The organism is Bifidobacterium sp. M0404 (assembly GCF_016101415.1).
GTDB classification, from domain to species: domain Bacteria; phylum Actinomycetota; class Actinomycetes; order Actinomycetales; family Bifidobacteriaceae; genus Bombiscardovia; species Bombiscardovia polysaccharolytica.
The window spans coordinates 230,687-288,357 of sequence record NZ_JACFQP010000003.1; the positions used below are offsets into that span (position 1 = coordinate 230,687).

39 protein-coding genes (2 of these 39 running past the window's edge) are annotated in these 57,671 nt (G+C 61.1%); 9 read left to right on the forward strand and 30 right to left on the reverse strand.

Annotated features, from left to right (window positions below; all coding sequences use genetic code 11):
- Both H3T93_RS07810 and H3T93_RS07815 read right to left on the reverse strand, forming a co-directional pair.
- Positions 1–79, reverse strand: the 5' end (the start) of a protein-coding gene (locus H3T93_RS07810; RefSeq protein WP_233439353.1) for an ABC transporter permease. 851 nt of this gene lie to the left of the window's left edge; 79 of the gene's 930 nt are visible here — the first part of the coding sequence; it begins with the start codon at positions 77–79; its stop codon lies beyond the left edge, outside the window.
- Between the two features lie 125 nt (positions 80–204).
- Positions 205–1,848 carry an extracellular solute-binding protein gene (locus tag H3T93_RS07815; protein ID WP_232348760.1) on the reverse strand — a complete coding sequence of 548 codons (1,644 nt, stop codon included), beginning with the start codon at positions 1,846–1,848 and terminating at the stop codon, positions 205–207.
- 291 nt (positions 1,849–2,139) lie between these two features.
- Between H3T93_RS07815 and H3T93_RS07820 the strand changes: the two genes are divergently transcribed.
- Positions 2,140–3,234, forward strand: a complete 1,095-nt coding sequence (locus tag H3T93_RS07820; RefSeq protein ID WP_144178215.1) for a LacI family DNA-binding transcriptional regulator — start codon at positions 2,140–2,142, stop codon at positions 3,232–3,234.
- Here H3T93_RS07820 and H3T93_RS07825 read toward each other — a convergent pair.
- From H3T93_RS07825 to H3T93_RS07860, 8 genes are all read right to left on the reverse strand, one after another.
- On the reverse strand, positions 3,216–3,947 hold the full coding sequence (locus tag H3T93_RS07825) for a hypothetical protein (protein ID WP_144178216.1): 732 nt from the start codon (positions 3,945–3,947) through the stop codon (positions 3,216–3,218). The genes H3T93_RS07820 and H3T93_RS07825 overlap by 19 nt on opposite strands.
- Before the next feature lie 163 nt (positions 3,948–4,110).
- Entirely contained in the window at positions 4,111–4,992 is an 882-nt protein-coding gene (locus H3T93_RS07830) for a carbohydrate ABC transporter permease (RefSeq protein ID WP_144178217.1), read from the reverse strand.
- Positions 4,989–5,939, reverse strand: coding sequence for a carbohydrate ABC transporter permease (locus H3T93_RS07835; RefSeq protein ID WP_046322309.1), 951 nt, complete (start codon positions 5,937–5,939; stop codon positions 4,989–4,991). The genes H3T93_RS07830 and H3T93_RS07835 overlap by 4 nt, the downstream gene beginning before the upstream one ends.
- 112 nt (positions 5,940–6,051) lie before the next feature.
- A complete protein-coding gene (locus tag H3T93_RS07840; protein WP_046322308.1) occupies positions 6,052–7,371 on the reverse strand; it encodes an ABC transporter substrate-binding protein in 1,320 nt (439 codons plus the stop codon).
- Between the two features lie 229 nt (positions 7,372–7,600).
- Positions 7,601–8,593: a glycoside hydrolase family 43 protein gene (locus tag H3T93_RS07845; protein ID WP_144178287.1), complete on the reverse strand. Its 993-nt coding sequence runs from the start codon at positions 8,591–8,593 to the stop codon at positions 7,601–7,603.
- A gap of 137 nt (positions 8,594–8,730) precedes the next feature.
- The gene (locus tag H3T93_RS07850; protein WP_186363972.1) at positions 8,731–11,565 is read right to left on the reverse strand and encodes a family 43 glycosylhydrolase; all 2,835 of its coding nucleotides are present in this window, start codon (positions 11,563–11,565) and stop codon (positions 8,731–8,733) included.
- Positions 11,566–11,725: 160 nt separating this feature from the next.
- Positions 11,726–12,808 (reverse strand): LacI family DNA-binding transcriptional regulator, encoded by a 1,083-nt coding sequence (locus tag H3T93_RS07855; RefSeq protein WP_046322303.1) that lies wholly within the window; start codon positions 12,806–12,808, stop codon positions 11,726–11,728.
- Entirely contained in the window at positions 12,805–14,976 is a 2,172-nt protein-coding gene (locus H3T93_RS07860; RefSeq protein WP_144178219.1) for a family 43 glycosylhydrolase, read from the reverse strand. Before H3T93_RS07860 ends, H3T93_RS07855 begins: the two co-directional genes overlap by 4 nt.
- A 211-nt stretch (positions 14,977–15,187) precedes the next feature.
- Here H3T93_RS07860 and H3T93_RS07865 point away from each other — a divergent pair, with 211 nt between their 5' ends.
- Positions 15,188–16,771, forward strand: a complete 1,584-nt coding sequence (locus tag H3T93_RS07865; protein ID WP_144178220.1) for a glycoside hydrolase family 43 protein — start codon at positions 15,188–15,190, stop codon at positions 16,769–16,771.
- Between the two features lie 6 nt (positions 16,772–16,777).
- Here H3T93_RS07865 and H3T93_RS07870 read toward each other — a convergent pair whose 3' ends face one another.
- The 4 genes from H3T93_RS07870 to H3T93_RS07885 form a co-directional block, all read right to left on the reverse strand.
- A complete protein-coding gene (locus H3T93_RS07870; protein WP_186363978.1) occupies positions 16,778–18,136 on the reverse strand; it encodes a glycoside hydrolase family 27 protein in 1,359 nt (452 codons plus the stop codon).
- A gap of 52 nt (positions 18,137–18,188) precedes the next feature.
- Positions 18,189–19,256 carry a glycoside hydrolase family 43 protein gene (locus H3T93_RS07875; RefSeq protein WP_232348761.1) on the reverse strand — a complete coding sequence of 356 codons (1,068 nt, stop codon included), beginning with the start codon at positions 19,254–19,256 and terminating at the stop codon, positions 18,189–18,191.
- A 115-nt stretch (positions 19,257–19,371) separates the two neighbouring features.
- Positions 19,372–21,279, reverse strand: coding sequence for an ABC transporter ATP-binding protein (locus H3T93_RS07880; RefSeq protein WP_144178223.1), 1,908 nt, complete (start codon positions 21,277–21,279; stop codon positions 19,372–19,374).
- A 29-nt stretch (positions 21,280–21,308) separates the two neighbouring features.
- Positions 21,309–23,147 (reverse strand): ABC transporter ATP-binding protein, encoded by a 1,839-nt coding sequence (locus H3T93_RS07885; RefSeq protein WP_144178224.1) that lies wholly within the window; start codon positions 23,145–23,147, stop codon positions 21,309–21,311.
- Between the two features lie 306 nt (positions 23,148–23,453).
- Here H3T93_RS07885 and H3T93_RS07890 point away from each other — a divergent pair, with 306 nt between their 5' ends.
- Positions 23,454–24,476: a LacI family DNA-binding transcriptional regulator gene (locus H3T93_RS07890; protein WP_144178225.1), complete on the forward strand. Its 1,023-nt coding sequence runs from the start codon at positions 23,454–23,456 to the stop codon at positions 24,474–24,476.
- A gap of 41 nt (positions 24,477–24,517) precedes the next feature.
- Here H3T93_RS07890 and H3T93_RS07895 read toward each other — a convergent pair whose 3' ends face one another.
- From H3T93_RS07895 to metG, 5 genes are all read right to left on the reverse strand, one after another.
- Positions 24,518–27,580, reverse strand: coding sequence for an HAD-IA family hydrolase (locus H3T93_RS07895; protein ID WP_144178226.1), 3,063 nt, complete (start codon positions 27,578–27,580; stop codon positions 24,518–24,520).
- Positions 27,581–27,646: 66 nt separating this feature from the next.
- Entirely contained in the window at positions 27,647–28,540 is an 894-nt protein-coding gene (locus tag H3T93_RS07900) for a carbohydrate ABC transporter permease (RefSeq protein WP_046322293.1), read from the reverse strand.
- Entirely contained in the window at positions 28,537–29,523 is a 987-nt protein-coding gene (locus H3T93_RS07905) for a carbohydrate ABC transporter permease (RefSeq protein WP_110424766.1), read from the reverse strand. The genes H3T93_RS07900 and H3T93_RS07905 overlap by 4 nt, the downstream gene beginning before the upstream one ends.
- 148 nt (positions 29,524–29,671) lie before the next feature.
- Positions 29,672–31,036, reverse strand: a complete 1,365-nt coding sequence (locus tag H3T93_RS07910) for an ABC transporter substrate-binding protein (RefSeq protein ID WP_198214751.1) — start codon at positions 31,034–31,036, stop codon at positions 29,672–29,674.
- A gap of 562 nt (positions 31,037–31,598) precedes the next feature.
- A complete protein-coding gene (gene metG / locus H3T93_RS07915) occupies positions 31,599–33,485 on the reverse strand; it encodes a methionine--tRNA ligase (protein ID WP_144178228.1) in 1,887 nt (628 codons plus the stop codon).
- Between the two features lie 414 nt (positions 33,486–33,899).
- Here metG and H3T93_RS07920 point away from each other — a divergent pair, with 414 nt between their 5' ends.
- Together H3T93_RS07920 and H3T93_RS09175 are read left to right on the forward strand one after the other, a co-directional pair.
- Positions 33,900–34,391, forward strand: a complete 492-nt coding sequence (locus H3T93_RS07920) for a hypothetical protein (protein WP_144178229.1) — start codon at positions 33,900–33,902, stop codon at positions 34,389–34,391.
- Entirely contained in the window at positions 34,388–34,849 is a 462-nt protein-coding gene (locus H3T93_RS09175; protein ID WP_232348762.1) for a variant leucine-rich repeat-containing protein, read from the forward strand. The genes H3T93_RS07920 and H3T93_RS09175 overlap by 4 nt, the downstream gene beginning before the upstream one ends.
- Here the strand turns inward: H3T93_RS09175 and rsmI are convergent.
- Entirely contained in the window at positions 34,813–35,742 is a 930-nt protein-coding gene (rsmI, locus tag H3T93_RS07930) for a 16S rRNA (cytidine(1402)-2'-O)-methyltransferase (RefSeq protein ID WP_232348775.1), read from the reverse strand. The two genes, H3T93_RS09175 and rsmI, sit on opposite strands and share 37 nt — an antisense overlap.
- 250 nt (positions 35,743–35,992) lie before the next feature.
- Here rsmI and H3T93_RS07935 point away from each other — a divergent pair, with 250 nt between their 5' ends.
- Entirely contained in the window at positions 35,993–37,549 is a 1,557-nt protein-coding gene (locus H3T93_RS07935) for a dolichyl-phosphate-mannose--protein mannosyltransferase (protein ID WP_144178292.1), read from the forward strand.
- A 74-nt stretch (positions 37,550–37,623) separates the two neighbouring features.
- On the opposite strand, the gene H3T93_RS07940 is transcribed toward H3T93_RS07935, so the two are convergent.
- Positions 37,624–39,090, reverse strand: coding sequence for a glycoside hydrolase family 1 protein (locus tag H3T93_RS07940; protein WP_232348763.1), 1,467 nt, complete (start codon positions 39,088–39,090; stop codon positions 37,624–37,626).
- A gap of 107 nt (positions 39,091–39,197) precedes the next feature.
- On the reverse strand, positions 39,198–40,019 hold the full coding sequence (locus H3T93_RS07945) for a TetR/AcrR family transcriptional regulator (protein ID WP_110424761.1): 822 nt from the start codon (positions 40,017–40,019) through the stop codon (positions 39,198–39,200).
- 408 nt (positions 40,020–40,427) lie between these two features.
- Here H3T93_RS07945 and H3T93_RS07950 point away from each other — a divergent pair, with 408 nt between their 5' ends.
- Complete coding sequence (locus tag H3T93_RS07950; RefSeq protein WP_144178234.1) at positions 40,428–42,929, forward strand: GH36-type glycosyl hydrolase domain-containing protein; 2,502 nt, start codon at positions 40,428–40,430, stop codon at positions 42,927–42,929.
- A gap of 76 nt (positions 42,930–43,005) precedes the next feature.
- Positions 43,006–43,845, forward strand: coding sequence for an alpha/beta hydrolase (locus H3T93_RS07955; RefSeq protein ID WP_144178236.1), 840 nt, complete (start codon positions 43,006–43,008; stop codon positions 43,843–43,845).
- 70 nt (positions 43,846–43,915) lie between these two features.
- Here H3T93_RS07955 and H3T93_RS07960 read toward each other — a convergent pair whose 3' ends face one another.
- From H3T93_RS07960 to H3T93_RS07985, 6 genes are all read right to left on the reverse strand, one after another.
- On the reverse strand, positions 43,916–45,955 hold the full coding sequence (locus H3T93_RS07960; RefSeq protein WP_144178238.1) for a beta-galactosidase: 2,040 nt from the start codon (positions 45,953–45,955) through the stop codon (positions 43,916–43,918).
- A 91-nt stretch (positions 45,956–46,046) separates the two neighbouring features.
- The gene (locus H3T93_RS07965) at positions 46,047–47,549 is read right to left on the reverse strand and encodes a glycoside hydrolase family 43 protein (RefSeq protein WP_144178240.1); all 1,503 of its coding nucleotides are present in this window, start codon (positions 47,547–47,549) and stop codon (positions 46,047–46,049) included.
- 14 nt (positions 47,550–47,563) lie between these two features.
- Positions 47,564–48,643: a glycoside hydrolase family 5 protein gene (locus tag H3T93_RS07970; RefSeq protein ID WP_144178242.1), complete on the reverse strand. Its 1,080-nt coding sequence runs from the start codon at positions 48,641–48,643 to the stop codon at positions 47,564–47,566.
- Between the two features lie 237 nt (positions 48,644–48,880).
- Positions 48,881–50,908: an alpha-xylosidase gene (gene yicI, locus H3T93_RS07975; protein WP_144178244.1), complete on the reverse strand. Its 2,028-nt coding sequence runs from the start codon at positions 50,906–50,908 to the stop codon at positions 48,881–48,883.
- A gap of 75 nt (positions 50,909–50,983) precedes the next feature.
- Positions 50,984–52,507 carry an alpha-L-fucosidase gene (locus tag H3T93_RS07980; protein WP_144178246.1) on the reverse strand — a complete coding sequence of 508 codons (1,524 nt, stop codon included), beginning with the start codon at positions 52,505–52,507 and terminating at the stop codon, positions 50,984–50,986.
- The gene (locus H3T93_RS07985; protein ID WP_144178247.1) at positions 52,494–53,171 is read right to left on the reverse strand and encodes an SGNH/GDSL hydrolase family protein; all 678 of its coding nucleotides are present in this window, start codon (positions 53,169–53,171) and stop codon (positions 52,494–52,496) included. Before H3T93_RS07985 ends, H3T93_RS07980 begins: the two co-directional genes overlap by 14 nt.
- Positions 53,172–53,276: 105 nt before the next feature.
- On the opposite strand from H3T93_RS07985, the gene H3T93_RS07990 reads away from it, so the two are divergent.
- A complete protein-coding gene (locus H3T93_RS07990; RefSeq protein WP_186363973.1) occupies positions 53,277–53,927 on the forward strand; it encodes a YesL family protein in 651 nt (216 codons plus the stop codon).
- A 249-nt stretch (positions 53,928–54,176) separates the two neighbouring features.
- Here the strand turns inward: H3T93_RS07990 and H3T93_RS07995 are convergent, their stop codons facing one another.
- Both H3T93_RS07995 and H3T93_RS08000 read right to left on the reverse strand, forming a co-directional pair.
- Positions 54,177–55,928, reverse strand: coding sequence for an ABC transporter substrate-binding protein (locus H3T93_RS07995; RefSeq protein WP_121913016.1), 1,752 nt, complete (start codon positions 55,926–55,928; stop codon positions 54,177–54,179).
- Between the two features lie 185 nt (positions 55,929–56,113).
- Positions 56,114–57,671: the 3' portion of an ABC transporter substrate-binding protein gene (locus tag H3T93_RS08000; protein WP_232348764.1), read on the reverse strand. 212 nt of this gene lie beyond the right edge of the window; 1,558 of the gene's 1,770 nt are visible here — the last part of the coding sequence; its start codon lies off the right edge, out of view; it ends in the stop codon at positions 56,114–56,116.

The following is a 57,671-nucleotide window of genomic DNA, read 5'->3' on the forward strand; positions in this document are numbered from 1 at the left end:
GCTGCCAGTATCGTCGGAAATGCCAGGCCAGCCGCCTACGCAGAGGCCAGGTTTTCCGGACCTTGTCGTTATCCACCACCTGCGCGTCGCTACCGCGCTCAATCGTTTCCTTGTCCGTACGCACCTTCAACCTCCTTGCCAGAGGAGCCGGCGACCGGCCATCCTGCAGAACCGACCGCCGGACCCCTATCCGCGCCAATCGGCTTATTTGATCTTGATGGCCTTGTCGTAGGCCTTCTGCCAAATCGCGGTGTTCTTTTCGATCTGATACTTCTTCAGATTGCTCTGGAAGTCCTTCCAGGCGGCATCATCCTGGACGCCCCCCTTGGCCAGCCAGTTGGAGACCACGGGCACGGCGTAGTTGAACAGGGCGGTGTTGTTGTTGGCCACGGTGTTCTGATCCGCCTCGCTGATACGCACATAAATAGGCATCATGTCCCGCTCATGGTCGTAGTGCTTATACTGCTCCTCATAGGCCTTGTCTACGGCAGCCACATGGTCCATACCCCGGTCGCCCTCAACGGTGACCGCATCAGGAATCCAGCCGGCCAGCCGGTCTTCCAGGGCCGGAATCTTGGCCGCATCCTGGGCCTGGTGGAACTTGTCGGTGACCCGGTAGGCGTGCGGGCCGGTCTTCTCAAGGTACTTATCGGTCAAGGAGCCGTAGAGCTGCTGGACGGAGTACTTTTCGGAATAAAGCAGGTTGATGACCTTCAACGCGGCATCCTTGTTGGTCGCATTGGCGGACATGGCCATGTGGTAGTCCTCGAAGCGGTTGGCCTCGCGTGAGCCGTCCCAGACCACCTTGTCAGCGGAGACCCCGTCGGCCGCAGGCACCGGGATGCTCTCATACTGCTGGGCCATGGCCGACCCGTAGGATCCGAAGGCAGAGTCGTCCCAGCCGAAGACCATGCCTACCTTGGCGGTCTGCCCGTCAGATTGGTTGCGGGCGTTGTACTTGTCGTCCTTGGCTGTGACCCAGTCAGAGGGGGCCCATCCCTTCTCGACCATCTCACGGTAGAAGGCGATGACCTGACGGAACTGGTCGGTCTGCATCCAGTTGCCGACCTTGCCGTCGCGAAGATAGATCCCCTGCTGCGAGGGTCCGGAGTTGAAATGGGTGACGATGCCGGTCGAATTCATCATCAGGAAGGGGCTCCACCAGTCCCCGATCTTGCCGGTGACCAGTTCCCGCGGGTTGAAGGCGATCTCGTCGGCCTTGCCGTTGCCGTTGGGATCGCGGGTTTTGAAGGCCTCCATGACCGTACGCATCTCGTCCCAGGTGGTGGGGGCCTTGAGCCCCAGCTTCTCAAGCCAGACGCGGTTGATCATCAGATGCTGCCCCGAGGCCAGGAACCCCTTGGTGCGGCTGGATGGCAGGACACGGACCTTGCCGTCTACAGTGACGAACTTGCGGGCTGTGGGCTGCTCCTTGAAGAAGCGCTTGACATTGGGGAGCTTGTCCAGGTCATCTCCCAAGGTCTCGAAGGCTGAAGGATTGCGGACGGCATCGTCCGGATTGAAAGCCCTGATGTTCAGATCGTCGATCTCGCCAGCAGCCAGCGAGGCATTCTTCTGCTGCCCCCAGGCGTCATCGCTGACTTCGTGCCACTGGATGGAGCAGTCGCAGTCGGCGGCCAGCTCCTTGGCCCAGGTCATGTCGGCCATCTTGGTTTCGTTGGAGTTTTTCACCACCAGAATCTTGACTATGGGCCGTCCCTTGTCATCGGTGGAGGAGCCCCCCCCCCGCCACAGGCGGCGAGAGTGCCCGCCATGGCCAGTGCCGACAGCGCGGCCAGGCCCTTCATCATGGTTGCCTTGGTTGTCATCATCAGTCTCCTTCTCCATTCCCGGCCCTTGAAAGGCCTGGCAAGCGGATCGGGTCTACAGGACCCCGGCTGCTTTGCCTACGCATACGTCTTTGCATACTTGCAGAGGGTGAAACCTGTCGTCATCCCATAGGAATCGTAACGATTTGATTATGCATTTCTCGCTGCCTCCTTGTCAAATCATCGCTGTTGTGGGCGCGTTCGGCAGGTGATGGACATAGAATTATTGCAACGATTCGATAGGCAGGTCGACCTGTGGGACCAGACTTGACCCGTCGGTTCCTGGTCAAGTTCGCAAGGAGGCGAAGCGGTGGTAACACTCAAGGATGTGGCGGATGCCGCAGGCGTATCCCCATCGACAGCCTCGGCGGCCCTGCGCGGCATGGACATCGTCAAACCGCTTACACGCCGCAAGGTCATCAGACAGGCCCAGCGGCTCCACTACTCCACCAACGTATCCGCCCGTGCCCTGCGCTCGGGCAGGTCAGGCATCTTTACCTTGATTGTGCCGGACTTGGAAAACGGCTACTACGCCAGGCTGGCCAATTCCCTGTCCAACCGGCTCTTCGCCAGGAACCTGAAGCTAATCATTCAGGTCAGCCAGTATGACAAGGCCAAGGAACTCCGCCAGATTCAGGAGCTACGCTCCTCCATGTGCGATGGGCTCTTCGTCTGCTCCACTCACAACAGCGCCCGGGAAATCCAGCAGGTGGCCAACGGGCTCCCGGTCCTGCTCTTCGACGATATGAGCGTGCAGAACCAGGCCTGCTACGACTCCATCGAGACTCCCAGCAGGGACGGGATGACCGCCGCCATACGCCATCTGCATGCCTGCGGGCGCCGGAGAATCGGCGTGGTGGGCGGCCATCAGGGAGCCCTGAGCGCCAGCCATGCCCTGAGCGTGACCTTGCGGCGGAACCGCTACCGGCAGGCTCTGGACACCATGCAGGACCTGGGCATGGATACCTCCCAGGCTCTGGTCAGCTGTGACTGGTCCACCCCGGCCGGACGACGGACGGCACATGCCCTGGCTCGCCAAGGCATGCCCTATGATGCCCTCTGTTGCATGAATGACGCCTTAGCCCTTGGCGTCATCCGCGGCTTGGCTGAATGCGGACTGCGGGTACCTGAGGATGTCGCGGTCACCGGCTTCGATGGGATTGAACCGGGCGCCTACTCTGTTCCCACCCTGACCACCGTTGCAGTGGATTTCACTGAGATGGCGCGGATGGCCATCTCCATGATGCTGGATCATGTCGGTCAGCAGGAAGGTCAGGAAGATTCAGCCCGAACCCCTCGCAGAGTGATTGTGGGCTACCATCTGCTGGAGCGAGAATCCACCCTGGGAATCCATGCCACAAACACGGTTCAAAGGGACCCGGAGACTCAGTCGAAATCCATATAGTCAACGAAGGCCCGGACGTAGGATACGGTGTCGGCTATGTTGCTCAGCCCCAGGATGGCATGCTTGGGCAAACCGGGCACCTGTTTCCAGCGCCATGATCGGGAGAGATCCAGACCCATGGCATGGGACGGGTTCGATACCTGCCGGCCCTTGGAATCCACCAGCACGCCTTGGCTGGCCAACCGCCGAAGGTCGCCGCCCTTCAACCCCTGCGAGGGCTTAGCCACCAGCCCGCGTTTGCACAGAGTCGGAAAGAGGCCCGCGGGGGCGATCACCATGTTGATCTGGCCTGCAGTGACCCGGGTCAGGGCCTTGGCCGAATCGTCGTAGCCCTGACCATTGAGCGTCAAGGTCGCCTCCATATCGACCAGCCGACCATCCTTGATTCCCTGGTCGCGCATAAATCCCTGTTTGAGGCGATCGAATCCCTCCTCATGGGCGCTCATGTTGAAGCCCTGAACTGAAATAAGCGGGTCCGGCGGCCTGGTCAGTCTGGTGACGACCAAGCCGATCAGCAGGGCCAGTACCAGACCAGCGGCCAGAACACCAGGAAGGAAGTGCTGGGCGAAGTAGGGCCAGCGCTTGGCCGGCGGCAATTGCCTGAAGATGGTCCATTTGGACTGTCCGGCGTGGGGATCCGCCGATGCCAGAACCCCCAGGGCATCCTCTTGATCGGAGCTAAGCCCATACCGATCGCCCTGATGCTCATCCATGCCTGACCTCCCCATCCGCGACGCTCACCAGCCCAGTCTAAATCCAGAATGAACAAGGGGCCGACGGAGGTGGTCATCCTCCGTCGGCCCCTTGGGCACCAGGCACAGCGGCCCACCCCTCAACGGGCCCTGTACCTGGTGCCGATGATGTCGGCCTTGTCGGTCACTTAATGCCTGTCATAGCGATGCCCTGCACGAAGCTCTTCTGAATGAAGAAGAAGATGATCAGCAGGGGCAGCGCCGAGATCAGGGCGCCCGCCATGACCACGCCATAGGGCGTGACCGAGGAGCCGTGCCCGGTCAGCATAGCCAGACCGGCGGTGATGGTCCTGGTCTCCGGGCGGCTGGTCATAATCAAGGGCCAGAGCAGATCGTTCCAGTTGCCCATGAAGTTGAACATGGTCACCACCAGCACCGAGGACTTGGCGTTGGGCAGGATGATCTGCCAGAAGATGCGGAACTCGCCGGCACCGTCAATGCGAGCTGCGTTGTCCAGATCCTTGGGCAAGGAGATGAAGAACTGCCGCATCAGGAAGATGCCGCCCACATCAGCCAGCCTGGGGATGATGATGCCCCAGTAGGAGTTGACCAGGCCCATGCTTGCCAGCAGCTTGTAGACCGGGATCAGCAGGGCCATGCCGGGGATCATCATGGTGGCGATCAGGATTCCCAGCAGGAAGCCACGCCCCTTGAAGTCGATCCTGGAAAGCCCGTAGGCGGCCAGGGAGTCGAAGAAGACCGAGAAGACCGTCACTGCTCCGGCGAAAATTACTGTGTTCATCAGCTGCTTGCCGATGGGCATCCGCTGGAAGAGCGAGGTGTAGTTGTCCAGCGTGAATGAGGAGGGAATCACCTTGGGCGGCCAGGTCTGGGTCAGCTTGTTGGGCGTGAAGGAGGTAATCAGCACAATCAGCAGCGGGAAGATGATGATTACCGTCATCAGGATCAGCAGGAAGTAGGTCAGTACCCTGGCCACCATGTGTCGCGCATGGGCCCTCCTGAGCAGCTTATCGTGCTCGATCGCGGTAGGAGTCGACTGGCTCATCCGATTTCCTCCTTCTCATGCTTGTTGTTCCAGACCAGCTGGATAACGCCGATGATCAGCGTCATGATCAGCAGGACATAGGACAGGGCCGATGCATAGCCCATCTTGCCGTTGCCGAAGGCTTCGGTATAGATACGGTAGACGATGGTCTCCGTGGCACGGTCGGGGCCTCCGGAAGTCAGAATGAAGACCTGATCGAAGACCTGGAAGGATCCGATCAGTCCGAAGATGACCACGTAGTTGAAGGTGGGCATCAGCCCGGGCAGGGTGATGTGCAGGAAACGCTGCCAGGCGTTGGCCCCATCCAGGGAGGCCGCCTCGTACAGGTCCGGGTTGATCCCCTGCAGGCCGGCCAGGAAGATGACCATGAAATAGCCGAAGTTCTTCCAAACGGTGATGAAGATGATGGTGGCCAAGGCCGTGGACTTGGTCCCCAGCAGATCCATGTGCTGGATGCCGAAGAGCACCTTGCCCCAGTAGGGTATAAGACCCAGGGAGGGCGAGAGGATGAAGCTCCAGGCGATGGAGGCCACAGTCAGCGAAATGATGTAGGGCATGAACAGGCAGGTGCGGAAGAAGCCGACCCCCTTGATGTCCTTGCGGTTGAGCAACAGGGCGAAGGCCAGGGCGACGATGACCACCAGTGGTGCGTAGGCGACCGCATAGATGACCGTGTTGCGGAAGTCGGTCCAGAAGTCCGCATTGGTGAAAAGCTCGGCGTAGTTGTGCAGACCGACAAAGATGCCTTTACGGTTGATGCGGTCTGTAGTCAGCGAGGTGAAGAAGGTCTTGATGGTCGGGTAAAAAACGAAGACCGACAGGACAATCAGGGCCGGTGCTATAAAGCTCAACCCGATTCGAATATTGCGCCTGGAAAGGGTTTTCTTGTTGTCCTTGATGACCGCGTCGGCGCCCTGCGCGGGTGGGATCCCAGTGGTAGTGGACATAGGTACTCCAAAGTGTCGCCCGGACGCCGGGCCCAGGCGACGGTCAGCCATGAGGGGACCGGCCGGCGGCGCTACTGGCCGCCAGACCGATTCCTCAGGGGCGGATGGTCAATCAGTCCTCAGCCTTGTACTCGTCCAGATACTTCTGGATCTTGTTGGAGGCTTTGGACAGCGAGGCGGAAATGTCATCGTCGGTGCGGGCGGTGTTCTGGGTCACCGAATCCAGGGTGGCCGAGATATCACCGAAGCCGCCCTTGAGGCCGGCAATGCCGATGTAGGAGTTGTCCGTATTCTCGGAGACCTTGGCGATCAGGGGGCGCTTGGAGAGCTCTTCGGTGGTCACGGTCTTGTTGTTCGGCGGATAGGCGGACCCCAGAGACCACATGACCTGATTGTCATGGTTGTTGTAGTACTTGAAGAAGGCATAGATACCCTTCTTCTTGGCCTCGTCCTTGACCTGCGAAGTGACCCACCAATACAGACCGGTTGAACCGGTGTTGGAGCCCTTCCTGCCATCGGGATAGACATAGGTGCCGTCTCCGTTGGGTACGGGGAACAGATCGTGCTTGATGCCCTTGTCGGTGGCTGCCTGATCCTCCCAGGGGCCGACGATGACCATGGCCGACTGGCCGGACTCGAAGGACTCGCGTGCAGCGGTGTCATCCATGCCGGTCTTGGAGTAACCACCCTTGTAGAACTCGCGCATCTTCTGCAGGAAGGCCTTGTTCTGCTCGGAGTTGATAGTGACCTTGCCCTTGGTGTCGTATAGACCAGTGCCGTTGCCCTTCATGAAGGCCGCCCATCCGGAGTCGGACAGGGCCATACCGTACTGGGAACCGTCACCCTTGGTCAGCTTCTTGGCCACATCCAGGAGCTGGTCCCATGTCTTGGGATAGTCCTGATCGGTCAGGCCGGCGGCCTTCCACATATCGGTGTTGTACCAGACTGTGGTGGGCGCGTAGCCCATGGGGACCGCGCACTGCTGCTTCTTGCCGTCAATGGTGAACTCGGTCTGCTTGGTCACGTTGGGCAGATAGTTCTTGGTCTCGTTGGAGGGATCGTCATAGAAGTCCTGCACGCACTGGAAGGTGCCGTCAATGGACCAGCCCTGGCCATTGTCGGCGCCGGTGGTGACGAAGTCGGGGCCATCGCCCGAGGTGACCTTGGTGACCATGGTCTCGCCGATGGTGCTCCAGGGCTGCAGCTGGGCGTCGATATGGTACTTCTTCTGGGACTTGTTGAAGTTCTCGACGATCTTCTTCAGAGTCTTGCCATCGGCCTCGGAGAATCCGTGCCACATGACGATGTTGGTAACGCCGTCCTTGCCCTTGGCATCCTTGCCTCCACTGCCAGAACCGCAGGCCGAGAGCCCCACGGTGCTGAGCGTGGCGAGCGCGATCGCGGCTACCGCAGCCTTTCTGATTGCCTTCATTGTCTCTGTCCTTTCGACATCAAGCAACGGTTACAAAGGAACCGATGACGGCCGGAACAACCATGTCCTGCCCATCTGGTCCAATGGCTTGCATCGCTTGGTCACGCTCCCAGATACGTGAACGTAGCCCACGCCTTTGTAAACCGACATCTTTCTAACGTTGCAAATTATATAATACTCGCTTCTCCAACGATGTACAAGCGTGTCGGGCATGGCCCGGCAATGCCGCTCAATGACTGCCGTCGGGAGGCAGAATCTGACGGCTTGTCGGAGTCCACCGGTCGTCAGGCAGGGGCCGTCCGAAGTCCGGGCCGTGGTTGGTCCAAGTGATCAGTCCGACCCTGGCATGCCGGTTGGGATCGAAGAGGGGGTCCCCTTCGATTTGAGTGTAGTTGCGGGCATGATAGACAATCAGATCCTGGCTGCCGTCCTCGCTGACTGTGAAGCAGTTGTGGCCGGGGCCATACTGATGGTTCTCCTCTGCCGTTTTGAAGACGGGATGATCGCTCTTGGTCCAGGAGGCCGGGTCCAGCAGATCGGCATCCTCACGGGCGGTCAACATGCCCACTGCGTAAGGGACCCCGGTTCCCGAGGCCGAGTAGGTCAGGTAGATCATGCCCTGGTGAAGCAGGACGGCTGGCCCCTCGTTGACCTTGAAATCAATGCATTCCCAGTCGTATTCGGGCTTGGAGAGCATGACAGGATCAGTGGCCAGCGTCCAAGGGTTGGCCATGCGAGCGATGTAGAGATTGGAATTGCCCGCGATGGCCGGATCCTTCTGGGCCCAGATCAGGTACTGACTGCCCCCGATCACCGTTGTGGTGGCATCCAGGGAGAAGGAATCGATCGGGGTGTGGATCTGCCCCTTCTCGGTCCACTCGCCATCCATGGGGTCTTCGCCGGTATTCTCCAGCACATACATGCGGTGGGTGGGCAGATCAGCAGAACCGAAGTCCTCCTCGGCGGCCGCGAAGTAGATGTACCAGGTCCCGTTGATCTGGTGGAGTTCTGGCGCCCAAATGTACCTGCTCATGGGACCGGACTCGTGCTTGCGCCAGATGGTGCGCTCAGGTGCGGCCTGCAGGTCATTCAGCCTGGCGGCGGCACGCAGGATGATCCTGTCATAGGCCGGGTAGGATGCAGTGAAATAGTAGAGGTCCCTGTGCCTGATGACCCAAGGATCGGCCCGCTGGAGTACCAGAGGATTGTGGTATGCGCTCATCATGTGTTCCTATCACGAAGACGAAGGTACTGGTCTGTATGACCAATATACAACGTTGAATATTATTGGACTGCTCACCCTTCGCCAGGCAATCAAGTCGAAGGCGAAGGGCGGCTTCGGTAGCGGCTCGTTCGGGTTCAGCCTCGGGCTCGGCGAATGGTAGTGAACACCAGTGCGCCCAGACCCAAGACAAGAGCCGCAGATGCAACTGCGACGGGAGCCGACAGGGCCGATCCAGTCGAGGGCAGACGACCGGTCTTGCCTCCCTTGCCGGACCGACCTGCAGGTGCAGGAGTGGAGTCCGCGGCAGGAACAGTCACATGACCGTTACCACCATCGGCATCCTCATGAACCTTGGCATCGGTCAGGGGACGCGTACCCCAGACGGCTGCGGCACCTGCTGCCTTGGAGACATCGGCACCTGCATCGGTGAAGACATCGCCGCCCAGCCCTGAGAAGAAGACGACCGGATGGCCTTGCTCATCAAGCTGTCGGCCCAGCCTGGCCCGATAGACGCCGTGCAACAAAGTGCCCGGATCCGCCGAGTCCACCTTTATGGTCAGGTCGCCGCCGGTCGCCGTCCAGGAACCCTGCACCTGGCCGCCCAGCCGACCGCCGGCCAGCAGGCTCACTGACACCGACCGATAGATGGTCGGGCTGGACAAGCCAGAACCCGCATAGTAATGGACCGGGTCATGGACCACCACCTGGTAGTCGCCGACCACTTGGCTGGAGGCGACCCTACCTACCGAATCCCGGTATTCGAAGGGTGTCATGACCAACCAGCCGTCAGGGGTCTGCACCATCTGCTTGACCCGGACCTGGTGCTCTTCCAGGTTGCCGTCAGCGCGCACGAAGCGAGTGTGGTAGACGTTGAAGACGCGATCTTCGTCAATCAACAGTGCGTTGCCTCCCTGGGAGGTCAGCACCTGGTCCTGTCCGGGCTGGGCGAAGGAGGAGTCGATCCGCAGACCCCGATTGACATCCAGATCATTCATTGCACGCCCATAGACTGCCGGCTTGCTATTCTGATCCAGGTAGGGGCCGGTGATGGAACGGGAACGGAATTCACGCATCTGGTAGCCTCCGGTCTGCCCGAGTCCGCCGTAAGAAAGCATCAGATACCACCAGTCGCCCTGATGGACCAGGGCGGTGCCTTCGCCTGAGTTGCCGAAGCCTCCGGCGAGTTTGTGCCCGTAGTAGGCGTCGGACTGGTTGGCCTGGGTGGGATAGGTGGCGGAATAGTCGCGCAGGCCGGTCTTGGGGTCCAGGCGGATCATCCAGATGCCCCCGAACCAGGAGCCGAAGCTCATCCACAGGCCCCCCTGCCCGTCATCCTTGACACAGGCGTCAATCGCATTGATACCCGTATCCGTGAGGCTGGCGTAGCGTGACAAATCGGCATTGGGGCCTAGCACCTTGGGCACGTCGGTGGCCGCCACGTTGGACTTCTGGAAACCGGAGTAGACCACCGGGCCCACCAGGCTCCAGTCCCCCTCGATGTCGTCGGCGGTCAGCAGGACGATGACCGACTTCTGGAAGGGGAACCCTCCCCCGTTCAGGCTCAGGTACATGCACCACTTCTTCATGGTGGCGTTGTAGTAGACCTCGGGCGCCCACATGTTGCCGGTCACATCAGGATTGGAGGCCTGCTTGGGCCATGCCTTCCAGATGGGATCCAGGATACGCTGGTAATCCCGGCTCAGATTATTGGTGAAGGGCTCCCAATGCTTGAGGTCGGCGCTGCGGGCCCAGGCCCGGTGGGAGCCAAAGATGTAGTAGCGCCCTCCGGCCTTGACCACGGAAGGGTCATGCACGGAGACGCGCGAGTAGGCGTCCTGACCGTCTTTGGAGGTACCCCTGACAATAAGACGGTAGTCATGCTGGATGGCTTTAGCGTCCAGGGAGGACTTCGAGGCCTTGGTTGCTTGCAACCGGGCCGTCAGCGTAATGGGGACATCTCGCTTGCCAGGGACCACATGGGCCCTGCCGGTGGCTGCATTGACACTGACTGTTTCGGGAGCCGAAGAGGTCCAGCTCACTGAGGCGACAGTGGTAGAGACCGGCAGGTTGAAATCACCGTCCACAGCGGCTGGGACCGCCAGTGATGTGGCCTGTTGGTCGATCAGATCGACCAGGTCTTCCGAGGGCAGGGTGGCAGCGATCTGATCGGCATTCAGGGCCTGCGGATAGACGGCGAATGACTGCACTGCGCCATGGAAGAGTGCGTCACCTATGCCGGGATATCGGGACTGGCCGATTACGTTGTGACGGTGGTCGCCAAAGGCGGCGGGGTTGACCGTGGCTTTGCCCTCAGCCACCTGCAGACCGTTGATATAGAGGCGAACCATGTTGTCCTTGCCGTCGATGGTGGCCGTCAGCGTGGAGAAGCGGTCGTCGGGCAGGTTCTTGGATGCCGGCAGATAGGTCTCGCCCTCGCCATTGGCCTTGGAAGTGATGGAGGTATACAGGGATGTGTGGGTGGAGGCTGTCCAGGAGCCGACGGCCTGCTGACCGGTCCCCCCTAGCGACCAGAGGTAGGTCCAGGGACCTGAGGCGTTGAACCGATCGTTGCGCACGCGGATGGACACCGTGGCGCTGGCGTGTCCGCTCAGTATGTCATCGGGAAGCCTGACATAGGCGGATCCATCGAACAAGAGCGCATCGTCGGTCTTGACCGCCCCGGCCGGCCGGCCATCGGCGTCCATGATGCGGGCCGGGCCAAAGGATGAGCCTGAGACTGTATTTTTTGCCTCCTTGGCTCCTGGAGCAAGGGCTGAAAAATCATAGCCGAGCAGGGGCTGCGGCTGACTGGCTGACATCCCGGTTGAGGCACTGCCGCCCGCTTGGGTCTGATCCGCCCAGGCTGGAGAAGCGACTGTGCCGCCCGCCAGTATCATGCCCACGAGGGCCGCCGCTGCAACCCCTCCCCGGCTCCGTCGTCCTGCGTCTGATGACGATTGATGACGCATGTTCACACCTTTCCATATCGGCATCGGAGCGACCGCGCTCCGACCGGCCGGCCTCCATGGTCCGCCAATGCCGCCTCAAATCATTCGAGAACGTCTTCAGTATATTACAACGTTAGAAATCAAGGAACCCGGGACACCCGAAAAAAAAGAAGATCAACAATCAGACAGCGATTTCGTTTCCGGGCAGGGCACGGGTTGAATTGCGGACTACCAGCGAGGAGGACACCTTGCGGAAGACGTGCTGGCTTTCTTTGGTGTTCAGCGGCTGCACCCCGTTGATCCTGTCCTTGAGAACACGGACCGAGAGCCTGGCCACGGCCTTGAGCCCGGGCGAGATGCTGGTCAACGAAGGCGACAGATACTGGGAATCGTCTGAATTGTCGAAGCCGATGACCGAGATGTCGTCCGGCACCGACATGCCGTGCATTTGTATGGAATGCAGAACCCCTGCCGCCAGCATGTCGTTCAAGGCCACCACCCCGTCGGGGACGATGCCCTGGTCCAACAGAGAGTTCATAGCGTTGACCCCGTCGATACGGTGCCACATGCGCGATGGGGCCACCAGCCGGGGGTCATAGTCCAGGCCGGCCTCCTCCAGACCTTGTCTGTACCCCTCCAAGCGAAGGGCAGCCGAACCCAGCTTCTCGCCGGGGTGGGTGCCGATGACCGCCACCCGACGGCAGCCGGTGTTGATCAGATAAGCGGTGGCGTGCTTGGCACCCTCCACGTTCTCCGTGGCCACATGATCGAATTGGTCGCTGAAGATACGCTCGCCCACAACCACCAGGGGATAGTCCACCCGCAACTGGTCCAGGTCGTCCATGCCCAGCTCCAGCGGGCTGTAGATGAGGCCGTCGATCATGGATCGCTGGGAGCCGTGCAGGGCCTCAATCTCACCCTCGCGCGAGTAGAGGGTGGGCTCTACCAGCACCCTCATACCAAGTTTCTTGGCCTCTTCGATAACCAGGGAGGAGAGCTGTGCGAAGTAGGGCATGGTCAAATCAGGTATGGCCAGGGAGATCATCCCCGTGTAGCCCAGCCGCAGATTTCTGGCCGGTACGTTGACCCGGTAGCCCAGCTCCTCTATGGCCTTGTTGACCTTGCCTCTGGTGGCCTCGGAGACAAATTCGTAGTCATTGACTACATTGGAAACCGTCTTGACCGACACTCCTGCAGCCTGGGCCACGTCCTTCATAGTCGGGGTGGAACCACGTCCTGTGCCGGGGGAAGCGGCTAAACTCATAAGACCCTGACCTCCAAGGTTACCGTGGCGCGGGTGGGGTCGAGCTCCTCATCCGTTTGCATATCCAATACGGGCATCCCCTTAGCAGACCAATGTACCCGCCGTACCTGACTGTCGCGGCCAAGGTAGCGGTCCTGGTCATGCTCGGCATTATGGAAGACGTAGATCATGGTGCCGTCCTCGTCCTGGGACCACATGCCGTGGCCGGTGCCCAGCTGCCAATGGCCATTGTACTTCCCGGACTTCTGCAATGGGTAGTCCAGCTTCTTCCACACGCCGGGATCGCATAGATCGGCGCCGACTCCGGCCGGTGCAGTCACCAGTCCGGTGGTGTAGTCGATGCCCACCAGGGAACCGGAATAGATCAGGAAGATCCGACCGTCATGGACCACGGCGTTGGGCCCCTCGGCAATCATGTTGTCCCAGGCGAACTCGGGGACGATGATCTGGCGCGGCGTGCTGGTCAGACGGTCGGGGCGGGCCGGGTCGAAGGCGGCGATCCAGACCGAACCCAGCTGCTGCCAGGCGTAATACCAGCGGCCGGTATCGTGCAGGACCGTCATGTCAAGGCTGATGCGCTGGATAGGGTTGAGAGGGGTGCCTTCAGCCCGCAGGATGGGTCGGGGGCTGTCCCAGTTCTCAGGCTGGCGAGGGTCCAGATCCCGGCCCTGGTCGTCGCGGCGCAGCTGCATGATGTGGCAGCAGCCCGTCCACATGTCCGGCTTTCCGGCTCGATCGTTGGCGGTCCCATCCGGATTGGTCTGCGGACCATCGAAGCAGGGCATGAAGAGGATGGAGAGCCTGCCGCCGATCAGGTGAATCTCCGGGGCCCAGAAACAGCCGGTCATGACTCGGCCTTCGCTGTTGCGATCACCCCTGCGCAGCAGATCCACCTCATTTTCATGACCGCCGGCCTGATCGCTCAGGCCCTCGATGGTGTCGGCCACCCGCAGGGGCATGTGTGTGTGCCCGTTCAAGGGGTCGATGCAGTTGCCATCCGCATCCTCGGTGGCGATGAACATGAACAGGCGCTGACCCCTCCAGGACCAGCGGAAAATGGATGGATCGGCCCGCTGCCGGGCGAAGGGGACCGGATAAGCCGTCTGCCGCACCCGTCCGCCGATCAGCCTGGTCTCTCCAGAATTAAGACGACCCTGGGCCAGATCATTGGCCAGGCGATCTAATTGACTCTGGTCCCAATCCACCCCGCGCAGGGCGGTGGACCCGTCGCTGTAGAGGAGCCGTGCCTGGGCTTGTCGGACGGACTCCAGGCCGTCGCCCCGGGACACCTGAATCGGATCCACCTTCACGCCGGTGTTGTAGATGCGGCCGAAGCGTTCCAGCAGGCCACGCTCGCAATCGGGGCTGACCAGCACCACATTGCCGACCAGAATGCCCTTCATGCCGCAGTCCTCCTCCAAGGCGCGCCGCCGATCCAGGGGCAGGGGGTCACCCTGGGCCAGGGGATCGCCATCCTCCAGGATCTTCATATCGGCCACCATGCCCATCCGCATGGGGTCGTCCACCCTGGCCGTGCACAGCCGCCCGAGGTCGTCGTCCCAGTAGAGCCGGCAGCCCTGGCCATCGTTCAGAAGCCGCGCCCTGGGCCGGTGGACACCATGAGCGCCCAGGATATGGACCTGCGGCAGCCGTCGATAGGTCAGCAGATCAGGTGAAAGAGCCATTAGGAAGGAGTCAGCCTGGGAGCCGTCCGACTGGCCGCCCCTGGCCACTCTAGTGGCCAGAATTACGAAGGTGCCGTCCTTCAGCGGCAGCAGGAAGGGGTCGATCAGGCTCTTAAGGATCAGATCCTGCCCTGGGACCACCGCAAGTTCCTGGGCCGCCTGAGATGCCTGGTGAGCGTCCAGTCCAGGGTTGTGCTCATCCTCTTGCGGCGCCTCCTCGCCTGGTAGGGCAGCCCCGGCCGTGCAGGCCCCGCGGGCACTATCCGGCACTGCCTTGGTGGGCACAGCCGCAGCGAAGAAGATGCCGTAGTCGCCGTTCAGTGGCTCCCAATGGCCAGTCGCCCGCGAACGCAGGGCCAGGTGCATGCTCAGGGCGACATCCTCGTTGTTGGCCTCCTGCCGATCAGTGGGATGCCGGGTGTAGCACATGAGTGCAACCCCATCCCCAGATTCTCGTCTACCGTCCAGAGCATCCTCACCCATGACGATTCCTTCCGTTCGGCTTGCCGGCTTCAACGCCGACGACTATCGTTTCTAACGATAGAAATTATACATGGAGATCAGTCCGCGACGCCCGATGCCCGCATGGATGAGGCCGGGCTGTTCGCTCATCCGAACCGAGCCACAAGGCCGGTCATGCGCCGCGGGTCGTCATCGATGTCGATCGGGCTGTCTTCACGGAAAGCGAGGAACCATGAGAAGACCCAAACGCACCGGACGGGCCATGAAGGCCCTGACTGCCCTGACGGCGGGTCTGGCGGTGCTGCTGACAGGGGCACTGGGCGCCTGCTCGAACCAGCAGCCGTCAGCCAACGGCACAAAAACCGCCACCACCCAGGAACCCAAGCGTGTCTCGGTCCACGACCCCTCCGTGGTTCGCTCCGGCAAGAGCTACTACGTCTTCGGCTCGCACCGGGCCTATGCCCGCAGCACGGATCTGGTCAATTGGACCCCCTTCACCAACAACCTGAGCAGCGATTACAAGAAGATCTTTGCCAAGATTTGGAAGGACTGGCCCAAGCAGTCCTCCAATCCGGACGTGACCGGCAACATGTGGGCGCCTGACGTCTACTACAACGCCACCATGAAGAAGTGGTGCATGTACCTGAGCCTGAACGGGGCCGAACATCGTTCGGTCATCGTCCTGCTGACTGCCGACCGGGTGGACGGCGACTGGACTTATGTGGGACCGGTGGTCTACTCCGGCTTCACCCGGGCCAATTACATGAGCACCGATGTTCCCAAGGTGCTGGGCTCGGACCCGAAGCTGGACCGCTATCAGTCCTACACGGATACGGGTATCAATGCGATTGACGCCTGTGTCAAGGATGACGGGCAGGGGGGCCTGTGGATGAGCTTCGGCTCCTGGTTCGGCGGCATCTGGATGATCCGCCTGGACCCCAAGACCGGGCTGCGCGACTACTCCACCACCTATCCCACCCAGGCCAACCAGTCCGACGCCTACTACGGGCACAAACTCGCCGGAGGATTCGGCAACTCAGGCGAAGGATCGGCACTGCTGCACACCAACGGCCACTGGTACCTCTTCCTCTCCTACGGCAAGCTGGTGCAGACCGGAGGCTACCAAATGCGGATGTTCCGCTCGGACTCCATCACCGGCCCCTACCTGGACCAGCAGGGCAACCCGGCCATTGCCACCAGCGGTGAGGCCGACAACTGGACCAGCAAGACAGGCATCCGCCTGATGGGCTCCTACCAGTGGAGCGGGGACAAGAAGGGCGACATCGAGGTCTCGCAGGGCGGGAACACGGCTCTGCACGACAAGGACGGACGGGACTACGTGGTCTACCACACCAGATTCTCCGACCGCAAGGAGGAGCATCAAATCCGTGTCAGGCAGTTGATGCCCACAACAGACGGGTGGCTGGTAGCCGCCCCCTATGAGTATCTGGGCACCAAAGCCGGCGGCCTATACAGCGCCAAGGACGAGGTCGGCACCTATGAGCTGGTGGAGCATGATCCGACCATCTTCTTCAAGGGACCGCGCAAGGTGACCGACACTCACAGCACCCGATACCGGGGCGTGGTCAAGGCCGTGGACATTCGCCTGGAGCCCGGCGGCCAGGTGACCGGAGCGCGCCAGGGCCACTGGCAGGTCGACGACCAGGGACGGTTGTCCATGGACCTCAAGGAGGAAGACGGGACCGTAACCTACCAGGGAGTCTTCGCTCGGCTGCCCAGGGACAAGGATCACCGCATGGTCATGACCTTCAGCGCCCTGGGCAACAACCTCTGCATCTGGGGCTCCAAGCGCTGATCAGCCTCAGTGGGGATCCAGAGCCACCCAGACCACACCGTGTGCAGGCACAAGAGTCACCAACTCACGGTCGGCACCCTGTCCTTCCAGGCTGATCTGGGCGGGCTCCGAGGTCCGGCCCCGCCACAGGTCGACCGGGGTCCAGGCCCCGTCCGCCCTATCCAGGCCTACCAGTGAGGACAGGGCCGTCCTGACCTGCCGCGGGCGATCCCCGGTCCAGAAGACGGCCGCATAGACCCCGCTGGCATGGGCCGAGGGGGTTCCGTCGGCCCAGTCGCTGGCCAGGGCCCTCCAGACGATTTCCTCGCCTGAGATCTCCTTGCTTTGGTCATCCCCGCCCTCGACCGGCTCCCGGATGATCTCGCCATTGTCGGCCGATCCGGCGGTGACCTCCTCCAGGGCCGGGTTATCCAGAAGCGACAGGGTGGCCTCATCGCTGCTGGGAAGGTCGCCGCCCACCATCAGCGGCGAGCGCCCCATGGCCCAAAGAGTCAACATGGTGCGCTGCTCGTCGGTTGTCAGGAGGCTGGACCGGTCCCCGCCCCGCTCGGCCCGCAGCCCGATATGCCCCAGAGGCAGCATGTCCGCATCGGCCCAGTGGCCCGTGCTCTGCAAAGGTGCCCAGCGGGCAAGACGGGCGAACTGGGCGTAAAGGTCCTGCCAACGATCCCAGAGATCGTCCGAAATCCGCCAGAGCTGGGCGTGATTCCGCAGGAAGCCAAGATACGTGGTCGGCACCCGGGTTCCCGGGGATAGGGAGAGGGTCATGGGATGGCGATGGGCCTGCTCAGCCTTGCGGATGGCCCGGGCGTAGGCGTCAATCTCACGATCCATGAAGGGGACCTGCATGTCGTCCACCTTCAGGTAATCCACCCCCCAACGGGCGAACTGGTCAACCTGGGCGTCATACCAGGCCTGGGCTCCCGGATGGGACTGGTCCAGTCCGTAATTGTCGGGATTCCACGCACAGACATGGGCGGTATCAGCCACCTGGGCGGCGGTGTAGGAGGTGCCGAGGACGGGCAGGTTCCGCTCAACCGCCAACCGAGGGATGCCCCGCATGACGTGGATGCCGAAGCGCAACCCCAGATCGTGGATTCGAGCGGCCAGCGGAGCGAACCCCTGGCCGTCGGCCGCCGACGGAAACCGGACCGGGTCGGGCAGCTGCCGACCATAGTCATCCAGGACCAGTGGCGCCTTGGCGTTGTAGCCATGGGCCCTGGCGGTCGGGTCGTACCAAGCGATGTCTATGACGACCGTGTCCCAGCCCACCGGGAGCAGCCTGTCGCGCATAATCTGCGCGTTGTCCAGAACCTCCTGCTCGGTGACGGTGGTCCCGTAGCTGTCCCAGCTGTTCCACCCCATAGGCGGTCTCCAGGCCTTGTCCATGTCTTGCTCCTTTCTCGGTCCTTTTGTTTCAGTTCTGCTGCGTCAAAGGGCGCAGACGTTCATACTCCTGCCGGGTCAGGGACAGGACCCCGCCGTGTTTGGTATGGGGGCGCAGGTGGAAATCCTGCTCCCGGGCGTAGTCGAACCCAGCGTCCGGATCATCGCTGACCATGGGCCTGTAGCCTACTGAAGGAATCACGTCTACCAGCAGGTACCACCGGTTACGGGCATGGTCGGCATAGAGGGCCGGACCCTCTACACCCGAGGGGTTGCCATCAGCGCACCAGGCGGCGCCAATGCGCTCCTGAATGGTGGTCCACCGGGCCTGTGGCAGCCACCAGCGGGGATCGTCGGTGCTGTCCAGCCAGATGCCCCGACCAAATCCGTTGTCCTTGGTGGCCCGGTAGGTGCGCAGGCCGCCGCCAGGCAGGGGACGCTGGACCATGGTGGTGTCGATGGCATTGCGACCAGTATCGATAAGGACTCCCCCATAACGGAAGTGCTCCTGGGTGAAGTCGGTGGTTGACCCCCAGAGCACCCGGTCATATACCGACGGGTCGGCATGGTCGGGATCATCCTGGTCAAAGAGCTTGGATGACCAGTAGAGGACGAAGGCCCCCTGCTCCGGCCCCTCATAGTCGGGCACCCATAGGCACTCCGGGGCCCAGGCCATGCCCAACTGGACCCTGCTGCCGTCCTGCTGCAAGGACACATCCAGCGGCCGGGGGCCAGACCAATGAATCAGGTCGTCAGTGAACCAGATCATCAGCTTGGTGCTGCCGTGATGGGACCAGTGCTCCCAGCCGCTACCCTGCGACTGATCACCGCCGAACACCCGCAGGTCGGTGGCCATGACATAGACCCGGCCGTTGCGTGGGTCACGCACCATGTAGGGATCCCGCAGGCCGGTGGTGCCCAGGTGCGAGGTCAGCAGCGGCCTGCCCCCGTACAGCGGATCCCAGCTCAGAGGGTCGTCGCCCCGGGACAGGTCGAAGTAGAGGCGCTCGGCATACCCCTGGGGGTCTTCAATGAAGTGCACCATCAGATACCCGTAGGGGTCGGCTCCTTCGGCGTCCTTGTGAACCGTATTGCTCAACGTCTGCTCCTTTGCCCTGGCTGCCGAACCTGTCGGCTTTTGACTTGTCGTCGCTTATTTTACAACGATGTAATCCTGCTAGTCGAGAACCAATTGCGATGCATAGGCCAGCCTGCTATTGCGCAGAGACGGCCGAATCCTGCCGAACCTGGCTGCCCTGTCCTGCATCATCGCCAGGTTGTGTCGGTTGCGCCTGGTCGCCGTTGGCCGTGCGGATCATGGCGTACTGGGACTCGTGCAGCCGGTAGTAGGCACCTCTCTTGGCCAGAAGCTCCTGGTGGGTGCCATGCTCCACGATCTGCCCGTGATCGATGTAGAAGATCTGGTCCGCATTTTCGATGGTGGACAGCCGGTGGGCGATAACGAAGGAGGTCCGCCCCTTGAGCAGGTGGGCCAGTCCGGCCTGGAGGGCCTCCTCAGTGCGGGTGTCGATGCTGCTGGTCGCCTCGTCCAGGATCAGGATGCGGGGGTCGGCCAGCAGAACCCTGGCAAAGGCGATCAGCTGCCGCTGACCTGCGGAGAGGGTGGATCCGCGCTCCTCGACCTTGGTATCGTAGCCGTCGGGCAGCTCCATGATGAACTCGTGGGCATGAACGGCCTTGGCGGCCTCCTCGATCTGCTGGTCAGTGGCATCCAGGCGGCCGTAGCGGATGTTCTCGCGCACATTGCCGGTGAAGATGAAGGTGTCCTGAAGCATGACCCCCATCTGCCGGCGCAGGGATGCCAGGGTCACATCGCGCACGTCATGCCCGTCCACACAGACGCTGCCCTCGGTCACGTCATAGAAGCGCGAGAGAAGGTTGACGATGGTGGTCTTGCCGGCGCCCGTGGGCCCCACCAGGGCGACCGTGCTGCCTGCCGGCACATGGAAGTCCACCAGGTTGAGGATGTTGCGGCCTCCGGGCTCATACTTGAAGACCACGTCGTTGAAGTCCACCCTGCCCTTGACCGGCGGCAGTTCTATGGCCCCTGGACGGTCCTCGATCTCCGGGCGGACGTCCAGGGTCTCGAAGATGCGTTCCAGGTAGGCCGAGCAGGTGATCAGCTGGTTGTAGAAGTTGCCGATGTTGATGATGGGGTTCCAGAAGTTGTTGGCATAGCCAACGAAGGCGATCAGCATACCCGTGGTCACCTGCACGCCGCCCAGGCCGGTGATCCCCAGATAGTAGATCAGTGCGATGGTGATGGTGGAGATGTTCTGCACTCCTGGCCACATAAGGTACTGGATGTGCACGGCCCGCATCCAGGAACTGCGAACCTGGCCCTGCTGCTCCTGGAAAGTACGGAACTGCTCGCGCTCCCTGACGAAGGTCTGCGTGGTCTTGACCCCTGCGATGGACTCATGGATGTAGGCGTTCAGATTGCTCTGCTTGTTGGACAGACGCTGGTAGGCCCGCCGCTGGAAGCGCTGGAGGACCAACACATAGAGCACCAGCAGGGGCATGAGAACCAGGGACCAGAGGGTCAGCCTCCAGTCGATGACGAACATGACCACCAAGGTCAGCAGGAAGGTGAAGATGTCCGCGATCACATTGATCAGACCCGAGCTCAGGGTGTCCGAGAGGGTGTTGACGTAGTTGACCACCCTGATCAGAATCTTGCCGTGGGGCCGGGAGTCGAAGTAGGAGAAAGGCAGGGTCTGGATGTGTGTGAAGAGGTCCCGACGCATGTCCTTGAGCATGAGCTGGCCCACCTGGGTGATGGCCACAGTACGGTACCGCAGAAGGAGCTCGTAGACCACGATGGCCAGCAGAAAGACCGCACCCAGGGCGAAGAGCCGGACCGGATCCTTGGAGGGGATGACCGTGTCGATCATGGTCTTGGTCATGTAGGGAATGGCCACGGCGATGGCGCTCATGGACAGGACCGCCGCAAGGATGATCGCCCCCTGGCGCAGGTAGGGCTTCAGATAGGCCCCTATGCGCTTGATGTCACCGAAGTCGATCTGCTCCTCCAGGTCCTCGTCCTCCCGGAAGGTGTTTCTGCGCGCGGTGCCCGCCGAACGTTGCTTTTGCTGCTTCATCGTCTCACCTTGCCATGCATGCTGATGTGTCAGAACCCTGCCGACTGCCCGGATTGCAGCCCCAGCTGCTTGCGGTAGATCCGGTAGTAGCGGCCGTGGGCGTGGACCAGATCCTCATGGGACCCGCGTTCTACGATCCTGCCGTGGTCCAGGACCAGGATCAGGTCGGAATCCTTGATGGAGGAGATCCTGTGGGCGATGGTCACCATGGTCCTGGTGCCCTCCATCTCCTGCAGATGCCGCTGGATAGTGGCCTCGGTCTCCATGTCGACAGCCGATGTGGTGTCGTCCATGATCAGGATGGCCGGGTCGTCGGCCAGGGCCCGCGCCAGGCTGAGCCGTTGCTTCTGGCCGCCTGACAGGCCCACGCCGCGCTCGCCCACCACGGTGTCATAGCCCTCAGGCATCCGGTTGATGAATGAGTCAGCGCCAGCCATGGAGGCCATGGTCCTGACGTACTGCTCGTCGTCGCGGTGGGCTCCGAAGGCGATGTTGTCGCCGATGGTGTCCGAGAAGAGGAAGGTGTCCTGTGCCACGATGTTGACCTGCCGCCGCAGCAGGTCCAGAGGCCACTGCCTGGCGTCAATCCCGTCGATGAGCACATGGCCCACGGTGGGGTCGTAGAAGCGGGCCACCAGGCTGACCAGGGTGGACTTGCCCGATCCTGTCTCCCCCAATATGCCCAGCCGGGTGCCGGCCGCCACGTGGAAGTCGATGTCCTTGAGAATGGGGGTCTCCGGATCGTCAGGGAAGGCGAAACTGACGTGGTCGAAGCGGATGTCCCCACGGATTCTGACCGGGTCCTCGGTCTGCTCGCCGTTGACCTTGGCACGGACCGTAGCCGCCTGGACCACGCCGGCCTGGGCGTTCTTGCGCTCGACGATCCTGGGCTCGGCCGTCAGCAGCCGACGGATCTTGACGCAGGAGGCATTGAAGCGCTCCACATCGTTGATCAGCCAGCCGGACTGGCGCACAGGCCCGTCAATCATCCACAGGAAACTGTTGAAGGAGACCAGGGCGCCCAGGGTCATCTGCTGGCGGATGACCAGCCAACCGCCCAGTATCAGGGTGATCAGCTGGAGCATGTAGGAGCAGCCGTCCAGCCAGGGCATATAGGTGCGGCTGTTGCGGGCGGAGTCCATGTTGCGTTCCATGTAGTCATCATTGTGCCGATCGAACTTCTCGGTCTCATAGGGCTCGCGGACGAAGGCCTTGACCACCCGGTTGCCCTCGATGTTCTCCTCGACCATGGAATTGAGGGATGCCAGCGAGTTGCGGATGGCGTAGAAAAGCGGGTGGGCATGCTTGGAGAGCTGCCAGGTGAAGTAGAAGAGGAATGGGGTCACAGCCAGCAGGGCCAGGGCCAGTCGCCATTCGATGGTGAACATGACGGCCAGCGACCCGACGAAGAGACAGACAGCCTCCAGGATGTTGTAGGAGACCCAGGAGACGAAATGGCGGATGGCATCGGTGTCCGAGGTCATCCGGCTCATGATGTCGCCGTTGCGGGTGTGGTTGAAGTAGGTGAAGTCCATGTCGTGGAGCTTCTCATACTCGTCGCTGACCAGCCGATAGATGGTGTTCTGGCCGAATCGCTCCATGAACATCTGGTAGCCATAGCGGCAGACGCTGCGCCCAAGGGTGACGGCTATCATGGCGAAACAAAGCTTGGGCAGCCGGTCCTCATGCCCCTGGCCAATGACCTGGTCCACGATCATGCCCGCCAAAATGGGCATAAGCATGACCAGGACCTTATCCGCCGCAAAGAGCAGGAGGGCGGCGGCGATTCTACCGGCGTCCGGCCTGCAGTAGGGGAGAATCCATCGAAGGTTGCTGCTGTGCTGATTCTTCGCAGAATCGACGTACATTGGAGGACACCCTCACGTTCCCTGTTGAACTTCTCTAATCTGGTCTCTTCTCATTGCCGTGACCGTCCGGGAGAGTGACTGACCGATGGTGACGCCCGGCTATGTTCCTCGCCTCTGCAACGCCGCGCGTGTCCGCCCTGGATTCGTCAAGCGTTGCCTATTTTATTGGAGCCTGAACCAGATGCAACCCCGATAATCCGGGCGTGTCTGCATTAGTTAAGAGTTACTTGACCAGCAGTACAAAGGCATCCAGCCACATCGAGGATCGCGGATTCCCTTGTGACTTCACGCTGGCATAATGACGGTATGACCGTAAGAATCGAAGACGTGGCCCGCTTGTCCGGCGTCTCAACGGCCACGGTCTCACGGGCCCTACGGGGACTGCCCGGGGTGGGCGGGCGAACCCGGGAACTAGTCCTCCAGGCCGCCAAGACCCTGGGATACACCCCCTCCCCCACCGCCTCCTCTCTGGCGAGCGGGCGGACCCATTCCATCGGATTGATCCAGCCGGACATGTCGCGGTGGTTCTTCAGCACTATCCTCGAATGCGCCGAACAGACCTTCCGCAAGGCGGGCTATGACGCCCTTGTCTACTCCCTGCCCGACTACCTTGGTCCCAAACGTCAACGGTTTAAGGCACGGGACCTGGTGGGAAAGGTGGACGCGGTCCTGGTCCTCTCACTCTTCTTCGACAAGCAGGAGGAGGCCGAACTGCGATCCTTGGGTGTGCCGGCCGTCTTCGTTTCCGTTCGCCAGAAGGGCTACAGTCATGTAGGAATCAACGACGGGCAAGCTGCGGCACAGGCCTGCCGTCACTTGATTACGCTGGGCCACAAGACCATAGGCCACCTGTCAGGTCAAACCAATGACCTCTGCCCCTTCGCTCCCTCCCAGCGCAGACGAGATGGCTGGAAGCAGACCCTGACGCGCTTCAACCTCGAGTGCTCCGACAGCTTGGACGAAGCCGTGACCATCATGACGGCCTCCAACGGCTACCTGGCCACCAAACGCCTCCTGGACAGGCGTCCCGATATCACTGCCATCATGGCGTCCTCGGATGAGATGGCCATGGGGGCCATCCAAGCCATCCGCGAGCGCGGCCTGGCAGTGGGTCGAGACATCTCGGTCATCGGCATCGACGGGCACGACCTGGGCCGACCATTCGGACTGACTACGGTGGCCCAACCGGTACGCAAGCAGGGGGTGACAGCGGCCGAGGTCGCGCTGAAGGCCATCGAGGGCGACCTGGCACTGAAGACGATCATCTTCCCTACCAAACTGATAGAGCGGGCCACCGTCGGCCCCCCGCCCGCCGGTAGGATCCGTTGACCGGTGAACCTCCTTGGAGAGCTGTATCCAGAGGCCCTCGTTCACACCTGACGGGGATGACCATTGACGTTGAGGACCATAGACGGTCCTGACATGCGCTGCAAGCCCACACCTTCCGGCGTCACCGTCACCCTGATCGAGGTCCCCCTGATCAGAAGGGTGTATTCCAAAGAGGTCCACCCGTCCGGCAGACGGGGATCGATCCCTATGGCCGTTCCCCCCGTATCCCTCATTCCACCGAAGCCGCAGACCAAGGTCGACCAGACACCACCAGCGGCCGCTAGGTGGATGCCATCCTCGGTATTGTCATGAAGATTGAACACATCGGCGAAGAGGGACCGCCTGAAGTAGTCCATGGCCAGCTCCTTACGCCCCACCTCGGCAGCGAGAATCGACTGGGAGGCGGCCGAAAGGGTGGAATCTCCAGTGGTCAGCGGGTCGTAATAATCGAAGTCGGCCAACTTCTGCTCGGGGGTAAACCAGGAGCTGAGCAGAAAGAGGGCCAGGACCACGTCCGTCTGCTTAAGGACCTTGTGACCGTAGATGGCCAGGGGGTGGTAGTAGAGGAGCAGGGGGCGGGCCGGACAGTGTTCGAAGTCCCACTTGGGCCTGTTCATGAATTGGGCGTCCTGGGCATGGACCCCCTCCTGATTGGCGTAAGGCATGAACATAGCCTCGGCCATCCCCTTCCAGATCTTCAGGTCCTCATCACCGAATCCCAGGCGTTGACGGGCCTGGGCCAGGATCTCTCCGGTCTCGTCGGCCTCATCAAGCCTGTGGACGGCCTGTATGACGGCCATGAGGTTGAACCGAGCCATCTGGTTGGTATAGAGGTTGTCATCCACCAAAGCCGTGTACTCGTCCGGCCCGGTCACGCTGTGTATGTGAAAACGTCCGTCCGACTGGTAGCTGCCCAGGGATGCCCACATACGTGCGGTCTCGACCAGTATGTCAATCCCCTCTCGACCCAGGTAGTCATCATCCCCGCTGACTAAAACATACTGCATGAGGGCGTAGGCTATGTCGGCATCAATGTGGTATTGGGCGGTGCCGGTTGGGAAGTAGGCCGACCCCTCTTCGCCGTTGATGGTCCTCCAGGGGAAAAGGGCCCCGTCCAGATTCATGATGGCAGCGCGCCTGCGAGCAGCCGGGAGCATCTCATGCCGATAGTGGAGGATGGCCCTGGCTCGTGCGGGGTCGGTGTAGGTCAGAAAGGGAAGGATGTAAATCTCTGTGTCCCAGAAGTAGTGACCATCATATCCCGAACCACTCAATCCCTTGGCCCCCACTCCGTTCCTGACCTGGGCCGTGGCCTGGGCCAGCTGGAAGATCTCCCACCGGCTCACCTGCTGGATACGGCCGCCGTCCCCGGCAGCCACCTGCACGTCCCCCCTTCGCCAGAAGTCCTCCAGCCAGGAACGCTGCGCCCCCTCAAGACCGCCTGCCCCCCTATGACAGGCGCTGTCGAGATCCTCCAGGCAAGCCAGGACCATGCTCCTGGCATCCGACCCCTCCCGTGTGCGCACGACCAAGCCGCAATCGACCCCGACCGGGAGGATGGATGGGCTCCGGTAGGCGGCGTAGCGTCGGACTGAGACCCTTCCGCCTGCAGGCACACGTAGGTGCCAGACATCCTCCGGGAGGGCGGAGGTCACCATGGGCCTCGCACCTGGATCGCCGCCTGTACTTTCCGCATACTGGCGGACGGCCAGGACTGCGGTCATCTGTGAGTTGTTGCAGCGGTAGACATGGCAGACAGGGCCCTCCTGATCCCCGTCTGCGTCCTCCAGGACCTCGTGTATGCCGCAGCCGTCGACCAGGTTGGACTTCCGTGGATCGTTAGAAACCTGTCGACGGGGTGCGTTGCCGTTGATCCTGGCATCCACATCCACCGTCATTGTCCTGTCAGGTGATTCGATAATCAGAGTATAGAGGGCCAGATGGGGGTCGAAGAGGCAGACCATACGCTCCACCGTCACGAACAGGTCGGCCCCATCGTCGGTACGGTAACGCCGGACGTAGGATGATATCCCCCGTCTGAAATCGACCTTTTGGCTGGCAGAGACCGGACTGCCCAGTGGGTAGCCCTCCAGGCTCAGGGAGAAATCGGAGGCATCGGGTACCCCCTGGATCACCTGGCCGACACGGGCGAACCCATAAGCGGTCTCAGGGTGCTTGATGGTGAAGGTGTCATGGAAACCGCTCATGAAGGTCCCGCTGCCCAGGTCCCGACTGGGGTCCCCGGCCCCTCTAACCCCGATGTTCCCGTTCGACACGGAAAAGAGGGTCGCACTGTTGGAATCTCCCTCCTTGTTCTCAATCAGTGCCCAAGGGTCCACAGGGTAGGTGGTCGGATCCAGGTCGGCCGGCCTTGCCAGATCGGCGCGGGCGGATCCGTCCTGAATCATCTCGATCAGCTGGTCGACCACATGGTCGGCACCGGAGTCCAAGAGGGCCTGCCGACCGGCCCCCCGGTCCACACCGACAACCATGCCGAACCCCCCGGCCCGGCCGGCCGCCACCCCCGAAAGGGCATCCTCGACCACTACGGCCTCCTCTGGCCGAACCCCCAAGAGGTGTGCAGCAAAGGCATAGGTGTCGGGGGCCGGCTTCCCCTTGAGCCCCTCCCTGGCCCTTACGTTCCCGTCCACGATGATGTCGAAGAAGTTCCTGATGCCGGCGGCGCTGAGCACGGTATTGGCATTGCGGGAGCTGGATACCACCGCCAGGCGCTTGCCTGTCCCCATCAGGTGACGCAGGACATCCACAGTGTCGGGGTAGGGCTCGATCCCTTCCTCATTCAGAAGACGCTCGAATATGGCGTTCTTGCGGTTGCCCAGCCCGCAGATGCTGCGGACCGTAGGTCCGTCAGCAGGGTTCCCTTGCGGCAGGTCCATCCCCCTGCTGGCCAGGACCGCGGAAACCCCGTCATAGCGGGGCTTGCCGTCGACATAATCAAAATAGTCCTGATCCCCGTAGGGGCTGACGTCCTCCGGCAGGACCTGGTCGAACAGTTCTTTCCAGGCGGCCTTGTGCAGGCGAACCGTGGGAACCAGGACCCCGTCCAAATCAAAGAGAACAGCCAGACTCTGGACAATTTTCATGGTTGTGTATCCTACTCACTTGTTCTTGCGGATCAGATGAATCTGCCGGACTCTGAACAGGTTTTTTCAGCCCTTGACCGCCCCAGCCAGCATGCCTCTGACGAAATAGCGTTGCAGGAAGAGGAAGACGGCCACCGGGACGACCATGGCTATGAAGGCACCGGGGGCCAGAAGGTACCAGGCCGACCCGCGGGAACCGACCATGTCGGACAGGCGGGAGGTCAGCGGGGCTGTCGCCGGGGTGTTTCCAGCGAAGGCCAGCGCCACCAGCAGGTCGTTCCAGACCCAGAGGAACTGGAAAATAGCGAAGGATGCTATGGCAGGGACCATGAGGGGCAGAACCACTTTCAGGAAAATCTGCACATGGCTGGCTCCGTCGACCTTGGCCGCCTCGATCAGCTCCTTGGGTATATCCAGCATGAAGTTGTGCAGGAGGAAGATGGCCAGCGGAAGTCCGAACATGGTGTGCGACAGCCATAGGACCCAGAAGGTGTTGTTGAGCCCCCACTTCACATACTGGGAGAGCAGGGGAATCATGGTCACCTGGATGGGGACCACCTGGAGGGCGAAGACGGCAACAAAGAGGATGTTCTTGCCGGGAAACTCACACCATGCGAAGGCATAAGCCGCCAGGAGTGCCAGGGTAATGGGGATAAGTACGCCGGGGATGGTGATGACGAAGGAGTTGACGAAGTAGGCGCCCAGGTTGTAGCCACCACCCAGAACCGACTTGTAGTTGCCCAGGCCGAAATCCTTCCAGTGGGAGGGGCTCAGGCTGGTCCACCAGCCGGAGGTGGATATGGCCATCCTATTGTCACGGAAACTGGTCACCAGAAGGCCGACTGTGGGGATGGTCCACAAGACGGCAATGATAATGGAGATGGCCGAGCTCCAGGGAGAGGACAGCTTGTTCCTGGTGCGGATCAGCGCCTTTTCATGGCGGGTCAGTTTCCTGCTCATCTCACATCCTGCGACTTTCTCATTTGGTGGACGTTGAACACTATCAGGGGGATGACGACGATGAACATGATCACCGCCAGGGCGGCCCCCAGACCTGTGTTCTGGTACTGGAAGGACTGTGTGTAGAACTCGTTGGCTATCACCGAGGTCCCGTAGTTGCCGGCCGTCATGGTCCTGACCACGTCGAAGGCCTTGAGCCCGGCCATGGCCACGGTGGTCAGAACGACCACTATGGAGGGCCTGATCATGGGGACGGTCACATAGAAGAACTGCTGACGGGCATCGACCCCGTCCAGACGGGCTGCCTCGGTCAAGTCGTCAGGAATGGCCTTGATGGCCGCCGACAGGACGGTCATGGCATACCCGGCCTCAATCCAGATCATGACGAATATGAGGAGGAAGGTGTTCAGCGGTGAGGACATCAGCCACTGCGGGGCCGAGGCCGTCTTGTTGCCGAAGAGGTGGGCCAGACCGGTATAGACGGCGGACAGGAGTCCCACGCGCTGGTCATAGACGAACTTCCAGATGATAGAGGCCCCTACCATGGATATGGCCATGGGCAGGAAGATCAGGGACTTGGCCAGCTTCTCGAACCGGGTCCTGTCCACCAGGACAGCGTAGAGCAGGCCGATGGCCGTAGAGCACAAGGGAACCAGAACAGTCCACAGGATCGTGTTGATCAGAACCTGGACGAACTGAGGCTCGGAGAATATCTTCACGTAATTGGCGAACCCCACCGCCTCGTTGCCGTCACGCCCGTAAAAGGAGTCACGGAAGGTGACGATTGTGGGGTAGAGCAGGCCGAAACATACCAGGGCCACCGAGGGCAGGAGGAACATGACCGCCACTCCCCAGGAGGGCATCCGCTTGGGCAGGTTGGTCAGGAAGAGGATCAACGCCATGACGCCGACGAAGATGAGGATGGCCAGAAGCATGGCCAGGAGTTTGGACAGGTTGCTATCCGGATGCAGAATGAAATCCATGGTTGTAAGATGCCTTTCTCAGGCCACCCCCTCCACAGCCGGAGCTGGTGGAGAGGGTGTGCACTCTTTACCGTGCGTCGGGGTGGCACAGGGCCTGACTATGACTTATGGAGCTGTGGGCCTTGGGGCGCCCCGAGGGAACACGAACTCACTTGACGTCGCTGGGCCAGGATTCCTCGACTGCGTCGAGCACCTGCTGCTCGGACTTGTTCTGGGCGAAGTAGGCTATCATCTGCTTCCAGAAGGAGCCCGTACCCACCTCGGCAGGCATCATGTCTGAGGCGTCGAAACGGAAGGTGGTTCCCTCGGCAGTCAGAGACTCATAAGCCAGCTTGTCGATGGGCTTGAGATTCTTCTCGTCCAGTCCGGTGTTGGCCGTAATCCAGCCCGTCATGGCCTTGGCGCGTGCATTGGCGTATTCAGGCGATGAGAGGAACTCTTCGAACTTCTGCACCTCGGGCTTGTCGGAGAAGGCGATGGCGAAGTCACCCCCGCCAATCATGCTCTTATGCTGGGCATCCTTGCTGGGCATGGGGAAGGCCCAGACATCCCCGTCCTTGGCGATCTTGATATCGGGGTTGGCTGTCTGGTAATTGCTCTGATAGAAAAGAGCCATGTGCATGAGGTAGCCCTTGCCATCCACCAAGGGGGTGCCGGCATCCTGCCACGCGGTAGAGGCTATGGACTGGATGTCGCCGAAACCACCGTTGACGTAGGCCGGATCCTTCAGGATCTTGCCGATTTCCTTGAAAGCGGCCAGAATCTTGGGATCGTTGAAGGGGATTGTGTGGTCGACCCACTTGTTGTAGGTGTCGGCATCGGTAAACCGCAAAACGGCATCCTCCAGCCAATCGGTGCCGGGCCAGCCGGAGTCGGCTCCGCCCTCCAGACCCACGGACCAGGGCTTGACCGATGTATCCCCCTTGTTATCATCGGCGATCTTCTTGGTCAGGTCCATCATCTCGTCCCAGGTGGTCGGGACCTTGTAGCCCTTTTCCTTGAAGGCCTTGGGCGAGTACCAGATGAAGGACTTGGCATTGGCATCCACCGGGATGGAGACCAGCTTGCCACCCAGGGTGGAGTAATCCTGCCAATCCTTGGAGTAGTACTTCTTCACATTCGCAGCAGCCTTGGCGGGGACATCCTTGACCTTGCCCGTGGCCACCATGTTCTTGATCATTCCCAGCTGAGGCATGATGGCCACATCCGGAGCGGAACCGGCCTTGACGCGGACTGGGAGCTGTGCGGCCATGTCACGCGAACCTTCGTGCTCCACCTTAGCTCCGGTACAGTTGGCGAATTCGTTGAAGGCCTTGACCGTAGCATCCCCCTCCTGGTCGATCCAGGGGGTGTAGGTGGAGATCTTCTTGCCGCTCAGGTCACCATACTTCTTGTAGGCAGTGCAACTGGCCGAATCGGCCTTCTTCGAACCATCGCCGGAGCCGTTGCCTGAGCCGCAGCCGACCATGCCGAATAAGGTGGCTGAACTAACCACCAGGGCCAGCCCCTTCATTAACGTTGTCCTTCTCATACTTCTCCCACTACGTTGTGTTCGTGAACGTATACAGACAGCTCCTATATTCAGGACCCACCATCCGTATGACAGTTCCTTCAGCGTCTTTGCACATTATTTCCGTACGGGTTCGCGACCCCGGCCGGACGCTTCCATGCGCATCTCTCAGTATAAGTACAAATATAGGTCATTGCAAGCGCTTACTCTGTTCTGTTCATTGGAAATGCACCGGATTACGGTAGGGCGGGAACAGCCGTGAACCTCGCAACCATAAGTGCAATGGCAAGGTCAGGATAAAGAGAAACCCGACGGCAAGGAACCGTCGGGTTGAGAGAGAAGAAGGGATTCAGTTATGAGGCCCAGGGAGGAGCCCCGCCGGTCATCACTTCAACCGGCACGATTTATACAACCATGGCTTTCTGCAAGTCCGGGTAGGATAAGCTCAAAGTTCCCTGTGAATCCTGTGCCCCTGCATGCACCTGGTCTTCCTCCCGTAGGTCCGGTCAGGGCCCGGGAAAGGCGGCCAGGAATCCAGAAAGGCACAGTGGAGGGGGGGGGGGGGTCAGCCTTCCTCAGATTCGTTTTCCGCAGTCTTCAATTTGATCTGCTCGGCCTCGAAGCGTGCCTTCTCCTTAGCCTTGCGCTCGTCCGACTGGGCCTGGAACCGATCCAGCTCCTCCTGCACGGCCTCCTTGGGGATTTTGGCGAAGATGGGAGCGGGTCTGGCGATCAGGGCCCCCTCCTTTACAGGCTCGCTCCTCCAGGGGTGCACATTGACGCCCAGCTGATAGGTGCCAGTGATGATCGGGTAAGAGAAGCCGGGCTTGTCCAGGTCCTGGACCTCCTCCAGATGGGGCAAAGGGGAGAAGGTCCCCTCACCGCCCATGGTTTCGTAGACCTTCTGGGCCGAGTGTGGCAGGAAGGGGGCCAGAAGGGTGTTGGCGTCGCAGACAGCCTGGGCGGCGGTGTGGAGGACGGTGGCCAGGCGGTCCTGGTCCTCCTTGATTTTCCATGGTTCCTGTGCCGATAGGTACTTGTTGATATCGCTGACCAGGGCCATAGCCTCACCCAAAGCGGCCTTCTGGCGCTGGCGCTCGATCAGGGATCCCACAGTGTCGAAGGCCGACCGGGACTCCTCCAGGAGAGTCCGGTCCTCTTCAGTCAGCCAGCCTTCTTCAATGTGAGGGATCTGACCGAAATCCTTGTTGAGCAGGTTGGCAACGCGATTGACCAGGTTGCCCCAGGAGGCGGCCAGCTCCTCGTTGTTGTGCCGGACGAACTCCGCCCAGGTGAAGTCCGAGTCCGAAGTCTCCGGCCCGGCAATGGAAATGTAGTAGCGAACTGCATCGACCGGGTAACGTGCCAGGATGTCCTTGACGTAGATGACGATGCCTCGGGAGGAGCTGAACTTCTTGCCCTCCATGGTCATGAACTCGCTGGCCACCACCTGCTCAGGCAGGTTGAGCTCGCCGTAGGGCCCCGGCTCTCCTCCCTTGGATCCCTGGCCGTTGTAAGCCAGAATCTCCGAGGGCCAGATCTGCGAGTGGAAGGTGATGTTGTCCTTGCCCATGAAGTAGTAGCCCAGGGCCTTGGGATCATTCCACCACTTGCGCCATGCCTCAGGATCGCCCTGACGGCGGGCCCATTCGATGGATGCCGACAGGTAGCCGATGACGGCGTCGAACCAGACATAGAGTTTCTTGTTGGGATCGTCGACCCACCCGTCCACAGGCACGGGAATGCCCCAGTCGATGTCTCGGGTGATGGCCCGCGGCTTGACCTCCTTGAAGAGCCCCAGGGAGAAGTTGAGCACGTTGCTGCGCCAACCCTTGCGGGTTTTCAACCAGGCCAAGTTGGCCTCGGCCAGGGCAGGAAGATCCAGGAAGAAGTGCTTGGACTCCTCAAAACGGGGCGTCTCCCCATTGATCTTGGACACAGGGTTGATCAGTTCGTCCGGATCCAGCTCGTTGCCGCAGTTGTCGCACTGGTCGCCGCGAGCGCCATCGGCACCACAGATGGGGCAGGTCCCCTCAATATAGCGGTCCGGCAGGGTTCGTCCGGTGGAAGGCGAGATAGCCACCTTCTGTTGACCCTCGTAGATGTAGCCATTGGCCCGGCACTGGCGGAAAAGCTCCTGCACCACCTTCTCGTGATTGCCGGTCGTGGTCCTGGTGAAGAGGTCATAGCTGAGTCCCAGATCGCACAGGTCCTTGACGATGACCCGGTTGTAGCGGTCGGCAATCTCTTGTGGGCCTACTCCTTCGGCATCAGCCTCCACCAGGATGGGAGTGCCGTGCTCGTCGGTCCCCGAAACCATAAGGACATCATTGCCCTTCATGCGTTCGTAGCGTGCATAGACATCCGAAGGGACGCCGAACCCAGCGACGTGGCCGATGTGACGGGGCCCATTTGCATAGGGCCAGGCGACGGAAACAAGGATATGACTCATACCAGCAAGATTATCGGCTTAGGCCTACAATCCCCCGCCTCATCCACAAGACTGCCGGCTGTCAAGCAGATTATCCACAAGTTCACAAATTTAGGCCTCCTTCAGGCAAGCCCGGATACGGCCCTTTACAGTCGAACCATGAATCGAGAACACGTCCTCGGGGGAGCGACGTGGGCGCCTGCCACTACCCTTGGCGCCAGCCGCACCCTTAGAGCTACAACCAAGCCGCCAGGCCGGGCACCGCTCGTCGACACCGCTCAGCAGTGTTTCGGGCCACGATACGGAACAGGCCCAACGCGCACCCGTGGCCGTCCGCCTACGACCGAATTCGGAACCCCGGTTCCTGAGCCCAAACCGCTGCCCAGTCTGATTCAGATCGGAGATCTGCCAGGTCCGCTCAGCCTCAGCCTGCTGGTGAACGAGGGAGTCGTGACCTGCCTGGACCGATCCTGTTGCTACCTGAACGAACAGGCGGAGGGACTCTACGGTCGCGCCTCGATTGTCATGTCCATGGTCCCTTACGGTGCAGCAGCATGCGGCGGACTGGCGCTCTGGGTATGGATCAACGGCCATTTCCCCGATGCTCTGGACATCATCTCCAACTCCCACTTCCGCACGCCGGTTTACGGCAGGCCCCTTCGCCCCCATCAGCGACAGCTGGATGCCCGTTATCTGATGAAGCTTGGGCGGCTCTGGGTGACTTCGCCGCTCTGGACGGCCTGTGATTTGGCCTGCGAGCCCACGGGCCAATGCAACGGTGAGGACATCATGGCGGTTCTCCATGAGCTCATGGAGCGGTATCATGTCAGCTGCGGATCCTGCGAGGCGCTTCTGTCCTCCAACCCCCGATGGCCTGGCCACGCTCAAGGACTGGATACCATAAGACGGCTCAAGGCGATCCTATGAATAAGGCGATGAGGGACGGCCGACGTAGTCATGGCCATCATCGGCACCTGGATAGGATCAGACACCGTCGTGAATCCTCCGCTACTGAACGCATGACCCGGCTCATGACTGCCATCAGCAGCCGGTCGCACCCCTCAACGGAAGACGATTGGAGTCAAGACGAACCCAATAGCCTCGAACCAATGGCCGAGGGGCGGGCCCCACCGCCAGAGCCTCCCTTGGTGCCAACGGCACTGATGGCCACAGACCCCGAGACCGACCCGAGCATCCTCTGGACCATCGCCCGAGAAGAGCCCCGGCTGCGCCGGTGGCTGGTGGCCAATCCCGCCGCTTCGCCGGCACTGCTGGAAACCGTCTCACAGCTGGGTGGGCCCGGTGTGCGCAGAGCACTCGAGGTGCTGCTGGATGAAGGGGACGGGAATCAGTCCTCCTTATCCTCTTCAACGGCCAAGGCATAGATCCGCTTGCGATTAGGCAGGCTGCCATCGGCCAAGGGATGCTCGGCAGCCACCCGGGCGATAGCCTCCTTGAGCCGCAGATCCTCAGATCTAGCCAGTTCGCGTGCCAGGTCTGCCAACTGCCGATCATCCATGGCCTCAGGGTCGTTGCGCCTGGCCTCCAAAGCAGAAGCACCGGCCACGACCAGGACCATCTCCCCCCTGGGGGGATCCTCCTGGAGGGAGCGCACAATGTCGCCGACGGTACCTCGCCGGATCTGCTCATGCTCCTTGGTCAGCTCCCTGCAGAGGGCCATGAGCCGGTCGGAGCCGAAGACCTCCTGAAGGTCCTGCATAGCCTGATCAATGCGGTGGGGTGTCTCGTAGAAGACCATGGTCCGCTCCTCGCTGCGCAGAGTGCGCAGATGCCGCAACCGCTCCTGATGTCGGCGGGGAAGAAACCCTTCGTAACAGAAGCGGTCAGTCGGCAGACCGGAGAGAGCCAGAGCGTCCAGCACAGCGCTGGGGCCGGGAGCACAGGTGACCGGTATGCCTCGCTCGATGGCCCGCCTTACGATGGCCATGCCCGGATCGTTGATGGTGGGCATACCCGCATCCGAGACCACCAGCACGCAGGCTCCGTCACGAACCTGATCCAAAATGGGATCGGCCATCCGTCGCTCATTATGATCGTGATAGGCCATAACCCTGCCGCTTACACGCACGCCCAATCGGTTGGCCAAGTCGTAGAGCCGCCGCGTGTCTTCCGCAGCAACCAGGTCCGCCGACTGCAGGAGCTCCACCAAACGTTTCGAGGCATCGGCGACATTGCCAATAGGCGTGGCCGCCAGCACTACCGTTCCACGTGAAACACTAGGTGGAATCGGCTTCTCATGACTTTCTCTGCCCTGCATATGTCCATCGCTCCGGCCATTCGTGCTGCTCATGCCTTTAGTATGGCCTAATCTAGGGGTGATGACATCTTTGGCAGGGCTTTCTTCGCAGCATCGCTCCTCCAGACACGGCAGGCACGCCGCCCACCGGTCCGGTCGCCCTGTCATGCTATCTATCTTCAGCTCGCCCATGGGTCAGCACACCAAGGGTCGGGTCAACCGGATCCACAGGCCCTCCCGTCGGCAGAGCGGCTGGTTGGCCTGCATACTCATGGCTCTTTTAGGCGGGCTCTTGCGGTTTGTGCGGCTAGGCAGCCCCCGGGCCATCGTCTTCGACGAGACATATTACGTCAAAGACGCCTGGACCATGCTGATGACCGGCGAGCCACGCAACTGGCCAAAAAAAGCCGGCCCGCTGAACCTACCCATCGACCAGATCTTCGCCCAGGGGCAGACAAGCGACTGGCTGCCCCAGGCCGAATACGTGGTTCACCCGCCGGTGGGCAAGTGGTGCATCGCCCTGGGTCTCAAACTGTTCGGCGGAGCAGGCAATCCCTTCGCCTGGCGAGTGGCCACCGCTCTGGCCGGCACCATCGCCATCCTGCTGCTCTGCCGTGTAGCTCTGCGCCTCTTCCACAACCTGCCCATCGCCCTGACGGCCGGCTTCCTCATGGCCATAGACGGTCTGGGCATCGTCATGAGCCGCACCGGCCTGCTGGACAACTTCGTCATGATCTTCGTTCTGGGAGCCTGGCTGTGTCTGATGGGCCATCGGGACTGGGCCAGGGCCAGGCTGCGACAATCCTGGGCAAAGGACCAGGCTGATTTCCGCCTGCACTACCGGGTTAAGGTCATTCAGTCACAGGGACAGCAGGGGCAGAAAAGCCGTGTCGAGCTGCCCGTGGCCACCACCGGCCCCTTCATCGCCTGGTCCTGGTGGCGGACCGGAGCCGCCCTGCTGCTGGGCCTAGCCACCGGGACCAAGTGGTCGGGCGCCTACTTCTTCGCCGTCTTCGCCCTGATCTCGGTGCTCTGGGATGGCTGGGAGCGTCATCAAGCAGGGTATGGATCCTGGCTGCAGAGCGCCGTGTTCAGGGACGGGCTGCCAGCGGCCTTGCTTATGATCCCCATCTGGGCGGGCACCTATTTGGCCTCCTGGACGGGATGGTTCCTGCACGACGATTCCTTCATGCACAATTGGGCGGCCCAGCACCCTGGCCAGGGTCTGACCTGGCTGCCGGAGGGACTGCGGTCCCTGGCTGAATACCACCGGCAGATGTGGCGCTTCCACACCACCCTGCATACCCGCCACCCATACATGGCCAACCCCCTGACTTGGCCCTTGCAGGTCAGGCCCACCAGTTTCTACTGGCAGAAGCTCACGGGCTTCCCCGGCCTGTGCGGACTGGCCAAGGACTCCCCCTGCGTAGCCGCCGTCACATCCTTGGGCAATCCCCTGACCTGGTGGCTGGGCAGCATCTGCATGATCCTAGCCATCGTCATCGCCGTCGTGGTCAAGCACGGAGATTGGCGGATCTGGGGGGTCCTGGCAGGCATGCTGGCCGGCTGGCTGCCCTGGATCCAATACATGAACCGGACCACCTTCACTTTCTATTCCATCGTCATCCTGCCCTGGATGATCCTGGCCATCTGCTACGTGGTCAACTGGCTGCGGCAGAACTCGGACATCGTCCTCTACCGGCAGACCATGATCATGGGCCTGACCCTGCTGGGCCTGACCTCAGTCTTCTTCTACCCGCTGTGGACCGCCATGCCCATCCCCTATGACTTCTGGCGCATGCACATGTGGCTGTCCAGCTGGATCTAAGACAAAGAAGGCGGTCGGACAGCGATGCCCAACCGCCTTGCAGTAACCTTTGTATGCCTTGTATGCCGTCTTGCTCAGACTGCGCGATCACGGATGATTTGCGCGTAACGCAGACCGGAATCCTTCCAGATCCGCTCCTGGGTGTCATAGTCGACCCTGATCAGCCCAAAGCGCTTGGTGTAGCCCAGGGCCCACTCAAAGTTGTCCAGCAGGGACCAGGCAAAGTAGCCGGTCACCCGAGACCCGGCCTGAATGGCCTTGGCCACAGCCTTGACATGCTCTTCCAGATAGGCCACCCGCTTGGGGTCGTGGACGATCTTCCCGCCGGGTGCGTCCGGATCCTGACTGACCTGGTCATCCCAGGCGGAGCCGTTCTCGGTCACCATGAGTTCCATGTCGGGGAAACGTCGGCCCATCTCCACCAGCACATCGGTCAGACCCTGGGGTTCCTGATTCCAGCCCATTCCCGTCAGCTCTCCCTGCGGGGCCTGCCCCTCCACGCTATCCTGGGCCGGCATGGCGTTGGCATGGCGATCGACCAGCTTGCCCTCAGGGCCGACCGAGGCATCGGCGGATTCGTCATCAGCCCTCCTGGCCTTTACATAGGTGGTGGCGTAGTAGTTCAATCCCAGGACGTCAAGGGGCTGATGGATGGTCTCCAGGTCACCGTCCTGCACGAAGCGCCAGTCGGTGTCCCCCCTCGCCGCCTGACTGACGCCTTCCGGATAAGCCCCTTCCAGCATGGGGGCCAGGAAGACCTCGTTGGCGAAGAGGTCGGCCCTCTTCTTGGCGGCGAGGTCCTCCGGGCTGTCCGAGGCCGCCCGGGTCACCTGAAGGTTGAGGGTGACCGAGAGTCGGGCATCCTGCCCAACCTGGGCCCTGATGGCCTGGCAGGCCAGTCCATGGGCCAGGTTCAAATGGTGGACGGCGGCCAAGGCCTGGTCGTAGTCTTTGATCCCGGGGGCATGGGCCCCGTTCCCATAACCCAGGTAAGCCGCGCACCAAGGCTCGTTCAGGGTTGTCCAGGTGTCCACCCGATCGCCGAAGGAAGCGGCCAGGGCGGAGGCGTAGTCGCCAAAACGGAGAGCTGTGTCCCTGCTGGGCCAACCTCCGGCATCCTGTAGGTACTGGGGAAGGTCCCAGTGGTATAGGGTGACGACGGGCCTGATTCCATTGTCACGCAGCATATCAAGGACCTTCAGGTAGTGGTCCAGCCCGGCTTGGTTCACCGGACCACCGGCTGTAGGAAAAATACGGGACCAGGATATGGACATGCGGTAGGCGCCGACACCCATCTGCTTCATCAGGGCTATGTCTTCCGGGTAGCGGTGATACTGATCGCAGGCCACATCACCGTTGGATCCGTCGACGACTACGCCCGGTCGGGCGCAATATGTGTCCCAGATGGAATCCGTCCTGCCGTCCTCATGTGCCGCCCCTTCCACCTGGAAGGCGGCCGTGGCCGTTCCCCAAGTGAAATCGGACGGGAAGATGAACTTGCTCTCTTGGCCCATGCCAATCCTCTCTTTCGTTTCTTTCATATCCATAGCGCTTTACCCGCTTGCAATCATTTGCTGTCCTTCGGCCGACGGATACCCTTGGCGGCCGCCGTCCCACTGCAGACGCCGTCTGAACGAAGCTGCCGTTCCTAAGCCGTCTGCCCCCCACCCGTGATAAGGCCGTAGGAAGCCAGGCATTCTTCAGAATCCGGGTCGATGTCACTGGGGTCCATGAACCCATGCCATTTCTCCTGGGGGAAGAGCTCGTCGGAGAAGGCGAGCCACTCGGCCACCAGGTCGGCTGACCCGTCCGCCAGCCAGCGGTATTGCAGGCCATCCATGGCCGACATGCACAGCATCCACATGTGGTGGAAACGGTCCAGGTCGTACCCTCTGGGCAGGCACCAGTTCAGTGACTTGATGGTCTGCCAGAACTTCTGGTTGCGGCCTATGAAATAGCGGTGAGCTGGGTGTGAAGGGCTGAGAGCCTCACCGTTCAGGATGGAGAAGAGCTTGACCATCTCCGGCCTGCGAGCATTGAAAATAACGTTGTTGGCGCAGAATCGGGGGAAGAAGAGGAGGCTGTGTCCGTCCGCATCCGTCCCCGTACAGGTCTTGTAGATGAATTCGTCGGCTTCAGGGGAGTCATAGGCCTGCTCCATGACCATGCTGAACAGGTCGTTCTTGGAGTTGATGTAATGGTAGAGAGCGGCCTCTGTGATGCCTACCTGATCGGCCACGTCCTGCAGGGACATCCCCCAAAAGCCTTTGACGGCAATCACCTTGACGGCAGCCTTCACAATCTGATCCCTGCGTTCATCGGCAGTCATCCGCTTGCGCCGGGTGAAGGCCTTGCCGGTAAACACCTGACGAGCACGAGGGTTCTCCGAGAAAGTGGATCCGACCGTTGGGCCGGATCCGGTGACCCTCTTGCCGGCCCGGTACTGGTTCCAATCCTCTACGCCGGTCATGAACCTCCTTTACACAGGCACCTTGCGGGCGGGGACCCCGTCCCTGCGGTTGCAGCCCGCCCTCGTGGGTCCCCATCATAACTGCAAGCGCCTCCAACATTCCCAACCCTTGGGGTTCCGAACTGTTGATCGCCGCATGATTTCAACCATTAAAGGAAATCCACACACGCTTATCTATAGGTTTATTAATGAATGCTATCATCTTAGTCAAACGATAATACAAACGCGGGTCGCCAGCCTAGCGGTCCTTCCCGGAGTGGGGTACGATTCCGGCAGCTATTCCAATCGAACGCTGTTGCCTTCAGGATGTCGTGACCCCTGGTACAGACCGGAAGGGCTGCCTACGGCCTGCCCAACCGGCCCAAACCCAAGGGGCTGAGCCAAGGTTGCATCGAAGATAGGGAGAACATGCAATACGGTCATTTTGACGACGCAGCCAGGGAGTATGTCATCGACACACCCGCCACCCCGCTGCCCTGGATCAACTATCTGGGCAACCAGGACTTCTTCTCCCTCATCTCCAACACAGGCGGCGGTTATTCTTTTTATAAAGACGCCAAGCTCCAGAGGATAACCCGTTACCGATACAACGGGGTACCTGCCGACAACGGCAGCCGCAGCTACTATCTGAGCCTCATGAATCGGGACAACCCAGAGTCCGCCCCCCTAGCCACCTGGTCCCCCACCTTCCTGCCCTCCAGGACCCCCCTTGACCGGTACAGCTGCCGCCAGGGGACCGGATATACCGTCTTCGAATCCTCCTACAAGGGGATCGACACGGTCATGACCGCCTTCGTTCCCGTGGATGCCGATGCCGAAATCAACCGTCTGAGAATCAGGAACACCACCGACTCTCCCGTCCTCCTGGATGTGACCGGCTGCGTGGAGTGGTGCCTGTGGAACGCCATGGACGACTCCAGCAACTTCCAGCGCAACCTGTCTACGGGCGAAGTGGAGGTCGAGCAGGGACCAGAAGCCACCCTTCTCTACCACAAGACCGAGTACAAGGAACGCCGGAACCATTACGCCTTCTTCGGCGTCAACCGACATACCTGCGGGTTCGACACCAGCAGAGACGAATTCCTGGGTCGGTTCAACGGCTGGGACACTCCCCAGGCCATCACCGAAGGCAGAGCCCACAACTCTGTTGCGCACGGCTGGTTCCCCATAGCCGCCAACAGGGTCAGGCTATCCCTGGACCCCGGCCAGGAGGAGAGCCTGGTATTCATCCTGGGCTATGTCCAGCTGCCCAAGGAAGACAAGTGGGAGGACCCGGATGACCCTGCCAAGGTGGGAATCATCAACAAGAAACCCGCACACGCCCTCTTCGACCGATTCAGAAGGGACGACCAGGTCGACCAGGCTTTCGCCGACCTCAAGGCCTATTGGGCCGACCTTCTGGGTCGGTTCACCGTGGACAGCGGCGATCCTCGCCTGGACCGGATGGTCAACATCTGGCATCAGTACCAGTGCATGGTCACCTTCAACCTTTCGCGTTCGGCATCCTATTTCGAGTCGGGCACGGGGAGGGGAATGGGCTTCCGTGACTCCAACCAGGATCTCCTGGGCTTCGTCCACCTGATCCCCGGCCGCGCCCGTCAGCGCATCATCGACATCGCCTCAACCCAGCTGGAGGATGGGTCGGCCTGGCACCAGTACCAACCACTGACCAAGAGAGGGAACGCCGACATTGGCGGCGGCTTCAACGATGACCCTCTCTGGCTGGTGGCCGGTACCTACGCCTACTTGGCCGAGACCGGGGATTCCTCCATCCTGGAGGAGCCCGTCCCCTTCAACAATGTGGAAGGGACCGAAGAGCCCCTCCTGGAGCACCTACGCAGATCGGTCGGGTTCACAATGAACCACCTGGGTCCGCATAAGCTCCCCCTGATCGGACGGGCCGATTGGAATGACTGCCTTGACCTCAACTGCTTCTCCGATACGCCGGGAGAGAGTTTCCAGACTGTCGAGAACAATGACACAGGCGTGGCTGAGTCGGTTCTGATCGGGGGCATGTTCGTCCTCTACGCCGGCCACTACGCCGACATCCTGGACCATTACGGAACGGATTGCGGGATGGGCAGGGAGGCTGTGGCCCAGGAGACTGCCACGGTCCGCCAGGCCATCGAGAAGATGACCCATGCCGTGGAGGGGGCCGGCTGGGACGGCCAGTGGTTCCTCAGGGCCTACGATGCTTACTCCCATCCTGTCGGTTCCCACACTGACACCGAGGGGCAGATCTACATCGAACCTCAGGGGATGTGCGTGATGGCCGGTATTGGTCTTGGTGACGGCAAGGCCCGACAGGCTTTGACCTCGGTCAAGGAGAGGCTGACCTCCTCCTGGGGTACCGCCATCCTGGCCCCCGCCTATTCCACCTACCGGATCGAACTGGGCGAAATCTCCTCCTATCCCAAGGGTTACAAAGAGAATGGCGGCATCTTCTGCCACGTCAACCCCTGGATCTCCATAGCCAACGCCATGGTCGGCGATGACGAGGAGGCCTTTGCGGTCTACAAGCGTACCTGCCCGGCCTACCTGGAGGAGAAGTCCGACATCCGCAAGGTGGAGCCCTACGTCTACTGCCAGATGATGGCCGGTCCTGAGTCCCCCACCCCCGGCGAGGGAAAGAACTCATGGCTGACAGGCACGGCCGCCTGGTCCTTCGTGGATATCTCCCAGTACCTGCTGGGGGTCAGGCCCACCTTGGACGGGCTGGCTATCGAACCCCACCTGCCCACCGAATTCAACGAATTGACCATCGGCAGAACCTGGAGGGGGATCACCTATCGGATTTCCATGAAGCGGACTGGAAGGCGTTCGATCAGCCTGGACGGCCACGAACTGAGTGGCGGGATAGTACCACCCCAGACCAGTGAAAATCCCGTAGACGTGACCGTGACCTTCTGAAGGACCGCCGAGCCACCTGGTGATTTACAATGAGTCACGGCCTGAGGGCCCTAAGTATCAAAGAGGATGAGAGCAGATGCAGTATTTCGAGCAGGAGATTGAGGGGATTGACGGCAGCCGGGCCAAGTTCGTCGGCTACAGCCTGGATAACAGCGAGGAGGTAGTGCCAGACCGGGTCCGCCCATCGGTCCTGGTCATCCCCGGGGGCGGCTATGAGATGACCTCGGACAGGGAGGCCGAACCCATCGCCGTACAGTTCCTGGCGGCTGGCTACAATGCCTTCGTCCTGCGCTATTCCTGCTGGCCCTCCGTGTACCCGACAGCCCTGGTCGAAGCGGCTGAAGCCATGAAGCGCATCCGTGAGCACGCCGACCAGTGGCACGTGGACCGCAAGGCCATCAGCATCATGGGCTTCTCAGCCGGCGGCCACCTGGCAGCCAACCTGGCCACTACCGCCGGAGACCAGGACCTCCGGGCCCACGGCTACGACCCCGACGCCGTCCGCCCCGACGGTCTTATGCTGGGCTATCCGGTCATCACCTCCGGCCCCCTCGCCCACCGAGGGAGCATCGACCACCTCTTGGGCGACAAGAAGGAGGATCCTGAGGCCCTAGAGGCGGTTTCCATCGAGAAGCACATAGACAGCAAGACCCCGCCCGTATTCGTCTGGCACACCATGGAGGATGGCCTGGTCCCTCCGGAGAACACCCTCATGCTAGTAGAAGCGTGCAAGCAGGCTGGCGTCAGCGTGGAAGCCCACCTCTTCCCCCACGGAGGCCACGGTCTGGGCCTGGGGACCGAAGAGACCGCCTGGCAGGGAACCAATGGAATCGAACCCTGCGTACAGATCTGGCCACGTCTCGCGGCCGCCTGGATCAAGCGGACCTTCAGGGGGCAGGGGGAGCCGGCCGTCTGACTATCGTAGTTCAGAACTCCTTGATGCCAGCCATAACAGAACCCGGATACTCAGGTTCACCGTTGACAAGTCAGGCCAGCGCGACCAGAGCCACCCCGTAGGGAGGCAGGTCCAATGGGCCAGACACTCGGCCACCGCCCAAGAGTTCCTCACCGCCCCTCAGGAGGGGAAGGTCGGTGGTGACTGGCGAGTGGGCCGAGTTGATCACAATGGCATACCGTGTCCCGTCATCCGATTGGCGAATGGAAAGGCTGACGTCCTTGGGAGTATCGACCGCGGGGAGCCCCAGGCTGTCAATGATGGGATCCATGAAGTCATCCATGCCAGCCTCGTCCAAAGGAGTGCCAACGAAGTAGGCCCTCCCCTTGCCGAAATCGTTCACCGTCAGGGCCGGGCTGCCGGCGTAGAAGTCGCCGCCCCCGTAGGTGGCAAGGGGTTTGGCTCCCTCGCAATGAATCAGGCTGGCAACGATCTGACCGGCGGGCTGGCCGTCAGCAGCTGCCAGACCTTCCACCGGTATGGTGTCATCAGGCGCCAGGGCATCGATCTCCTCGACCCAAACCCCGGTCAGCCCCCTCAGAACACCCGGATATCCGCCTGGAACCACCAGGTCGCGTTCATCGTGGATACCGGCCATGTAGCCGGTGACGAAGGTGCCGCCATCGGACACATAGGACTCCAGGTGGTCTGCCACACCAGGCAAAAGGGAGATCAGGGCCGGGGCCAGGATCAGGTCATACTTCTTCAGAGTCTCGACCGGGGCTGTGCTGGGAATGAAGTCCACGGCCAGGTTGCGGCGGTAGAGGGGCCGGTAGAAGCGATGGACCTCCTGGGGGTAGGAGAAGCCTGCCGTGGGGCCCACACAACCTTCCAGGGACCAGTAGCTCTGCCAGTCGAACATGATGGCCACCCTGGCCACCACTCGGCTACCCATGAGGCGGGCCCCCACCCGATCCAGCTCGGCTCCAAGGGCAGCGGTCTCCTTGAAAACCCGGGATTCCTCACTGCCGCTGTGGTCTATGACAGCCCCGTGGAAGCGCTCGCAGCCACCACGGGACTGTTTCATCTGGAAGAACTGCACCGTGTCGGCCCCATGGGCCACGGCCTGCCAACTGAGTTTGCGGACCTCGCCGGGCCGCTTGACCTTGCAGAAAGGGAACCAGTTCTGCTGGTTGGGCGTCTGCTCCATCAGCATGAAGGGTCGGCCTCCGCCCACCCCCCGCATGAGGTCATGGGACATTGCGGTGAAACTGGGTGGGGTGTCCATGCCCGGATAGTTGTCCCAGCTGACCAAGTCCATCTGCTGGGCCCACTCGAAGTAGTCCAGGTCCTTGAAAGTCCCCATCAGGTTGGTGGTGATCGGCGTGGAACCGTCGTGACGGCGGATGGCATCGCGCTCATTGGTGAAGCAAGCCAGCTGTGCCTGCTCCTGGAAGCGGCGGTAATCCATCTGCAGGCCGGAAATCACACACTTGTTCTCACCGATCCCGTCGCCGTAGGTCACGGGTGGAACCACGTCAGCCCAGTCATAGATGGTGTGGCTCCAGAAGTTGGCGCACCAGGCCTGGTTGAGGGCCTGGACCGTGCCGTACTTCTCCTTCAGCCAGACACGGAAGGCCCGGGCACAGCCCTCGCAGTAACACAGGCCGCCACCGCCACCGTACTCGTTGCCCACATGCCAGGCCACCAGGCCCGGGGTGGCGGCGTAGCGTTCGGCCAGGTGGTCTGCCAGAGCCCCGGATGCCTGTCGGAAGTATTCACTGGTGGGGCAGAAGTTATGTCGGCCACCGAAAACGCGATGCCTGCCCTCCTGGTCGGTCCGAATCACCTCTGGGTGGGTCCTGACCATCCAGGCAGGCAGGGCCGCCGTCCCCGTAGCCATGACGATGTTGAACCGGTGCTTGACCAGGAGGGCCACAATCTTATCCAGCATGGAGAAGTCATATCCGTCTTCCGAAGGTTGCAGAAGGGCCCAGGAGAAGACGTTGATGGTGGCCTCGTTGATGTGGGCGTCCTCGAGCTTTTCGATGTCCTGTTCCCAGGTGTCCTCCGGCCACTGTTCCGGATTCCAATCGCCCCCGAACAGGAAGCTGCTGAATGTGGGTTTCATGATCAATCTCCTTCAGGTCGCCCGACGAGCACCAAATGGCTCCATAGTGGGCGACTTCTCTTGTTGTTTTTTGCGAATGTATGGGGATTGCTCAGACCCGGTAGGCCACCGGATCGAAGGTGACCCGTCCGGCTCCATGGGCGTAGACCCCCAGAAGGATTCCGGTGAAGCCGCCGGCGTTGGTGAAGCTGAGGACCTTGCCCGGTGCATGACCCAGATCGTGATCCCCGTCCCGCCCCGAAGCGCGAAAAGCGTAGCCCATCTCGTCCCCCCTGACCTCAAGGCCTATGGGCGCCCCGGCCGGCAGTTCTGCGGACCCCACCAGGCTGACCAGGCCGGCGTTGTGTACCTGGACCTGGACATGCACCAGACCATTGCGCGCAGGTTCCACCGACAGATCCATGTAATGGCCGGCATTGGCGTAGACGGCCAATCCGGCCTGGCCATCAGCCAACTGGTCCGGCTCGGGGAGGGTGGCCTCGAAGGTACAGCGGAAGTCGGTCTGCCGGGTCCCGATCATGGGCGCCCCGTCGTCCAGGCCGAAGTCATGGCCTGCGGCCTCCACAAGTATGCGGCTCGCCGTTGGGTCGCCCGAATCCGCCACGCTAAAACGACCTGCCCTGTCCAGGGAGGGGGTGATCCAGTCAACCTGATCCTCAAGGGCCTCCCCTTTGCCCAGAAGGGGAACATCGTAGGACTGGTCGGCCAGGGTGGGCCATCCATCCTTCCATGCGAACCAGACCGCATAGGACTCCCTGCCCAGCCAACCCTGGGCGGGATACTCATGGTTGTTCCGGGTTCCGTGGAAGACCATCAGGGTGCGGTCCTCATCGAATCCGGCGCAGTCGCAGTGGCCGATGGCCTGAAGGGTCAGGTGGGTGCTCCGGTTGGTGATCAGGGGGTTGCCCGGACACATCTCGTAGGGGCCTGTGGGCGAGGCGGAACGGGCCATGTTCTCCATGTGACCAGCCTCGGTGCCTCCCTCCGCCCACATCAGATAGTAGAGGCCATCCCGCTTGTACATGTGGGGCCCCTCAGGATTTGCCCCGGTGGTCCCTCCGCAGATTCTCTCCCTTTTAGACAGGACGGTTCCCGTGCCCACATCCAGACGGGACAGATAGATACCGGGGACCTCCCTATGACCTTCCTGGTCAACCTGGTCGCTTTCATTGCCGCAGATGTAGACGGTTCCATCGTCATCGAAGAGAAGGGTGGGGTCGATACCGGGCCACCCCTTGATCCACAGAGGATCGGACCATCCCTGGTGGGGGTCCGGCGTGGTCATGATCATGGTCCCCTTGTTGACGTTGGTGACGATCAGGTAGAACAGGCCATCATGCCAGCGCAGGGTGGGAGCATAGATGCCCCCGCTGTTGCCCATGCCCTCGCAGGGGAACTGGGAGGGGCGGTCCATGGCGTTCCCTACCAGGGCCCAATGCTTCCCGTCACCACTCTCGTATACGGGAAGCCCCGGGAAATACTCGAAAGAGCTGTTGACCAGGAAGCAGCGGCCCGAAGGGGCCCGGCAGATGGTCGGGTCCGGGTGGAATCCTGAGGCGATCCGGCGGGCGGGTTTGCAGTTGAACAGGGTCATCGCGGTACCTCCCCCTACTGGCGGTCCGCCTTGGCCTGGGCGAATAAGGAGGCCATATCGGGGTCGAAGAAGCGGCCGGTGGTCCGGTCCAGGAAACACATCTCCTTGGTGGAGGTATCCCAGAGGACCGGGCAGGATCCGTTCTTGCGGCAGCAGTTTAGAACGGTCGATATCCACTTGAGGTTACTGGCGTGGTCCTTCCCGTCCACGGCCTCGGTCAGCAGTCCGTACTCTCCGATGATCACGGGGATGCCGCTATCGACAAAGCGACGGCGTTGGGCGGCGAAATCGGCCTCCATTGCCTTGACGTCCGCCTCACTGCCCCACTCCTGCCTGGGTTTGCACCAGGTGGTGTCGTGTGTTGCCAGGGCGAAGTCGGCCGGGGAGTAATAGTGGATGGATACGATCAGCCGGTCCGCCACGCTGTCTTTAGGCAGGTGGTAACGGGAGTCACAGGTCATGGCCGTGTCGGTGTTGTAACCGGGAATCAGCAGGAAGCGGTCGGCGTTGTGCGATCCGCTGGCCCTGACCGTGTCAACGAAAATCTGGTTGAGCCTTTCCAAGAGTACATAGGCCTGGTCCCGGTCCATGCCATCGAAACCAATCTCGTTGCCACCCTCCAGAATGAGGTCCTGCCCGTAATCCTTGAACGTGTCGGCGATCTCACGCCAGAGTCCGGCGAACCGCCTGCAGACCCCATCCGGGTCCTTGTCCGCCTTGCGGATCCAAGGGAGATCACCCTCACCACCATCGTGATGGACATTGACTATCGCCTTGAGCCCGGCATCCAAGCTCCAATCGACGGCCCGGCGGACCGCGTTCATCCAGATGGAGTCCACGTGGCCCTCCCCGTCAATCCACTCCACCCAGGTCACCGGGATGCGGATGGTGTCGAACCCGGCCTGCTTGACCAGGCGGGCGCACTCAGGAGTGAAGGGCTGGTTGAACCAGAGCTTCTCCTGATCCTCCGGGGTCCAGGTCCGACCCTCTTTCACGGCCTTCTCATGCTCTCCTTGGAGGGGAAAAGCATCGAAGGTGTTGCCCAGGTTCCAACCCAGGCCCAACTGTCTGACGAATTCAAGGGCGGTCGTCATGAACCATCCACTTCTTTCTGCCGATAAGGCTGTATCGATAAGGGATGCACCGCCCTGACGGCAGGGTCTCCAATCGGAGGGGAAACCTACGAGCACATGCATCCATTAGCGTTTTCATTTATGCAATCCAAGTCCTCCTCTGACCTACTGGCCCGGGGAGGACCGCACCGGGCACAGGGGCCGGATGCCGAAAGCGACACCCGGTCTCGCATGTAGCACGTAGCACTAGGATCTGGCTCACACGTGGAGAGGGTCGGTGCCGGGCCTGACCAGGACCGGCAGGGTGTGGTAGTCGTAGGTCTCCTGGTACCAGCGTCCAGGCTCATAGGTCTTCCCGGTCAGCATGTTGGCCCAGGGTCGGCCCGTACCCTCATCTGGCACATAGAAGCGGGCGGTCCCGTCCTCGTTGAAGATTGGGGCCACCAGGATGTCGTCACCCAACATGTACTGGGTGTCGATGTCCTCGCAGCTCGGGTCGCTGGGGAACTCCAGGACCATGGCCCTCATCATGGGCAGGCCCGTCTCATGGGTCTCATGCGACATTTTGATCAGATAAGGCACAAGACGCTGCTTGAGTTTGGCGAATTCACGGGTGACCTCGACGGCCTCATCCCCGTATAGCCAGGGAACCTTGTAGGCGGTGGACCCATGATAGCGGGAGTGCGAGGAAAGGAGGCCGAACTGGGTCCAGCGCTTGTAGATGTCAGGGGTGGGCTGGTCCTCGAACCCGGCGATGTCATGGCTCCAGTAGCCGAATCCGCTCATACCGAAGGAGAGGCCGGCCCTCAGGCTTTCGGCCATGGAAGGGTAGTTGGAGGTGCAGTCCCCGCCCCAGTGGACCGGGTAGCACTGGCCGCCAACCGTCGCCGAGCGGGCGAAGAGGATAGCTTGGTCGGCCCCCTTCACCTCGACCAGGAGGTCATAGACGGCCTTGTTGTATAGGAGGGTGTAGTAGTTGTGCATCTTGACCGGGTCGGACCCGTCGTAATAGACCACACCCTCGGTGGGGATGCGCTCGCCGAAGTCGGTCTTGAAGCAGTCCACACCTTGCTCCAGCAGGTGCCTAAGCTTGCTCTGGTACCAGGCCGTTGCTTCGGGGTTGGTGAAATCGACGATGGCCATGCCCGCCTGCCACTTGTCCCACTGCCAGACCTGGCCGTCAGTGCGCTTGATGAAGTACCCCTTCTCGGCCCCTTCCTTGAAGAGCTTGGACTTCTGGGCGATGTAGGGATTGATCCAGGCACAGACCTTGAGTCCCTTCTGGTGAAGGCGGGCCAGCATCCCTTCCGGGTCCGGGAAGGCGGAGTGTTTCCACTCGAAGTTGCACCATTCCAGGTCGTTCATCCAGCGGCAATCGAAATGGAAGACCGACAGAGGGATGTCCCGCTCCGCCATACCGTCGACGAACTCGTTGACAGTCTTCTCGTCATAGTCGGTGGTGAAGGAGGTCGACAGCCACAAACCAAAGCTCCAGTCGGGAACCAGTGGGGGTTTGCCGGTCAGATCGGTGTAGGTGTTCAGCACCCCTTTGAGGTCCTGGCCGCCGATCACCGAGTAAGTCAGCTCCTGGCCGGGGACGGAGAACTGGACCTTGGAGACCTCATCGGAACCGATCTCGAACTCCACCTTATCAGTGGAATCCACGAAAACCCCATACCCCCGGTTGCTCATGTAGAAGGGGACGTTCTTGTAGGCCTGGGCCGTGCCTGTACCACCATCCTGATTCCAGATGGTGACCGTCTGCCCGTTCTTGACGAAGTTGGTGAAACGCTCGCCCAGGCCGTAGATCTTCTCTCCCACGCCCAGGTCGAGGGACTCAACCACGTGTGGCCTGCCATCGTCATCGGTCACCAGGGCCTTGCCCCTCCACGCCGATTTGGTCAGCGGACGGCCCTCATACTCATACTCGAAATCGATGGCGTCACCCTTGGCGATCTTCAGGGCCAGCCTGCCACTGGTGAAGGTCCATCCCTTCTCACTCTCCTCGATCTTCACCGGCGGATCGGTCCGGTTAAGTGCGAACCGGGGGTCATGGCTGTGGTCCTGCCTGTAGTTGATGATCCGGGTGGTGATGATGTCGGGACGGGGGGATGTCACCTCGATGGTGAGCAACCCTCCGTCCAGGGTCATGCCGGGATTCCTGATCACCTGGAAGGGTGCGTAGAGGGTCAGCCTCTTCTCTTCGATGTCCGCGCTGTAGATGTTGGCCGCATATTTGACGTCGAAACCGTCTCGCACCAGCCACTCTCCGTTGAGGAACTTCATGTTTCCCTATCTTTCCTTGTTGTTGTCGGTCACTATGTCCTCGGGCCGGTGACAAAATCCTGCAGGAGCCGATTCTCACTCCACGTCGATCCGGATGCCTAGAGGCAGGCCGGTGGCCGTGGTCCCAACGGGATCCTTGAGGCCCTGAACCGCCAGTCCCCGGTCCGTCAGCTCGTAGCCGACCGGTCCTGCACCCAACTGGCTGACCTGGCGGACAATCCCTTGAAAGACCGACCCCTCCTTTCCGCGTGGGGCAAAGGCCTTGATCAGGGCCCGTCCATCTGCGGACGGCTTGAGCTGGTAGGCGTAGATGGCGCCTGACGCCGAGGTGAACCGGAAATCCTCCGGGGTGAAGACGGCCTCGGTCTGGTCCGCGAAGGACCCCGCTGCCGCGTGGGTGGGGCCCTCCTGGGCGACCCACCACGGGCGGGAACCGTAGATTCCCTCCCCGTTCACATCCATCCAACGACCGATGGATTCCAACATGCCCTCCTCCTCGGGGTCGATGGACCCGTCGGCGCAAGGGCCCACGTTGAGCATGAGATTGCCGTTCTTGCTGACCGCGTCGAGAAGGGCGGCCAGGATTTCAGCCACCGACTTGTGATCTAGGGTGGTCGTGTGGCACCAGGAGTTGCGGGCGATGGCAGTGTCCGTCTGCCAGACGAAGGGGGTGGGGTTGGCGAATCCACCGCGCTCCACGTCCACGATGCCCGAACCCCAGGCCATGCCGTCCATCTTGTAACAGATGGCGGCCGGAGCCCCCCATTCGACGGACCGGTCGTAGTAGTAAGCGGCCAAGCGCTGCAAATAGGGCTTGAACGCCTCGTGCTGAACCCACCAGTCGAAGTAGAGGAGTTCGGGCCGGTAGGCGTCGATCACCTCGCAGACCCGCAGAAGCCAGTCATCCAGATACTCCTTGGTGGGATAGGGCTTGCTGAAGAGGTCCTGGTTGTCAGGCTCGGGCATGGCGGGCCAGTAAAAGTCGCCCCTCTTCATGGGCTGATGCACGTCGCTGTCGAACTCCTGCCCGTGGCCCATGAACCACCAATGCTCAGCCCGGTGGTCGGACAGGGCGAAGTGAAGGCCCTGATCCAGAGTGGCCCGCCGCAGCTCGCCGATCAGGTCGCGATGGGGCCCCTTGTCGAAGGCGTTCCATTCCGACAGTTCGCTGCGGTACATCTGGAATCCGTCGTGATGCTCGGCCACAGGCATGTAGTAGCGGGCACCGGCCCGGCGGAAGAGGTCCAGCCATTGGTCGGGGTTGAAACGCTCCGCCTTGAACATGGGGATGAAGTCCTTGTAGCCGAACTCCTTCTGGGGTCCATAGGTCTTCACGTGGTGGTCGAACTCCGGGCACCCCTTGATGTACATGTTGCGCGAGTACCATTCGCTCTGGTAGGCGGGCACGCTGTATAGGCCCCAGTGGGTGAAGATGCCGAACTTGGCATCGGCGAACCAGGTGGGGGGCTCCATGGCGCACAGAGAGGCCCAATCGGCCTTGAAGGCACCACGGCTGATCTCGTCATCCACCCGTGAAAGATTGTCGGCCCCGACTACGTCTTCACGCAGGGGACGGGGCTCCTGTTCATTTTTCGTCATCGAATGTGGTCCTTTCCCAATCAAAGCCGACGGCTTGGAGCCAGGTCCTAGCCACCAGCATATGCCCCTCGATCCCGGGGTGGCAACGGTCCATGCTGAGTATGTAGCTGCTCTGTTTCTCGAGGAAGTGGTCCATGGCGGCCTGGACGTCCACGTAAGTGGCCCCATGCCGGTCCGCCACCTGTCTGGCCACCTCGGCATAACGGTCGACCATGGCCCTCATCGGGTCATCCCTGTTGGGCTCCATCATGAAGGGGCTCATGACAATCAGACCCTTGACACGGGGCTCGGTCCTGCCCATCAGATCCTCGTAAGTGTGTTCGAATTCATCCAGAGAGACCAGGTCCGCCTGGCGGAAGGGACTGTCGAAGTGACGCCAGACGTCGTTGATCCCTATCATGACGGAGACGTAGTCAGGCTTCATATCGAGCACATCCCTGTCCCACCGGGCTGCCATCAATTTGATGTCGTCCCCGTTGACCCCCTCGTTCATAATCATGAGTTCCCGCTCGGGATAGACGGCGGTCAGAAGGGCATGGACCAGGTTGACATAGCCATCGCCAAAGGAGCCCCAGCCAGCGGGAATGGCCTTGTAATCACGGTTGACATCAGTGACCGAGTCCCCGCAGAAGACAATCCTTGAATTCTTTTCAAATGGAAGCATGTAGCTCTCGCACCTCGTTTTCTTTTCCTTTCTTTTCTGTCATTCATGGCAAAGCCGCCCCCGCCGGGTGCACTGGCAGGTAGAGTCAAAGAGGAAAGGCGGATCATGCACTTCAACCTCGAAAGCCCCTTCTGGCAGTTCGTGAACACCCTGCTCAGATTCACAGCTCTGAACCTGCTCTTCGTCGTCACCTGCATACCCCTGATCACGATAGGGCCCGCCCGCAGCGCCCTCTACGGCACGGTCTTCGCCTATGACGACCACGACGACATCCCCCTCTGCCGACAGTACCTGCACCGCTTCATCCGGGAGTTCAAGCAGTCCATAATCGCCTTCATCATCCACGTGGCACTGGGTGCCATCATCATTTACTCACTGGCCTTCTGGCTGAGCATGAAGGGGGCGATGACCTACCTCGCCATCATTGTCCTGATCATCGGAACCGTCCTGCTAGTCCTCTCATACGAGTTCTTCTATCCCCTGCAATCCCGCTACACCAATACGGTCTGGGGTTTCTTCAAACTCTCTGTTGGGGTTCCCATGGGGATTCCCCTCTACGCCATCTGTCTCCTGGCCATCGACGTGGCCTTCGCCTTCCTCGTCTACTATGTTCCCTTCCTGCGGGTCATGGCCATAATCTTCGGCTTCTCCTGGCTGGCATATGCCAAGTCACTGATTTATCTACGGGCCTTCGACCGTTTCGAGCGGGGTGCCAAGGGAGACACCACAACCACCTATAAGAACGGTTCTCTATAACCAAGGCGGTGTCGTCACCTCCCACCCAGCTCACCGAATGGCAGGTCACATTTCACGTGGATTGACAGGGCATAGGTCGCTCGCATGAACCACAGTTGCGTCCAGACTGCCAAGAGTGGCATACAGGGTAAAGAAAGGGGGTAGTTGTCCGCCGGCCCCGAACCTGGCGGACACCGCCCCCTCGCTTACCGATAGGACCCCGGCTCTACTAACGGATCATGGACCGCCGAGCATGCCGGAATCGTGGAATCACTTGGTCCTGTTCTCATACTCCTTCACAATGTCCTGGCGTGCCTTGGTTTGAGCCTTGGCGTTGGCCATGTCAATCTTCTCGATCTTCTCGTAGCCCAACCCCTTCACGTTGTTGCGCATGGTCTTCAGGATGGTGTCGAACTCGTTGTCATCCTTGGCGTAAACCGCCTTCCAGGACTCGGAGACGATCTCGGACTTGACCTGGCCGCGAACTGCGGTGATCTGGGAGTCCTCCTCGGGCGGGATGTACCCTGAGCCGGGGGCGACCACGATCTGCTTGTGCTTCTCCAGATACTCCAAGGCCGTCTTGGCACCGTCCATATGAGCGGACCAGTCATCCCTCAGAGCGTTGGGCTTGGCCAGTTCGGTCTTCCACAGGGCCGGATTGTAGGTCTCCTTGGTGGTCGGGTCGATGTCGTTCTGGTTCAGCCCCTGGAAGTGCATCATGGAGATGCCCTTGTTGTAGTCACCGCCGCCGAACTCTGCGGGGACCTTCAGTCCGTCGGCCTCATTCATGGCCTTGAGGCCGAAATCGGTCATCTTGTTGCCTTCAGAGCTCCTGGTCCAGCAGAGCTTTTCCGGGCAGACGGGGCCACCGGCATTCTGGGCCGTGGCATAGACACCCTCAGGCGAGTAAAGCCAATTGAGGAAGTCAACCAGACGCTGCTTGTTCTTGGCCTTGGCACCGATTGCCAGGATGGGATCCACCCCATCGGGGGCGAAGCCGTCTGAATAAATGTTCATGTCCTGCAGGGGCGCCAGCATGAACCCGATTCCCTTGGCCTTGTTGGCAGCAGAGTTGATGCGGGGTTGGCCCAGCCAGCACCAGATGTCGACCAGCATCTTGCCCTGGCTGGTCTTGGCGGTGATGTTGTCCCAGGTCTGAGTGGAAGAATCCGGATCAATCAGGCCCATCCTCTGGGCCTTGTTGAGGAAGCGCAGGAGCTTCTCGTAGATGCCGCCCTCCTGGATGGGGGTCTGGTCATCGGAGCCGTCAGCCTTGGTCAGGACCGAGTTCATCGTGTTGTACCCATACCAGGAGGCCATATCCATGGGGAACTTCATCATCTCCCCATCCCAGTCCTTGAAGAGGCTGAGAGCGTAGATGTCCTTCTGGCCGGTGTCGGCCCGGGCCTTGTCCTGCATGAGCTTCATAACGTTGAGGAAGTCATCCAGGTTCTTAATCTCCGGGTAACCGACCTCACGATAGTAGTCCCAACGGATGTGGGGAGCCGTGCCGGGCTCATCTCCAGCGTTCGACTTGAGCGGGGACTGGGAGGACACGTTTCCGGGGATGCCCCAGACGCCATCCTTACCCGCCACCTTGGTCACCCTGTCCAGGGCGCCCTTGTACTTCTTCAAGTACTTCTCGTTCTTGATGTAGGGGGTCAGATCAGTAATCAGATCGGCCTTAACCAGCTTCTGCAGGCGGCCATTGCCAGTGTGGGTCAGAATCAAGTCGCCCAGGTTCCCGGCTGCCGAACGGGTCTCGAAGAGAGTCTCGCTGTTGCCGGTGACACCCGGTGCGATGACCTTGAGCTTGATGTTGAACTTGTCCTTGATCAGCTTGGCGAACCAGCCCTTCTGCATACCCTGGGCCGTGGCGTCCTGGGAGAACATCTCGACGGTCATTTCAGAGTGGTCGTCCGGGCCATCGCTTGAATTAGCACCGCCGCCACAGCCTGCTAAGGACATGGCACCGGTGATGGCGACGGCGATCGCCGCCATTGCCTTCTTCTTGAGATTCATGGATTATCTTCCTTCTTTGTCATCCGCCACCCAACCCGTGGCGTCTCTTACCACCGCCCGACCCGCCCGGTCCGGCCAGGAAAATCTGAATCGAATTTTCTTGGCCGGACCGGGCGGGTCATCGGGGCCATACGGGGGCCTGTACAGCCCCCGTCAGAACCCGGGCCGTCTTTCAGCGGACCGGATCACTTGCCGTGCTGTTCCTCCCATTCCTTGACGATCTTCTGACGGGCCTTGGTCTGGGCCTTGGCGTTGGCCATGTCAATCTTCTCGACCTGCTCGTATCCAAGCCCCTTCAGGTTGTCTCTCATGGTCTTCAGGATGGTGTCGAACTCGTTGTCATCCTTGGCATAGACCGCCTTCCAGGACTGGGAGACGATCTCGGACTTGACCTGACCGCGCAGGGCCTTGATGGAGGAGTCCTCGGTCGGAGCCACGAAGCCTGCCCCGACGGCAACCATGGCCTCGTCATGCTTCTGCAGCCACTCAAGAGCGGTCTTTGCACCGTCCATATGGGCGGACCAGTCGTCCCTGAGGGCGTCAGGCTTGGCCAGCTCAGATTTCCAGAGCTGGGGGTTATAGGTCTCCTTGGTGGTCGGGTCGATGTCGTTCTTGTGGATGCCGGTGAAGTGCATCATCGACACTCCCTTGCCGTACTGACCGCCGCCGAACTTGGCAGGCACCGGTTGAGTATTGTTCGGATCTTCCTCATCAGTCCCGAACATGACCCTGATACCCAGGTCGGTCATCTTGTTGCCGTCCTTGGTCCGCTCCCAGCACATCTTCTCCGGGCAGGCCTGTCCCATGGCACCGGTGGCCGTGGCATAGACACCCTCGGGCGAGTAGAGCCAATCAATGAAGTCGACCAGGCGCTGCTTGTTCTTGGCCTTGGCACCCACGGCGATGACCGGGTCGTGACCATCGGGCATAAACCCGTCTGCGTAGACCTTCAGGCCAGGTACGGGGGCCAGCATGAATCCAACCCCCTTGGCCTTGTTACCCACGGTATTGACGGCCGGCTGGCCCAGCCAGCTCCAAATGTCTGCCAGGACCTTGCCCTGGTGGACCTTCTGGGAGATATTATCCCAGGTCTGGGTGGAGGAATCCGGATCTACCAGGCCCATCCGGGAGGCCTTGTTGAGGAAACGAAGCATCTGCTCGTAGATGCCACCCTCCTTGGTAACAGGCTGATCGTCCTTTCCGTCGGCCCGGGTAAGGACCGTGTTCATGGGATTGTACCCGTACCAGGAGGCCATATCCATCGGGTACTTCATCATCTCCTGGTCCCAGTCCTTGAAGAGGCTGAGGGCATAGATGTCCTTTTTCCCGGTGTCCTCACGGGCCTTGTCCTGCATGAGCTTGAGAACGTCGAGGAAGTCATCCAGATTGTTAATCTTGGGATAACCCACTTCCCGGTAGTAATCCCAGCGGATGTGGGGGGCCGTGCCAGGCTCGTCACCAGCGGAAGGCTTGGAGGGCGACTGCGTGGCCACATCGGACGGGGCCCCCCAGACGCCATCCTTACCCGCCACCTTGGTGACCCTGTCCAGGGCACCCTGGAACTTCTTTAGATTCTTCTCATTCTTCATGTAAGGGGTCATGTCGGCAATCAGGTTGGAATCGACCAGCTTCTGCAGACGACCGTTGTCCGTGTTGGTCAGAATCAGGTCACCCAGGTTGCCAGTGGCCGCCCTGGTCTGGAAGATGGTCTCCGCGTTACCCGTCTGAGCAGGCGCAACCACC

What these genes read in the sequence shown, in the direction of transcription:
- H3T93_RS07815 (WP_232348760.1), bottom strand. Translation starts at nt 1,848, where the DNA reads ATGGAGAAGGAGACTGATGATGACAACCAAGGCAACCATGATGAAGGG.
- H3T93_RS07825 (WP_144178216.1), bottom strand. Translation starts at nt 3,947, where the DNA reads ATGGATGAGCATCAGGGCGATCGGTATGGGCTTAGCTCCGATCAAGAG.
- H3T93_RS07830 (WP_144178217.1), bottom strand. Translation starts at nt 4,992, where the DNA reads ATGAGCCAGTCGACTCCTACCGCGATCGAGCACGATAAGCTGCTCAGG.
- H3T93_RS07835 (WP_046322309.1), bottom strand. Translation starts at nt 5,939, where the DNA reads ATGTCCACTACCACTGGGATCCCACCCGCGCAGGGCGCCGACGCGGTC.
- H3T93_RS07840 (WP_046322308.1), bottom strand. Translation starts at nt 7,371, where the DNA reads ATGAAGGCAATCAGAAAGGCTGCGGTAGCCGCGATCGCGCTCGCCACG.
- H3T93_RS07845 (WP_144178287.1), bottom strand. Translation starts at nt 8,593, where the DNA reads ATGAGCGCATACCACAATCCTCTGGTACTCCAGCGGGCCGATCCTTGG.
- H3T93_RS07850 (WP_186363972.1), bottom strand. Translation starts at nt 11,565, where the DNA reads ATGCGTCATCAATCGTCATCAGACGCAGGACGACGGAGCCGGGGAGGG.
- H3T93_RS07855 (WP_046322303.1), bottom strand. Translation starts at nt 12,808, where the DNA reads ATGAGTTTAGCCGCTTCCCCCGGCACAGGACGTGGTTCCACCCCGACT.
- H3T93_RS07860 (WP_144178219.1), bottom strand. Translation starts at nt 14,976, where the DNA reads ATGGGTGAGGATGCTCTGGACGGTAGACGAGAATCTGGGGATGGGGTT.
- H3T93_RS07865 (WP_144178220.1), top strand. Translation starts at nt 15,188, where the DNA reads ATGAGAAGACCCAAACGCACCGGACGGGCCATGAAGGCCCTGACTGCC.
- H3T93_RS07870 (WP_186363978.1), bottom strand. Translation starts at nt 18,136, where the DNA reads ATGGGGTGGAACAGCTGGGACAGCTACGGGACCACCGTCACCGAGCAG.
- H3T93_RS07880 (WP_144178223.1), bottom strand. Translation starts at nt 21,279, where the DNA reads ATGAAGCAGCAAAAGCAACGTTCGGCGGGCACCGCGCGCAGAAACACC.
- H3T93_RS07885 (WP_144178224.1), bottom strand. Translation starts at nt 23,147, where the DNA reads ATGTACGTCGATTCTGCGAAGAATCAGCACAGCAGCAACCTTCGATGG.
- H3T93_RS07890 (WP_144178225.1), top strand. Translation starts at nt 23,454, where the DNA reads ATGACCGTAAGAATCGAAGACGTGGCCCGCTTGTCCGGCGTCTCAACG.
- H3T93_RS07895 (WP_144178226.1), bottom strand. Translation starts at nt 27,580, where the DNA reads ATGAAAATTGTCCAGAGTCTGGCTGTTCTCTTTGATTTGGACGGGGTC.
- H3T93_RS07900 (WP_046322293.1), bottom strand. Translation starts at nt 28,540, where the DNA reads ATGAGCAGGAAACTGACCCGCCATGAAAAGGCGCTGATCCGCACCAGG.
- H3T93_RS07905 (WP_110424766.1), bottom strand. Translation starts at nt 29,523, where the DNA reads ATGGATTTCATTCTGCATCCGGATAGCAACCTGTCCAAACTCCTGGCC.
- H3T93_RS07910 (WP_198214751.1), bottom strand. Translation starts at nt 31,036, where the DNA reads ATGAAGGGGCTGGCCCTGGTGGTTAGTTCAGCCACCTTATTCGGCATG.
- metG (WP_144178228.1), bottom strand. Translation starts at nt 33,485, where the DNA reads ATGAGTCATATCCTTGTTTCCGTCGCCTGGCCCTATGCAAATGGGCCC.
- H3T93_RS09175 (WP_232348762.1), top strand. Translation starts at nt 34,388, where the DNA reads ATGAATAAGGCGATGAGGGACGGCCGACGTAGTCATGGCCATCATCGG.
- rsmI (WP_232348775.1), bottom strand. Translation starts at nt 35,742, where the DNA reads ATGCAGGGCAGAGAAAGTCATGAGAAGCCGATTCCACCTAGTGTTTCA.
- H3T93_RS07935 (WP_144178292.1), top strand. Translation starts at nt 35,993, where the DNA reads ATGGCTCTTTTAGGCGGGCTCTTGCGGTTTGTGCGGCTAGGCAGCCCC.
- H3T93_RS07940 (WP_232348763.1), bottom strand. Translation starts at nt 39,090, where the DNA reads ATGAAAGAAACGAAAGAGAGGATTGGCATGGGCCAAGAGAGCAAGTTC.
- H3T93_RS07945 (WP_110424761.1), bottom strand. Translation starts at nt 40,019, where the DNA reads ATGACCGGCGTAGAGGATTGGAACCAGTACCGGGCCGGCAAGAGGGTC.
- H3T93_RS07950 (WP_144178234.1), top strand. Translation starts at nt 40,428, where the DNA reads ATGCAATACGGTCATTTTGACGACGCAGCCAGGGAGTATGTCATCGAC.
- H3T93_RS07955 (WP_144178236.1), top strand. Translation starts at nt 43,006, where the DNA reads ATGCAGTATTTCGAGCAGGAGATTGAGGGGATTGACGGCAGCCGGGCC.
- H3T93_RS07960 (WP_144178238.1), bottom strand. Translation starts at nt 45,955, where the DNA reads ATGAAACCCACATTCAGCAGCTTCCTGTTCGGGGGCGATTGGAATCCG.
- H3T93_RS07965 (WP_144178240.1), bottom strand. Translation starts at nt 47,549, where the DNA reads ATGACCCTGTTCAACTGCAAACCCGCCCGCCGGATCGCCTCAGGATTC.
- H3T93_RS07970 (WP_144178242.1), bottom strand. Translation starts at nt 48,643, where the DNA reads ATGACGACCGCCCTTGAATTCGTCAGACAGTTGGGCCTGGGTTGGAAC.
- yicI (WP_144178244.1), bottom strand. Translation starts at nt 50,908, where the DNA reads ATGAAGTTCCTCAACGGAGAGTGGCTGGTGCGAGACGGTTTCGACGTC.
- H3T93_RS07980 (WP_144178246.1), bottom strand. Translation starts at nt 52,507, where the DNA reads ATGACGAAAAATGAACAGGAGCCCCGTCCCCTGCGTGAAGACGTAGTC.
- H3T93_RS07985 (WP_144178247.1), bottom strand. Translation starts at nt 53,171, where the DNA reads ATGCTTCCATTTGAAAAGAATTCAAGGATTGTCTTCTGCGGGGACTCG.
- H3T93_RS07990 (WP_186363973.1), top strand. Translation starts at nt 53,277, where the DNA reads ATGCACTTCAACCTCGAAAGCCCCTTCTGGCAGTTCGTGAACACCCTG.
- H3T93_RS07995 (WP_121913016.1), bottom strand. Translation starts at nt 55,928, where the DNA reads ATGAATCTCAAGAAGAAGGCAATGGCGGCGATCGCCGTCGCCATCACC.